A 55,002-nucleotide genomic window follows, 5' to 3' on the forward strand; every position below is an offset into this window, starting at 1 on the left:
AGCAGTTTTTAACCTCGGACTCTAACTGCAGTTCGGACTAAAACCGGGGGCAGGTCACGTTGTTGGATGACCCATTCTTGCGTCACGACTTTGGCCCGTGTTGGCCGTCTTTGGGCTTCTCTGAACGAAAGCGCAGGCAAAGAAAAAGCCGCTCGAAAGCGGCCTGTCGCGCCCTTCCCTACTGTCAACGTCGAGCGTTATGCGGCCGGCGCCGCCAGTCCCTCATGCAATCGCGCGGTGTGTCGCTCGTCGGAGATCTTGAGGCGCCGAGTCATTGGTGATCCCCTCTTGAGTAACGGATATGCGGGACGATTGACGGGTTGTCCAGATATATTGCCTCGATCGGTTCGCCTTTTACCTTCGCGAGGTATGAACTCCACCCGCGGAACAATCCCGCGACGAACTCACTATGTATGCTTGGAATCCCGTCACGCGTGACATGCGCCCAAATGAGGGTTGGCTTCTCAGTGACAGGCGACGAGGCAAACATATTGACCGTGCAATAGACAATCGAATTAATCTGTCGGAAGCTCGAACCAAGGATTCGGTTGAGCAGATAGAACACCGCATCCGCCTCTAGCGCATAGTTTCCGTCATTGACGAGGAGCAACAAGCCGGCACCATCGCCGATGCCGAAGTGGTTCAACGTAGCCTTGATTTGCTTATTTGCCTTGATAATGCGTCGCTGAATGGGCGGCAGGTAGACCTCTATCAGTTCGCGCTGGCAGCGCTCCGGCAGCGTCTTTGACTCGATCCTCACGCGTCCGTAGATCGGCCCAATAGTGCCATCTTTCATCCAACGGTCAAATTTCTCCTGAATCTTTGATTGAATGTTCACGTCTTCTGACTTGTTCTCGACCAATCGTTTTAGTTCGGCCACAACCCCTTTTGAGCGGAACAAGTAGTCTGCGTTACGAAAATCCGGCGACTTTCCGACAATATCCTCAATCACTTCCCCGCCATGTTCTCGAACAAAACCAGCAAATGCAGCTTCAACATCAATGTGTTTTGACATATGGAACTACCTCGAAAATTATGCGGGGCGCAATAGCGCTCCAGAGCATACGATCCGCCGTGTATCAACCGGTATTTCAGACGCGTCGATGCCGACCACCTATCGGTTAGTCACTGCCTCCCCTAGGTACATTGGGGAAATGGGGCAAAAGTCGATGGCAACGCTCGTGTGATTCTAGACGAGTCCTTTTGAGTGTTCGGGTCTATAGAGACGCTGACCAGCCGCTCGCCGCCCAAGTCAGATTGCACAAACGGTCGTTTGACAACGCCAGAGCTGCCTACCTGTCACGCGCGGCAGCAACAGCAATCAGATCCTAAATGTGTTGGCGACATGCCGCAAACCGACGCCCAGCATAACGGCGCCGTCGTGGCACCAGCAGTCAGGGCGCAGGACGGGCTCGGCGCTGCGTATGCACATGCCTGCCGGCTACGCGGGCCCACCACCGATCGGCCGATCGAGTACGGAAGCGCCGTCGGCGAAAAATGCTGACACCTATCTCCGGTCCGTGACAGCATGAGGCCGACACCCGCGACTACAATACGACCCGACACACGATCATGCGCGCACGCCAGAAGGCAACGACGGCGCAGCGGAAGTTTTTCCAACCACATCCTGGAGGATCGAACTATGGCCGTTGAATGTCCGCAGCAATACTCCGTATGGGAGAACGACAAGGGCGGAAAGATCTTTGTCGAGGAGGTGTATGACGAAGCAACAGACCCGGAGGTCGAACTCGAAGAAGGCGACGAGCCACAATTTTTTGTGACGGTGGTCCCCTACGCGGATCGCAACGATTTGGACGCAACTGCCGAGGAGCTCGATGCGGAGCAGTGGGCCGAACTCATTCAAGTTGACGGTATCCGGCAAACGGGAATCGAGCCGCCCGCGACTCACTAAGCCACTGACGGCGCGGGATGCGTCTCGCGCCCGAATTGCGCCCGAGAATAAACCTGCCGGGCGTCCACCAACAGACTTCCGATCTGTTGAAAATATCCTTTAAAATCAAACGATTGCATAGATTTTCGCGTCGCCATACAATCCGCCGGGCAACGGCAGATATCGAGGAAGCAAGGCATGGCGAGCACCATCGACGACACGGAAATCCAGCTCCCTGACTGGGACAAGTTCGGCCGGCCGCCCAAGCAAGGCGCATCAGGGCCGACCGACGAATCATACAGTTTGGCGCTCCTCATCTCCCGGATCGACCGACTCATTGACGCGCTTGAAAAAACGAGATTTAAGCCGGCAGAGGAGCTCGAGACGCTCGCCGGCCAGATAGCAGCGAAAGTTTCGCCCAACGCACTCTGGCATCTCGCCGAGGTCGCCGAGTACCTGCATCGCAGTGAGCAGCACACGCGGCAATGGATCATCACGCTGAGTGGCTTCCCTCGCCCGATTCGCATCCCTTCCGGCAAGAGCGCGACCGAGCGCGCGCGGCCGCTCTGGCGATCGAAGGACGTGATCGAGTGGGCGGAATCCTACGTCGAGGCCTGATGGAGCTTGTCGGCGAGATCGGTAGCGTGCGGAGCGTAGTAGACGTCCTGCAAGATGCGCAGATCCCTGTGGCCGCTGATTTTCGCCAGCTCCATCACATCGAAGATCTTCGAGAGACGAGTGAGCGCCTCGCGACGCGAGTCATGAAAGTGCAGATCTTCGATAAGTGCAGCCTTCTTGGCCTTGCGAAATAGCGCGTCTAGCGCAGTGCTATCAACGCCGAATACACTCCCCTCGAACTCATCCTTCAGCGGTTTCATTTGCTCGAGCATTGCGAGCGCACGTGGAGACAGCGGTACGTCACGCGCGACCTCCGTCTTCGTGCGCGGTAGATGCGCGAAGCGCTTCTCGAGGTCGACATGCTCCCAGGTCAGCCCGACGATCTCGCCGGCGCGCATGGCCGTCTCGATCGCCCACACCAGCATTGCGCCGATCCGCGCCGACTTCGTCGTCGGCACCTGGTCTTCGAAGTAGCCGAGCCGCTGCGTCAGCCGCTCGACTTCCTCGTCAGCAATCCGACACTTGCGCAGCTGTGGCTCGCTCGGCCTGCGCATGCCCTTGAACGGACTCTCGGTGACCCACTTCCATTCGTCGCGTGCTGTCGTGAACACGTGTGAGTACAGGTTGATCTCGCGTAGCACGGTCGCGGTACCGACAGCGGCCCGACCGTTCTCGAGATCACCAGCCAGCCGGGCGTCACGCCACCGCCCCATCACTGCGGCGTCGACTTCTGTCAGCGACATGTTCGCGATGTCCGGAAAGTCGCGAATGAAGGCCGCGAACCGAATCGCCTCCCAGCGCGCAGCGCGCTTTGTCGGGCTGACGCGCTTCTCGTACTCCCGCATGGCGTCGGCGACAGTCCGCGAGCTGCCGGCCGTGACCTTGCCGAGATTGATCTCGTGCTCTTTCTGGGTCGCCCACTGCACGGCGTCGGCCTTGCTCTTGAACGTCTCCGAGAGGCTCACACCCTTCCGACGCACCTGCGCCCGCCACATGCCGCCCCGCCTTCTCCCGGTGCAAATCCTGGTGCATATCAGGTGCAGTCGGGTGCAAAGAAGGCTTGATTAGGCTACCTCCCGACTACGTCAAAGCAGAGAGAGGATAGCACGCAAACCCTTGTCTGGCTTGGGTTTGCTTGGGACAGGATATGCCAGACTACAGAGAGATGTGGTGCGGGGACCGGAATGAAAAAAATCCGCCTATTCATTGCCAGGCAACGAACCAGTGGATTGCCGTGCGGAAGATACCAACGGAAGTACCAACAATTCGTTGCGCCGTCCTCGCGCTTCTTCGTTGCCAGCCACAACGAAGGCGCTCTAGCACGCTCGCCTGCGTGAAACGATCAAATTCTCCGAAACAGCTCCCATTGAGGGCAATCATCTCCGTCTGGGCTCTGTCGCATGAAAAACGATCCGCAGACGCCACAACGATACGTGCCCCATCCGGGAGCACAAAGCTCGGTATGAGCACACTCCAAGTCATCGACAGGGGTAGCCGCATGCAGCGCGGGATGAGGAGCCCGTTGCGCGGCACTTCGATCCTGCAGTCGACAGTCGATGCACACCTTCATTCCCGGGCCTCAATCGTCACTCGAAGCGCTCGAAGAGGTCGATGCGCGCGCCGGCCGTGCGCATCTTCTCGAGCACGCGCGCGAGTTCGCCGTCGCTCAGCGTGAGGCGCGCCGCGTCGAGTTGCCCTTGCACGCTGCATACTGGCACCATCGGGGCGGCTGTCAAGTATCCGCCCTAAGCCGCCGCTCTTCGAGGACATCGAAATGCCATCCAAACGAAAAGCTCCCGTGCTGCCCGTCTACCGGCAGCCGTCGGAACTCGATAGGCTCAAGAACGAGAATCGGCGGCTCAGGGACACGTTGTTCGTCACGCGCGAGAGCCTCATTGACCTCATGGACCCGCAGGACCTGCTGAGTGGGTATCTGGGCGTCCGCGACGACGTCCAGCTGGAGACCTGGCGGCGTGCGGCCTTGACGGCAGTGATGGAGACCGCCCAGGTTCGGCCCGGCGCGGAAATGGGCGACCCGCGCTGGCCGCGCGCTCTATGCCCGCTCTGCCGACAGGGTGCGCAAGGCGCGCGCGACGTCAGGGGATTCGCAGTGCCTGCCGGGCTGCGTCGGCACCTCCTCGGCGAACTCAACTCGCAGCAGTGCCCGATATTTCGCGCTGCCGAGGCCATTGCACTCGAAAACATCTACGACATCGAGCAGGGGCGCCCGCAGCCAAATTGGAGCTGACGCGACCTGTGGCAACGCGTACCGCCTAGACGGCACCGAGCGCCTTTACCCATCGCAGCGCGTCGATGCTGTCGATCTCGGCTATCGCCGTCGCCCCGGCGACTTCGACAGTCGCGCATTCGACGCCAGGAATGCGCCGACCGGTCAGCACGTCGGACACGCAGAAACCGCCGCATCTGCCCACTGGGCGATGAACCGCCCATGTGCGACCGCGATGCTCAAACGCAACGCCCACTGTCTCGACGTTGCCCCATTCCATCGCTGCGGCGAAGACGATGCCCGCGACAAGCTGCGGCGCCGGCGCGCCGCGCGGCATACGCGTTCTACGAGGGCGCCCCATATCAGCCGTTCCTCCGCATAGCCTGCGAGATTGACGCGCCGGCCATCGCCGCGATCTGGCTTTGCGTGCGCAGGTCAGTTCCGCCAGGCAGCACGAACTGGTTCGAGACGTTGACGTTGCCCGGGTTGTACGGCGAGTTCAGGTGCGCCGGGATGATCGCCTCGCCCTGGTGGATCTGCGCGATCATGTCGTTCGGCACGAAGGGGGTGCCAACGTCGTACGAGGCCAGCCCCATGAGAGCGGACATGCCGCCACCGCCAGAACTCATCGCGCCAGACGCGACCGCGCCGGCCGAGCCAGTGACGCCCGTGGCGGTAAATCCGAAGGCGCCCGCCATGTCCCCCTGGCCGAGGCCTCCCAGCAGTCCCGACAGCGAACTGCCTGCTCCGGAGACACTCGAGGTGATCGCGGCCGCGGTGAATGCCGCGAGCGCCGCCGTTGCTTCAGTGACCGCTGCCGTCATCGCTGCTATGCCCGTCGTGTCAGCCGTCACGGCCGTCGTGTGTGCCGTTGTCGCGGCCGCCCCGGACGCATCGCCGCCGAGCAGCTTCGACGTGCCGCTTCGCAGCAGCGAATCCGCCGAGAAGCCACCACCGAATTCGATCTTCGAGATCTTGTCGAACAGGCTCTTCGTGACCAACTGCGTCAGCTCCTGATTGATGCTCGCGAAGAGGTTGGCGAATGCCTGCTTGCCGCGCGCCGTGCCGTCGATGATGCTGGCGAACGTGCGCGAGAACCCTTCCTCGATACTGGTGGCAGCCTGCCGAGCCGACTGCATCTGCGCATCGTTCGCCGCGATCGCCAACTGCAGCTGCTTCGTCTGGCCATCCTGAGCCAGCTGAAGCTGCTGATCGCGCAGCTCCTGCTGCTGCACCTTCGTCAGCGACTTCTCGGTGTCGAGCCGGTGCTGGATCGCCTGGATCGCGATTTCCGTCTTCTTCTGTTCGAACTGGCGCTGTAGCTCGATCAATTGCGCCTGCGTCATCCGCCCCTGCTTGACCTCTTCTTCCGCCACCATCAGCGCGCGCTGTTGCGCCTGCGAGAATCCGGCATTCGCACGCTTCGCGGCGAGGTCTTCGAGGCCCTTCGTCTCAGCCGCGATCGCTGCCTGCATCTCTTGCGACGACTGCGTGACGGCCGCCGTGCGCTGCCGCTCCATCACGGTCAGTCGTCCTTCGATCTCGACCTCCTTCGTGCGCATAGACAGGCGCTCAGCCGGCGTGGCCGCACGCGCCTCCAGCGCCTTCGTCTGGTCGAGTTGCCGCTTCAGCGCGTCGCGCTCGGCATCCATGCCGCGCAACGTAATCGCTAGGCGCTGCTGGTAGTAGCCCTGCAGCGAAATCTGCTGTTGCTTGTACGCGCGGTCGAGTTCGGCCTGTTCGGCCTTCAAGTCCTCCCGCAGTGCGTTGAGCCGCGCCTGAGTCTGCGCGTTCTCATACGAGTAGTCGTGCATCGCAGTGATGCCGCCGGCGGCCTTCTTGAAATCGTGGCTGTCGTAGCGCTTCCGGATTTCTGCCTCTATCTGAGGCTGACGCGCGATCATCGCTTTGATGTCTTCGGGGATCGGTGAGCCCGAATCCTTGGCCGCCGCTTTAGCGTCATCGATCGTCCGCCGGAAACGCGCGATCTCGTCGTTCGCCAGCTTCACGTCGCCGCCGAGGCCTTTCCATTCTGAGCGCAGTGCGATCATCGCGTCGGTACCGCGGCGCTGGATACCTTCGGACGCTGCGACATTGCCGGCCGCGCCCTCGGCCCGATCACGTTGCTGCTGCAGGCGCCGAAGCTCGAGCTTATCTGCGGCCTCACCCTGGGGCATCAGATCGTAGAACGGCTTCGCGGATCCGATCTGCTGCTTGAGATTCGCGATGCGATCCTCGACCGTCACGCCTCGACCGAGACCTGCGGCTTCGTCCCAGAAGTGGTGCCACGCATTCGCGACGTCATGCAGGATGCCGGGAAGTTGCCCGACTTGCACCGCGATTTGTTCCTGCTTTTGCCGAACGAGCTCAGCCACCTCTACTTCGGCACGCTCTTTCTGACCTTGCTCTTCGAGAGCTCGAATGTGCTCGAGCTGAGCGTTCGTCGCAAAGTGGTACGACTTGTTGTACTCCACGGCGAATTTGTAGACGCCATCGTCCATCCTTTCGAACGCCTTCACCACTTCGTCCGCAGCGGCCTTCGAATATTTGCCAATGCTCGCAACGGCCTCGGCGACCGGCTGAAGAGCTGCGCCGGTAAAACGGCCCGATGCTGCAACCGCAGCGAGCGCATCGCGCGCGGAGCCGATGCTCGAACCCGTGGACTGCTGGATGGCATTGCCCATTTCGATGAACCTGCCGGCGGTCAAGCCGGCGTAATTGCCGGTCAGCACGAGGCTCTCCCTGAACTGGTTCATCTGTACAGCGCCATGGATGGCCGCAGCCGCAAGCGCAGCGATCTCGGCCGCGACCAGCCCGATGCCCATCCCGGCCGGGCTCATGATCTTGCCCATCCAGTCCATCTGCTCGCCAAGCACCATCAGCGAGCCGACGAAGCGCTTGTAGTTGCCCATCGCGAGTTCGTGACCCAGCACAAGCAACTCGCGCCGCGCCGCCACCGAGGTGTGGCCTAGCCGTCGGTGCGATTCCTCTTCGGCAGCGTTCGCTTGTTGCACTGCGCGAGACACGGCAGTGGCCGCACTACCTTGTGCCGCCATCGCAGTTGAGACCGTTTGCACCGAACTAGTCATGCGACTTGCCATCCCCTGCGCCGCGCCGCTCATGCCGGCGAATCCTGCGGTGAGGGCCGCGGTCGATGCTCGCGACTGGCTCACCAACTCGCGCAAGTCGCGCTGAATCATGCCGATCGCGCGGCTGAGAGAATCTGCGGCCTTCGATGCGCCTTGTTCCGCACCATCGCTGCTGACGTTGATCGATACATCCACACGGTTGTCGTCGCTCATTTGTTCACGCCCTCCGAGACAGCTTGCTGGATTTCTTCGAGGATCTCGTCGTGCATCTCCTTGAGCGCCGACCTCAAAAATGACGTCGGCGGGAAATGCATATGCATCGGGTGCTCTCGCACCGTCGCGGTGACCGGCGTCGTCAGCGGCTTGCCGAACGCCTGCGTGACCTGCCGCAGGTGCTCTTTCACCGTCACGACGCCGAGAAAGCCGTATTCGTGCGGCGGCGCGTACTCGACCGGCGTGCTGACCACGCCCGTGATCGTCGTGTCCGTCGTCGTGACGGCCTGATTGATCGACCGGCGCAGGCGCCCCGTGCGCACGTTCAACACCTGGCCGCTCAGCTTGTCGGCGACGACGCGTCCTTGCAGCGCGATGGCCAGTCGCTGCACGCGCTGCACGAGTGCGCTCCGTACGTTCGGCACGAGTTTTCCGACGCGACGCTGGACGACGGACGCGTTCTTGATTTTTGTGCTCAGTTCCATTCTTGCTCCCTGGATTGCGGGTAGGTTGGAGGGTAGGCGTCAGTTCGCATCGAGCACGGTCCCGATCGCGTTGTTCGCGACGAGTCGGCCGGCGATCTGATCGCAGAGCGCAGCGGCGCGCGTCATATCACCCGGCGTCGCGCGGTGTGCTGCCTGACGCTTCAGGATCCGAAGCAGTTCGCGCAGCTCGTCGTCCGTCGCCCAGCGAAAGTACGGGGCGAACTTCAGCGCGGCACGGCGCTCCAGCGGCGAAAGCGTGACGTCGATCTGCTGGAGCCGTTCCTCGACGAACCGGTCGACGCGCCCATTCGGGCCGGCGATGAGCACCTCCGCACCGAGCTTCAATCGACCTCCGCGGCGACCTTGCGCTGCTTCGCGCGGACCAGCAGCGCGGCGACGCGGCACGCGCGGTCGCCGTCCGAGAGCTCGTTGACGTCGTAGTGCTCGCCGATCGCCGATCGCACGGCCAGTTCATCGATCGTCCCGGTGACGCCGCGCATCGCGGCATGGTGAAAGATCTCCTGCATTCGGATCTCGATATCCGCACCGCTCAGTGTCGCGATATCTATCTGCGGCTTGTGCGCGGCCTCGCGTGCCTGCAGGAGCCGATCGAGGCGTCTTCTGAGACTACGGAGATTAGGCATTCGTCTTCCTCCGCACGCTTTCAGCCAACTCGTCGAGTTGCCTTTGCGCATCGACCTCGTCGAAACCAAGCGCAACCTGCATCTCGATGAACCGCTGTATTTCACATTCGATTTGCGCGTCGAGATCAAGCAGTACATCCCTGTTAGCAGCGGCCATCGTAGTCTGGGAGAGCAGACGGTCGACCCGCCGTCGGAGCGCCTTTAGCTTCATGAGGAACCCTTTTGCAAACCTTCCTGCAGTTCGAGGCGTTCTTCGAGCTCGTCGGCAGCAATCGCGTCCCGCATCTGGCCGAGGATGTATGCCTTCGTCTTTGCCGTGACGAGATCTTCTTCCTTGTTCGCGAGTGCTCGATACACGTGCGCCAATTCGCGCCGCACATCCTTTGCATTGGCGAGCCGAACCTTGCGCTTACGCCCCCGGGGTTCGCCACTTTCCGACGGAGAATCAACGGGTTGGCGCGTTTTTCGTGTCCCTGCTGGTGCGCGTAACGTCATTTTCGAGACCTCAAACGTGGTGGAAAGCCGCCCATATCGGGCGGCGGCCAATTACTCGAACCCGTACCCGCGCAGTTCCTGCGACAGCGCCTCAACCTCCTTCTCGGCAAATTCACCGTGGTGATCGTGGTCGAGCACGTAGGGAAGGTGGACATCCCAAGCAGTGTCCGGATACCTGTTCGGCTCGATACCCGGCGGAAGACACAACCCACGCGCCCGCAGCGCGATGAGCAACTGCTCCGTGAGCTTCAACGGTGGCTTCGGCTCGTTCGGCCCGCGGAAATATTCGAGACCGCGTTCGAGCGCGTAGAGCGTCTGGAGCTCGCTGATCAGCCCGTAGACTTTCTCGACGTAGCGCACCTTCGTCTCGTCGTATCGCTTCTGGATCAGGTCGCGCGCCAGCGCAGCCTGCCGCTGCCGAAGAACGCTTTCCTCCCGGAGCAAGCCGTTCGCCTTGTCCTGGAGCAGCCCGACGGCCGCCGCGGCGCCCTCGGCGGTCTTCCGGGCTTCGCGCAGCTGCGCCTCGAGCTTCTCGATCTCGCGATCGATCTGCTCGGTATCGGCCGTCTCGCCGGCGAGATACGCCTTCCCAAGCACCTCGGAGCGCTTGCGCTGCAGCTCAGCGATCGCGCCGGTGTCCTCTACCGCAGACTCGGCGGTTTGCCGCGCACGCTCTTGTTCGCTCCGAACCGCGTCAAATTCGGCACGCTTCGCGTCGATCGCCTTCTTGAACTTCAGGATCTCGCGCTTCATCAGTTGCCCCCGTTGCGCTTGCGCCGGTTGAAGAAATCGAAGATCGCCGCGGGGCCGCCATCCGCCGTCGAGGCGACCGTGAGCGGCGTGACGCGGCCGGCCCCGATCTGCGGATCCTCGAGACCACCGGAAACGCGGCCGTTGGCCGCTACTTGGTCGGCACGCTGGTTGGCGGCAGCACTGTTCGAGCCATTGAATGGCCCCACGTGCGATGTCGGCGCGGACGGCGATGCGACACCACCGTTGCCGGCCTTCGGGGCGTTGGTCGTGCGGCCACTCCCGTCGACTTGGGCCGGGCGCGGATTCGCCGCGGCGGAATTCGCGCCGCTGTTCGGCGCCGGGCCCTTCTGCATGCGCAGCGCGGCGCGCTCGGCTGCAGCGCGGTCAGCGTCGTCATGCGCCTTCGTGACGGCGTTGATCAAGTTGACGAAGCGCGCCGTGCCGGTTTGCTTCGAGACGTCCGCCGCGGCCACGCCGCCGGCGCGCCGCCGCGACGTGTCCAATGCTTTGGCCAAGCTCGTCGCTCCCTCCGGTTTCACTGCCGCCTGCTTGGCGGCAAAGCGCGCCTTGTCCCGCGCGTTCGCCTTTTTCAGCCATGCACCGCAGGCTTCGAGTGTCTTGGGATCCACTGCCATGCTGTTCTCCTTGCGCGTCTCACGACGCAGGTTGAAGTCGTTTCGCTTGCTCGAGCCTTGCGGCGACGGCGGCGCGCTGCACCTCCAGCCGGCTCACCGTGCTACGGCGTGCCGCCAGCACGGCGCGCAGCTCGGCGACGGCGTGCGCCTCCGGATGCCACGCGGCACCGACCGACGGCGCCGGGATCAGCGGACGGCTGTCGAGCTGGCGCCGGACTACCGAGACCGCCTGGCGCTCGTCTGCCAGGCGCGTGTCGAGCTTCGCGAGCTCGGCTTCGAGTTGTCGGCGGTCAGCCATTGCTGCGCTCCAGTCGGGCCGGCTCGACGTCGTCGCGCGCGGCGAGCAGCGCTTCGGCGAGAACGCCGGCACGTTCAGCGGAGATCAGCATCCGCGTGAGCGATTCCTCACCGTCCGGCAGCGTGTGCACGATGTCGAGCTGGACGAAGACACGCCCGTCGATCTCCGTGCCGCTAAGCGCGGCGCGCTGGCCACCGTTTAACCTGATGATGTTCATTCCGGCCTCCGTCCGCGGTACGACTCCCAGTCGAACGCGACCCATATGCCGCCTTCACGCAGGCGGTCAAAGCTGCGATCGCCCAGGAACTCCTTCATCCCTTTGACGCCGAGATTTGTGAGCAGGATCGTCGGCATCAGGTCGCGGTATCGGCGGTTCAAGATGTCGAACAGGATCACCTGTTCACCTTCGGTGCCGTACTGCACGCCAATCTCGTCGATCACCAGCAAATCGACGGAAGACAGGTCTTGCAATACCGCGCTTTCCGTCGCCTCAGAATCTCGCCGCCACGTGTCCCGGATCATCCGGACCAGATCCAGCGCGTTGGTGTACAAAGCCGTTCCCGACTGCATAACGACCATCGCAGCCGCGATCGCCAAGTGGGTCTTTCCAGTTCCCGGTGAGCCAGAAAAGATGACCGTCGTTCCCCGCTCGCAATGCGCGGCGAAGTTGACAGCGAAGTCGGTGGCGATCGTCAGCGCACCGCGCTTCGCATCGGTGTCGCCAACGAAATTGTCGAACGTGCGATCGCGAAACCGCAGCGGAATCCCGGACGCACTCAGTCGACGCTCGCGAAGGCGCTGTTGCAGGCGATTCAGTTCCTCGAACTTGCGAGCCTCCGCTTCGGCCTGACGAATTTCGGCACACTGCGGGCACCCATGCCAGTGCGTGCGACGATGACCGAACGGCATGACCGTTCCCCTCTCGTCGTAACCGCCGTGCGTCTCGCACTCCGAAGCACGCGTCGCGATCTTGGTTTCAAAAGCTTCCGTCATGCGCAATTCCTTCGCGGTAGTCGATTTGGTCCAAGCCGTTATGACGGCTCCGCCTGCCCTTGGCGCCCGGCATTCGAGCGTTGATTGAGCTTGCAATCCAGGCCGCCGGCTCAAGCGGGCCTTCGCGGATGCAGTCTTGCGCGAGCATCCACGCACCTTCCTCCCCCAATTGCTTGATGGCACCGCCGAGCAACGAGCGCGCGCTCTTGTCCGCAACGCCGCGAGTCGTCAACCACGGCACTGCGACATGGAAGATCGCTTCCTTCGCCGACATCCCGGGTGGCGACGCATCAGCGTCCGTTCCGTCAGGAACGGAAGGTCTTATCTGGATATTGGCTTCTGGCTTATGGTTAGCATTGCCTTCGCAATGCGTTCGCATATCCGGAGCATCCTGCGTTGCGGATGCGTTCGCATGTGCGTTCGCATCGCCTTCGGACTTGTTCCATCGTGCATTGGCAGATGCTTGGGCCTTGCGTTGCTTCTGCTGATACGCGGCAATTTCGATATCGCATCGCTTCTGGTGATACCCGTCGTCACGCGCGTGGAAGAACGTCTCGAGCACGAAGTCGACGGCCCGGCGCTCAGCGGCGCTCGTCGCGCGCGCGAGCCGATAGACCAGCTTCTTGTCGAGAGGAAGCGGCCGCTCGGTCTGGTAGTACTGATCGAGCAGCCGGTTGTAGGCGCCGTCCTCGAGCATCGTCAGGCTCACGGTATCGCGGATGAGGTCACCGATGTGCCGACTCCAGAAGTTCATGCGTCACCTTCCGCGTCGCGTGGCAGCCGGCTATCCTCCGCAGCCGCCTTCGCAGCGTTCCACGTGTCGGGATCGGACGCGAGCTTGTCACGCGCCTCGCAAAGCGCGGCTATCAGCCGATCGAGGCTTTCGGCGGGGATATGAACGCGGCGACCCAACGGCATAAGCTTTTCGTCGACAGTCACTCGCGCGAGCATCAAATACGCATAGCGCCAGTTGCCGAACGCGCCGATGGATATCGACAAGCGCTCCATTCGAGTCAGCGGGAATGAGGCGATTCGCTTGCAGAGGTCACGCATGGTTGCCCTCCGCCGTAGCCTGGTCGCGTGCCTCCTTGAGCACCGAGATCAATTCCTCCAAGCGGTCCATGGGAAGCCACATCTGAGAACCAGCTGGGCGCGCCGTACCGTCCGCGTCGATCCACAGCAACTGCAGCACCAATTGCGCGCGGCCGCGAAAAATATGGGTTCGAACGTCGAGAACTCGCTCCGATCGGCGCGTGAAGATTCGGCGTTCAAACGTCGGCTGGACGTCACCGCGTTGCGTCGGCGACGTGCTTTCGGTATTCTTCGTGTTGCTAATCGTTGAGGCGCAGTGCTCCGGCAATGCGCCATTTTTTTTGTCTGGCATCGCGCACCTCTCACGACGCTTTTCGAGCGGAGGCGATGCGGTTCGTGACCCAGTTGTCGAGCTCTTCACGAACAAACACGGACACGCGCGAATTGATCCGCACCGGCTTCGGAAAATCTTCGACTTCCTTCGCGTATCTCCAGAGAGTGGAAACGCCGATGCCGAGGAGCTCGGCAGCTTTTGCGGGACGAACGACCATTGCGACGTCTGTGGCTGGCATCTGGAAACTCCGAGTGTTTGGGAATCCCTGAGACGCATTGGCGTCTCAGATGCCATTGATTTTGAATGCTCTTAAATCGTCACGCTTGTGATGAAGGAGACGGGGGTTGTTTTCAGTTCGCGTCTAGCGAAGGCGTGCGGAGCGGCCGCAGTAACGACTGCGGCCGCTGTAGAAAAATTCGCTCCCCGCTGGGCGACGCTGGAGAATTTTCCTTCTCGCCTCACTCCAAGGCAAAAGATCAAACGATATTGTGGATGTCCGAGCATCCCTTTAACTGATACACCGCCTTACTCGTCGTTATGGAGCAACGCGAGCATGTCTCCCTTATATTCGCGATAGCAGCGCATCATCAGATCACTGGAAACCTTCTTCTTTTTTCCGACGCCGGTCCCCTCATCTGCCATATCCGGCTGCATCTGCTGCTCGACGATATTCCCCGCTTCTTGCGGCGCGAGAGTGACGGTCGCCGGGACTGCTTGCCCGGCGGACAGTCGAGGCGGAAACGATGTCAGTCGCAGAGCTGCCGGCACTCCTTCACGGCGGCAGCGCGGCGCTCGTCGATGTATGCGGCCAGATCCTCCACGTGGACGCCCTTGAAACCCTTCTGCGACTTCTCCATCCGGACGATCGGCAGGCGGATTTCGCCGGCACCGATCTTTCGCAGGAGCGTCGCGACGGTGAGCGGCGCGAAGTAGTCGCGGCACACGTCGGCGATCGGCACGACCGCCTGACCGTCATACTGCGCGAGCAACAGGAAGGACGTTTTCATTGTGAGAGCTCCTTTTCCACTGCCGCGCGCTGCCGGTCACGAACGCGTGGCGCGGCAGCACGTCGGCCGGCACCCGCCCGCCGAGCAGCGCCGCCCCTTCTCCCCTAAAAACGAGGGGGCCATAGGGTTCTGAAATTCCCGAGCGGCAGCAGGCTATCCCGATGGTGATGCCTGCGCAGCTCCGTCACCCGCGCACAAGCTTCAGATGCGTCGGGCGGCCGTCATCCTTCGAGAACAGCTCATGCGGCCGGTAGAAGTACTTCTTCCTCGCGAGGAGGCCGCCGTCCTCGCACAGGGCGACGCTGTATCCGTAGCGCCAGTCGTAGCGGCCGTGCCGATCGATGTGTCTGCCGTTTTCATCGTCGATTCGATAGAAGTCCGGGCCGGCTAGTACCTGCAGCAGGTCGCCGTCGCTGTCCACCACGATCGCGCCGATCGACAGATGCGCACTTTCCCCCGTGCGAGCTGCCTGAATCGCTGCTTTGCCTGGATCGGCAACACATTCGTGAGCCCGATGAGTGCGAATCGCGTCCTCGATCGAATTGATCGCAGCACTGAGCGAACGGCGCTGCGTGGTTCCGACGACGCATCGCGTTTCTTGCGCCCACACCTTGAGCTCTTCCGCTCGCGCCGCCGTCATCGTGAGATCGGCGCCGGGTCGCTTCATGCCGAGCACCGCGGGCAACTCCGTAAAGCGCCGGTCGCCGGACGCTTCGATCAGCTCGTAGGCCGCGCGCGAGACGTGCACGACGAGGAGGATTTCTGCGGCGACAGGCGCGGCGCGATTGGCGGCGTTAGCCATGGCACACCTCCGCCCTTGCCGTGAAAAAGTCGGCCTCGTTTTCGGCCCGCTCCGCGTAAGTGCCGGTCAGCTCAAGCGCGGTTTCAACGAGCGAAAAGGCGCAGAAGCCGTCCAAGTCGCCGGCCTCGATAGCCTTCTTGACGACGACGAGCTGCGCATTGGCGCGAAGTAGCGCGTCTGAAGCAGCGCGCAGCTCATCGCCGGCACGCTTCGGCAACCCCTCGACCGGGGAGATAGTAAAATTGGAAATAGCCATGATGTGAGCCTCCGTACAGGTCACGTTTTGGTCAGGTGATCCGCGCGTTGCAGCGCGCGGACCGCCGCTTTTGCCTGATGCCGTCAGGCAACGGTATAACGATTCATCTATCTGGCTGCGCCTATCGGAATCACCTCTGCGCCGGCCTTCAATCGGTCGAGATAATCGGCCCACTTCTGCATCATCTCGCGGCGCTTCTTGATGAACTTCGTCCGGTTGTAGGCCGAGCCGAGGTTGTCCGGAACCGTGTGCGCGAGCTGGTGCTCAATCACTTCAGGCTTCTGCTCAAGCTCCTCGTGCAAGATCGTTCGCGCCATCGCGCGGAACCCGTGGCCGGTGATCTCCGTACGGGTGTCGTAGCCAAGGCGCCGCAGCGCCGCGTTGATTGCCGCCTCGCTCATCGGCCGCTTGCGATCCCGCGCACCGGGGAACACGTAGCGCCCGGCACCGGTGAGCGCGTGTAGCTCGCGGAGGATTGCGATCGCTTGGAGCGAGAGCGGCACCAGGTGCTCGGTCTTCGTCTTCGTCACGAGGTAGCGCCATTCGCCCTTATCAAGGTCGAATTGCACCCATTGCGCGTGTCGCAGTTCGCCGGGACGCACGAATAGCAGCGGAGCGAGCTTCAGCGCACTGAGGACGGGAAAGGTGCCGGAGAAGCCATCGAAAGAACGCAGCATCTCTGCGACCTTCGCTGGATCGGTGATCGAGGCGAAATGCGTAGTCTGGGCGGGCGGAATCGCATCAACCAGGTCTCGTGCTGGATCAGTCTTGCAGTAGCCTTCCTTGATGCCATACCGAAACACGCGGCTGATTTCGCTCCGCACTCGATGCGCCGTGTATCTGGCGCCGCGGCTGTCGATCCGCTTCAGCACCGCGAGAATCTCGGGGGCGTCGACTTCAGTTATCGGACGCCTGCCGAGCCACGGAAACACATCGCTCTCAAAGCGAGCCAGCGTCTTTTCGTACTGCCCGATCTCGACGACAGTTTTGCGCTCGTTCATCCACCCGTGAGCCACTGCCTCAAAGGTATTGCTGGCAGCTAGGCGAGCCGTCCGCTTCTCGACGCGCTTCGCCACGCTTGGATCGACGCCGGCCGCGAGTTTCTTCCGCGCCTCGTCCCGGCGTTCGCGGGCTGTCGCCAGCCCTACCGCGGGATATACACCGATCGCCAGCAGCTTCTGTTTGCCGTGCAAGCGGTAAGCCATGCGCCAGTATTTGGCGCCGTTGGGCTGCACCAGCAAGTACATCCCGCCGCCATCGGTCAGCTTGTAGGGCTTATCCGCCGGTTTAGCATTCTTCGCAGCTGAATCGGTGAGTGGCATGGCTCGTCAATGTCCGTAGATACCAACAAATTGACCTTCCGTACCAACCAATATACCAACTCTTAGATGAGATGCAACGAGCGTCAAAGAGGCTCTATGGAACAAAAAACCCCGCCAGGACAAGGTTCTGAGCGGGGTTCTGAGACTACATGAGATTCAGCGAGACAATTCTATGGTGCCGGGGACCGGACTCGAACCGGCAAGCCAGTTAAGGCGGCGGATTTTCGTCACACTGCTTCTTTCAAAGCCGGCGTCGTCGAAACGACGCCGTTCGTGCGCTGGACTATGCCTTCGCCGTCGCGCGCGGGCGGTATTACCGCCCGTGCGCCTTAGGCGCCCCCCGTCTAGTCTCTACACCTTCCTCGCCGCAGTCGTACCGCGAGGCTTGGCTCGGCGTTGCCTCGACGCAGGCGCGCGTCAGGGGTTTCACCGAATTTGAAGGGTTCTGCACCGGTCGTTTCCGGCCGGGCACTCAATCGTTTAAGTCCGCTATGTTTACCAATTTCATCACCCCGGCAAAAGGGCGGACGCGATTCTACCATTGCTTGCACATGCATTAGCTGATTCGCGTGCATTGCATCGCGATGCAGCATGTCGGCCTGCCCTGTCCACACCCGAACTCGAGCGCCGCAATCGACGTCGGCGCGACACCGTCGCCGATTTCCTCCCGCGCCGCAGCATCCGCCGATACAATCGAATCCGCCCCGCTCGCCGGGCGCCAACCGTCTGATGTTTGTATCGCATCTTTTACGAAACAGACGTCTCGTGAGTCATCGCGAAGTCACAAACGCTTTCGATAATTCTCCCGTCGAAAACGTTTACATCGCGTAACTTCATGCCCCCGACCATCAAGGACGTCGCCGCGCTCGCCGGCTTCTCGATCGCCACCGTCTCGCGTGCGATCAACGCGCCGCATACCGTCAGCCCCGCCACGCTGGCGACCATCCGCACCGCCATCGACACGCTGCAGTTCCGCCCGAGCCCGCTCGGCCGGCAGTTGCGCGGCGAGCGCACGCGGCTCGTCGGCGTCGTCCTGCCGACGCTGTCGAACCCGGTATTCGCCGACTGCCTGCAGGGCATCGACGAACTCGCGACCGCGGCCGGCTTCAAGCTGATCCTGATGACGACCGAATACGACGCGGCGCGCGAGCGCCACGCGATTGAGACGCTGCGCGAGCAGCGCGTCGAGGGGCTGATCCTGACCGTCGCCGATGCGGACACGCATCCGCTGCTCGACATGCTCGACCGCGACGGCCCGCACTACGTGCTGATGCACAACGACACGCAACGCCGCCCGTCGGTGTCGGTCGACAACCGCAGCGCCGCCTATGACGGCGTGCGCATGCTGACGGCACGCGGTCATCGCCGCGTGCTGATGCTGGCCGGTTCGCTCGCCGCGTCGGATCGCGCTCGCCAGCGCCATCTCGGCTACGCGCAGGCGCTCGAGGAGGCCGGCGTCGCGACGCTGCCGCCGGTCGAGGTCGACTTCAACGCGGCCGAGCTGCCCGACGCGGTGCTCGCGCACCTCACCGCGCGAGCCACGCGCCCGACCGCCCTCTTCTGCAGCAACGACCTGCTCGCGATGGTCGTGATGCGCGGCCTGCGCCGCGCGGGCTTCTCGATTCCCGACGACCTGTCGGTGCTCGGCTTCGACGGCATCGCGATCGGCGAGCTGCTCGCGCCGCCGCTCGCGAGCGTCGCGACGCCGAACCAGGACATCGGCCGCCATGCATGGCAGCGCCTCGTCGAATGCATCGGCGGCGCGACGATCGAGCGCACGTCGCTGATCCTGCCGCATACGGTACGCGACGGCGCGACGGTCGCGCCGCCGGCCGCCGACCTGCAGTTGCACCAAGCCTGAACACGCGCGCCGCGCCATCGTGCGCGGCGCGCGCAAGCTACCCCGACCCCGCCCGGAGATCCACCGTGTCCTTTCGCCTGACCTCGCTGCTGCGCGTGCTCGCAGCCCCCGTCGCCTGCGCCGCGCTCGTCGCGTTCGCACCCGCGGCCCATGCCGACGAATCCGCGATCTGCTACAACTGCCCGCCCGAATGGGCCGACTGGGCCGCGCAGATCGCGGCGATCAAGGAGAAGACCGGCATCCGCGTGCCGTTCGACAACAAGAACTCGGGCCAGGCGATCGCGCAGCTGATCGCCGAGCAGAAGAGCCCGGTCGCCGACGTCGTCTATCTCGGCGTGTCGTCGGCGTTCCAGGCGAAGGACAAGGGCGTGATCGCGCCGTACAAGCCCGCGCACTGGAACGACATCCCCGCGAACCTGAAGGACCCGCAGGGCTACTGGTTCGCGATCCACTCGGGCACGCTCGGCTTCTTCGTGAACAAGGACGCGCTCGACGGCAAGCCGGTCCCGCGCTCGTGGGCCGACCTGCTGAAGCCGGAATACAAGGGCATGGTCGGCTACCTCGATCCGTCGAGCGCGTTCGTCGGCTATGCAGGCGCCGTGGCCGTCAACCAGGCGCTCGGCGGCAGCCTCGACGACTTCAAGCCGGGGCTCGACTGGTTCCGCAAGCTGAAGGCGAACGCGCCGATCGTGCCGAAGCAGACCGCGTATGCGCGCGTGCTGTCCGGCGAGATTCCGATCCTGCTCGACTACGACTTCGACGCGTATCGCGCGAAGTACAAGGATCACGCGAACGTCGAGTTCGTGATTCCGAAGGAAGGCACGATCGCGGTGCCGTACGTGATGAGCCTCGTGAAGGGTGCGCCGCACGACGCGAACGGCAGGAAGGTGCTCGACTTCGTGCTGTCCGACGAAGGCCAGAAGCTGTGGGCCAATGCGTACCTGCGTCCGGTGCGCGCGCAGACGCTCGGCGCCGACGTCGCCGCGAAGTTCCTGCCGGCGAGTGAATACGCCCGGGCAAAATCGGTCGACTTCGGCAAGATGGCGGCCGGCCAGCAGGCGTTCGGCCAGCAATACCTGCAAGTGATGCAGTAAGCGCCGGACCACGCCATGCTCGACCTGACTTTCCCGCTGCGCTGGCGCGTCGCCCTCGTCGCGCCGGCGCTCGCGGTGTTCGCCGCGTTCTGGCTGCTGCCGATGGCGGCGCTCGTGCGGGTGTCCGCCGACGGCGCGTTCTTCACGCAATACGCGGCGCTGCTCGGCAACGCGCGTTACATGACGAGCCTCGGCGAAACGATTGCGTTGTCGGCCGGCGTCACGCTCGCGACGCTGGCGCTGTCGACGATCTCGGGCCTGCTGCTCGCGCGCCGCGAATTCGCCGGCAAGCGCGTGCTGCTCGCGCTGCTCACCTTTCCGCTCGCGTTCCCGGGCGTCGTGGTCGGCTTCATGGTGATCATGCTCGCCGGCCGGCAAGGGCTGATCGGCATGCTGTCCGCGAAGCTGACCGGCGACAAGTGGGTGTTCGCGTATTCGGTTGCCGGGCTGTTCGTCGGCTACCTGTACTTCTCGATCCCGCGCGTGATCGTCACCGTGATCGCGGCCGCGTCGAAGCTCGACGCGTCGCTCGAGGAAGCCGCGCGCTCGCTCGGCGCGTCGCCGTGGCGCATCTTCGTCGACATCGTGCTGCCGGCGCTCGCGCCGGGCCTGGTCGCGGCCGGCGCGATCTGCTTCGCGACCGCGATGGGCGCGTTCGGCACCGCCTTCACGCTCGCCACCGACCTGAACGTGCTGCCGATGACGATCTACACCGAGTTCACGCTGAACGCGAACATCGCGACGGCCGCCGGCCTGTCGATCGTGCTCGGCATCGTCACGTGGGCCGTGCTCGCGCTCGCGCGCCGGTTCACCGGCCACACCGCCGCCGCCGCGGCCTGAGGATTCCTTCATGCAATCGCTTTCCGGTTCGTCCGCGCCGTCGCCGGCGCCCGCTCCGTCGCACGCGAACGGCACCGCCCGACCCGCGCCGCGCGTGTCGGGCGCGCGCGCGATCGCCGCGCTGCAATGGGGCGTCACGCTGCTGCTGTGCGCGTTCCTGATCGTGCCCGTCGTGATGTCGGTGCTCGCGGGCCTCACCGTCAACTATTTCCGCGGGCTGTCGAGCGGCCTCACGCTGCGCTGGCTCGAACAGGTGTGGCAGCAGTACCAGGGCTCGGTCGCGCTGTCGCTCGGCGTCGCGTTCGCGACGCTCGCGATCGTGCTCGCCGTCGGCGTGCCGGCCGGCTATGCGCTCGCGCGCAGCAAGAGCCGCGTCGCCCGCGTGATCGAGGAAGCGCTCGTGCTGCCGGTCGCGCTGCCGGGCCTCGCGTCGGCGCTCGCGCTGCTGGTCGTGTACGGCGGCTTCACCGCGTTCCGGATGAGCCTGTGGTTCATCGTCGTCGGCCACGTCGTGTTCACGCTGCCGTTCATGGTGCGCGCGGTCGCGGCGGTCGCCGCCGGCGCCGACCTGCGCACGCTCGAGGAAGGCGCGGCGAGCCTCGGCGCGTCGTTCGCCACGCGCTTCGTCACGATCGTGCTGCCGAACCTGCGCCCCGGCATCGTCGCGGGCGCGCTCGCGGTGCTCACGCTGTCGATCGGCGAATTCAACCTGACCTGGATGCTGCACACGCCCGACACGAAGACGCTGCCCGTCGGGCTCGCCGATACCTATGCGTCGCTGCGCCTCGAAGTCGGCAGCGCGTACACGATCGTGTTCCTGCTGATGACGCTGCCGCTGCTCGTCGCGATGCAGTGGCTCGGCGTCGATCCGTCCGGCACGCGCGCGCTGAAGCGTCGCCCGCGCTGACCCTGCGCTGACCTTACCCTTCCCATGAAACTCGATTCCACCCCCATCACCCTGACCCGCTGCGCGAAGACGTTCCGCGGCACGCGCGTGCTCGAACCGCTCGACCTGTCGATCGGCGCGGGCGAGACGCTCGTGCTGCTCGGTCCGTCGGGCTGCGGCAAGACGACGACGCTGCGCCTGATCGCGGGCCTCGACACGCCGGATGCCGGCGGCACGATCCGGTTCGGCGGCGACGACGTGACCGCGCTGCCGATCGAGCGCCGCCAGGTCGGCATGGTGTTCCAGAACTACGCGCTGTTCCCGAACCTCACGGTGCGCGGCAACGTCGGCTACGGACTGAAGATCCGCAAGACCGAGCCGCGCGCGCTGCGCGAACGCGTCGACGAGCTGCTCGCGATGATGCGGCTCGACGCGCATGCGGACAAACCCGTCGATCAGCTGTCCGGCGGCCAGCGCCAGCGGGTCGCGCTGGCGCGAGCGCTCGCGGTGCGCCCTCGCGTGCTGCTGCTCGACGAGCCGCTGACCGCGCTCGACGCGAAGCTGCGCGACGTGCTGCGCCGCGAGATGAATGCACTGTTGCGCGAGCTCGGCGTGACGACCGTCTACGTCACGCACGACCAGGCCGAGGCGATGGAGCTCGGCGACCGGATCGTCGTGATGGGCGCGGGCCGCATCGAGCAAATCGGCACGCCGCGCGACATCTACTACCGCCCGGCGAACCGTACGGTCGCGCAGTTCATCGGCACGCTGAACCGGCTTGCAGGACAATGGCAGGACGGCGCGCTCGTGACGACGGGGGGCGCGATCGTCACGCCGCACGCCGCCGACGAGTGGTTCTTCCGTCCGGAGGATGCGCAGCTCGCCGATCCCGCGCATGCGCCGCTGCGCGGCGCGATCGGCGCGTGCGCGTTCCTCGGCGAACGCACGCGGCTCACGATCGAGCATGCGGCACCCGACGCGCTCGTGATCGACGTGCCGGGCCGCATCGAGCTCGCGCGCGGCACGGCGGTCGGCGTCACGATCGCGCCGGAAGGCCTGATCGCACTCGCCGCGTAACACCGCCCCACCATAACCACGATAACCACACATTCCGAGGAACGACGATGCTGCTTGCTCAAATCAGCGATCTCCACATCAAGCGTCCGGGCCAGCTCGCGTACCGGCGCGTCGACACGGCCGCCGCGCTCGCGCGCTGCATCGCGAAGCTGAACGCGCTGGTGCCGCGCCCCGACGCGGTGCTCGTTACCGGCGACCTGACCGACTTCGGCCACGACGACGAATACCGCCACCTGCGCGACCTGCTCGCGCCGCTCGAGATTCCGTATTACCTGATGGTCGGCAATCACGACGATCGTGCGGGGTTGCGCCGCGCGTTCGCCGATCGTCCCGAATTGCAGGACGGCGAGTTCGTGCAGTACGCGCTCGACGTCGGCGCGGTGCGCGTGCTCGCACTCGATTCGCAGGTGCCCGGCACGAGCCACGGCGACCTGTGCGATGCGCGGCTCGCGTGGCTCACCGCGCAACTCGACGCCGCGCGCGACCGGCCGGTGATCGTCGCGCTGCATCACCCGCCGTTCGTGTCCGGGATCGGACATATGGACGCGCTGCGCCTCGCGCCCGCCGCCGCCACGAAACTCGACGCGCTGCTGCGGCGCTATCCGAACGTCGAGCGCGTGCTGTGCGGCCACGTGCACCGGACGATGTTCACGCGCTTCGGCGGCACGCTCGCATCGGCCGTGCCGGCGCCCGCGCACCAGGTCGCGTTCGATTTGCGAGCGGACGCGCCGTCCGCGTTCCGGCTCGAGCCGCCCGCGTTCGCGGTGCACGTCCATACGCCGGACATGGGGATGACGTCCCATCACGTGTACGTGGACGAAGGCGACGGGCCGTATCCGTTCTATGAGCCGAGCGGGGAACTGGTCGATTGAACCGTACGCAATCGCGGATGCATGACGAGCGGCTGCGGCCGGTCGGGGCCGCGTCGAATGATTGCGGTTGATTGCGGTTGAGCGCCGCCGGCCATGCTGCGATCTCGCCAGCAGCGCAGCCGACTGCGCCTCTGCGCCTCTGCGCCTCTGCGCTTCTGCGCTTCTGCGCTTCTGCGCTTCTGCGCTTCTGCGCTTCTGCGCTTCCGCGCTTCCGCGCTTCCGCGCTTCCGCGCTTCCGCGCTTCTCGGCTGCTGGGCTGCTGGGCTGCTGGGCTGCTGGGCCGCAGCGCCGCAGCGCCGCCGGCACGATTCCCGGTGCTCCGGTATGATCGGCACGCTCGATCGGCGCCCGGCCGCCTGCGCCACCGACGCCGCGCCGCGCGCCACGCCGCCCAACTCCGTTCCGTTGCCGCCATGTCCGCCGCCTCCACCGACCGTCCGACCGACGCCGCCTCGCCCCACTACTCGCGCAGCCTGCTGTTGCTGCTCGCGACGATCGCGGGCGTGTCGGTCGCGAACATCTACTACAACCAGCCGCTGCTCGACAGCTTCCGCTCGGCCTTCCCGGACGGCGCGTCATGGATCGGCGCGGTGCCGACCGCGACGCAGCTCGGCTATGCAGCCGGGATGTTCCTGCTCGCGCCGCTCGGCGACCGCTTCGATCGCCGCGGGCTGATCCTGATGCAGATCGCGGGCCTGTCGATCGCGCTGATCGTGGCCGCGGCCGCGCCGTCGCTGGCAGTGCTGGCCGTGGCGAGCCTTGCGATCGGCGTGCTCGCGACGATCGCGCAGCAGGCCGTGCCGTTCGCGGCCGAGATCGCGCCGCCGGCCGAGCGCGGGCATGCGGTCGGCACCGTGATGAGCGGCCTGCTGCTCGGCATCCTGCTGGCGCGCACGGCGGCCGGCTTCGTCGCCGAATATTTCGGGTGGCGGGCGGTGTTCGGCGCGTCGGTCGCGGCGCTCGTCGCGCTGGCCGCGGTGATCGTGCTGCGGCTGCCGCGCAGCTCGCCGACGTCGACGCTGCCGTACGGCAAGCTGCTCGGCTCGATGTGGCACCTGGCGGTCGAACTGCGCGGGCTGCGCGAGGCGTCGCTGACGGGCGCCGCGCTGTTCGCCGCGTTCAGCGCGCTCTGGCCGGTGCTCACGCTGCTGCTCGCCGGTGCGCCGTTCCACCTCGGCCCGCAGGCCGCAGGGCTGTTCGGGATCGTCGGCGCGGCCGGTGCGCTGGCTGCACCGTACGCGGGCCGCTTCGCGGACACGCGCGGCCCGCGCGCGATCATCTCGCTCGCGATCGCGCTGCTCGCGGCGTCGTTCGTGATTTTTGCGCTGTCGGGGACGAGCCTAGTCGGGCTCGTGATCGGCGTGATCGTGCTGGATGTCGGCGTGCAGGCCGCGCAGATCTCGAACCAGTCGCGCATCTACGCGCTGAAGCCCGAGGCGCGCAGCCGCGTGAATACCGTGTACATGGTGTGCTACTTCATCGGCGGCGCGCTCGGCTCGTCGGCCGGCGTCGCCGCGTGGCACGCCTTTGGCTGGATCGGCATGTGCGCGGCCGGCCTGCTGTTTACCGCACTCGCCGGCTGGTCCCACCATCGCGGCGCACGTCGCGACTGAACGCCGCGTCGCGCACCGGCGTCATGCGTCGGCCCGCGACGCGGCCGGATTGACGGCCGGCGGCGGCGTGAATGCCTGCGCGGGATCCATGACCGCGGCCGGGTCCACGACGGCGGCCGGTGCGGGCACCGCAAGCGGTACCGCGGAAGGCGCGAGGATCGGTGCCGGCTCCGGCATCGCCGCCTGAGCCGGTACTGACGCCGCATCCGCCGTCGATTCGGCGGCGACGGTTGCCGCGGTCGCCACGGTCACCACGCCCGGCGCAGCATCGGCCGCCGCGCGCGCCGCGGGCCGGCGCGCGGGATCGAACAGGAACGACAGCCCGACGCTGCCGAGGATCGCGACGGTGGCGACCACGGTTGCCGTCGTCACGGGCTCGCCGAGCATCAGCGCGCCGAGCGCGACCGCGACGATCGGGTTCACGTACATGCAGCTGCTCGCGATGATCGGGCTCGTGTGGCGAATCAGGTAGCCGTACGCGACGTACGCGGCCATCGTGCAGAACACCATCAGGTACACGAACGCGAACACCGGCGCGACCGCGACCTGCTCGATGCGCTCGCCCATCAGCCACGCCCCGATCGTGGACATCAACCCGCCCAGGCCGATCTGCAGCGACGTCGACAGGAACAGGTCGGACGGCAGCTTGAGCCGCGTCGCGAGATGCGCGCCGCCCGCCCAGAACAGCGCGCCGGCCAGCACGCAGATCGTGCCGAGCGCCGAGTTCGCGGCGGCCGCGCCGCCCGAATTCAGCACGACGATGCCGACCATCCCGAGCGCGACGGCCGCCCACTCGCCCTTCGTCACCGCGCGCCCGGCGACCGCCGCGATCACGGTCGCGAACAGCGGCACCGTCGCGACCATCACAGCGGCCGAGCCGCTGCTGACCGTGCGCATCCCGAGCGCGATCGTGCCCGACGACAGCGCGACCAGCATCGTGCCGACGATCGCCGAGTTGCGGATTTCGAGCAGCGTCGGCCATTCGGGCTTGCGCCGCAGCGCGAAGATGAACAGGCCGATCCCGCCGAGCAGGTTGCGCAGCCCCGACAGCAGCAGCGGCGGGAACGACTGCAGCGCGAAATGCAGGCCGCTGTAGGTCGAACCCCAGACGAAATAGATGAAAACGAGGGCGAGCGCGACGCGGCCGCCGCGGCTTTGCGGCAGGCGGATCCGGATCGGCAGGCGGGCGAGGAAATCGAGGAGGCGGTCGAGCGGGGTCATCGTTCAGCCCGCCCGCACGACGTGTCGCGTGCTCCGCTGAAAGACGCCGGAGAGACCGGCAAACGGCCCTGACTGGACCGGGAAGGCGGAGACGGACGTGCGGAACGACATGGCAGTGCGAACGGCGACGAATAAGAACCGGCAAGCGGCGGCAGAGGGTCGAAAAGCGGGCGCGAGCCGCTTCGGCTGCGCACGCTCGGCATTATGGCATCAAGGATTCGAAAGCATCATCAGACCAGTCTGAAAGCTTATCCACTGACGTTTCGGCGCGACATTTTTCGGCATCCGGACCAACCGGATCGGGGGCCGGATACCCGCGGCGCGGGCGTCGCGCGGGCCGCCCGGCATCCGGTCCCGCCCGTGGCGATCGCTCCATCGGCCTGATGGCCAGTCATGCGCTTCAGCGGTCGCTTCGCGCTTATGGTGATGATCGGTGACGGTCGGCAGGCGCGTCCGGCCGCCGACATTCGCCCTTTCGACCCGCACACCACCCATACAAAATTTTGTATAATTCCACCATTCTTCCGCCGAAGCCCGTCGTGTTCGTCGGCACCGCACTCGACGACCTGCGCGGCTTTCCGCTTCTCGCGCGCCGCGAAGCCGGCCACCAGATCGACCAGGTGCAGCGCGGCCTCGCGCCCGACGACTGGAAGCCGATGCGCACCGTCGGCCCGGGCGTGCGGGAAATTCGCCTGCGCGACGCGAGCGGTGCGTTCCGGATCGTCTACGTCGCGACCTTCGCCGACGCGATCTACGTGCTGCATTGCTTCCGCAAGCAGTCGGCACGCACCTGCAAGACCGATATCGACCTGGCGGCCCGACGCTACCGGGCGCTGATGATGGAGAGGAAACGATGAGCAACGAACGTCATGCGAGCGTCTGGGACGCACTCGAAGGCCGGCCGGCCGAAGCCGAGAACATGAAGCTGCGCTCCGAGCTGATGATCGCGCTCAAGCAGCGCATCGCGCAGCTCGAGCTCAGCCAGGCGCAGGCCGCGCAACGGCTGGGCGTCACGCAGCCGCGCGTGTCCGATCTGCTGCGCGGCAAGATCAACCTGTTCGGGCTCGACGCGCTCGTGAACATGGCGGCGGCGGTCGGCCTGCGCGTCGACCTGCAGGTGCGCGAATCCGTGTGACACGCCGCGACGCACGGCAGCACGCGTTCGCGCGCCGCCGCTTCACGATCCGCCGAACCAGTTGTACCCCTGATCGACCCAGTAGCCGCCCGGGAAGGTATCGGTCACGAAGATTTCCATGATGTGCTTCGGATTCTTGTAGCCGAGCTTGGTCGGCATCCGCAGCTTCATCGGGAAACCGAATTCCGGCGGCAGGCGATGGCCGTCGTAGTCGAATGCGAGCAGCGTCTGCGGATGCAGCGCGGTCGGCATGTCGATGCTTTCGTAGTAGTCGTCCGCGCATTTGAAGCCGACGTATTTCGCGTGCGTATCGGCGCCGGCACGCGCCAGAAACGCGCCGAACGGCGTGCCGCCCCAGCGGCCGATCGCGCTCCACCCTTCCACGCAGATGTGCCGCGTGATCTGCTCCGCGTGCGGCAGCGCATACAGCTCGTCGAGCGTCCACACGCGCTTGCCCGTCACGCGGCCCGACAGCACGAGCCGGTACGTCGATGCGTCGACGTGCGGCACGTCGTCGATGCCGTAATACGCATTGAACGGGAACGGCCGCGTGATGTCGGCCTCGGTGTAGGTCGGCGCGAGCCGCTCGCCGCTGAAGAGCCACGCCTGCACGCGGTCGTTCATGCGCGACACCTTCTCGAGGAACGTGTTGACCGACGCGTCGTCCTTCAGCGTGCAGCCGGTCAGCATCGTCAGGCCGCCGAGCGTCAGGATGCGGCGGTTGAACAGCCGCCGCGACGGCATCTCCAGCTCGCGGCGCACGTCGAGTTCGAGCGACTTGCGGTCGAGCGTCCAGCGCGAATCGGCGCGCCTGTATTCGGAATCGGACATGATGATTTCCTTCACCCGGAGTTGACGGGTCAGCGCCCGCGCAGCATCGCGAGCAGCGAGCGCGGCACCAGCAGCGCCATCGCGACGTGCACGAAGAAGAACGCGACGAGCAGCGACATCGCCCAGAAATGCACGACGCGCGCGTTGTCGTAACCGCCGAACAGTTCGCGCAGCAGCGGAAACTGCACCGACTTCCAGATCGTCAGCCCGGACAGCACCAGCACGATCAGATCGACGATCGCGACCAGGTACGCGGCACGCTGCACCGCGTTGTAGACGCTCAGATCGTCGTGCGCGAGCCGGCCGCGCAGCGCGGCGCGCACGTCGCGCCACACGGACGCCGGCGTGACCGGCAGCATCTTGCGCGCGAGGCGTCCGGTCGCGATCGACATCGTCAGGTAGAACAGCCCGTTGCCGACCAGCAGCCACATCGCCGCGAAATGCCATTGCAGCGCGCCGCCGAGCCAGCCGCCGAGCGTGATGCCGTGCGGAAACACGAACGGCGGATAGATCGGCGACGCATCGTAGATGCGCCAGCCGGACAGCGCCATCAGGATCGCCGCGAGCGCGTTGAGCCAGTGGCTCACGCGCACCCACAGGGGATGAATCTTGCGGGCGGGCGGCGTGACGGCCGCGCGCCCGGTGGCGGGAACGGTTTGCATGATGAAGACTCCCGGAACGGGTCGACGAGTCGAGACAAAACGAGACGCGGGCGGCCGTCGTCGAGCACATGCGCCGGCCGCACGCCCTGCCCGGCTCCGTCAGTTCGACGGCGCCATCTTGTCGTCCGACTTCGCCTTGCCCATCTCGTCGTGCGACATCGCGTCTTTCTTCATCGCGTCCTTCTTCATCGCATGCTTCTTCATGGCGTCCTTCTTCATTGCGCCGTCCTTCGCCATCGCGTCGTGCCCCATCGCGTCCTTCGACATCGACGAGCCGTTTTGCGACATCGCGTCGTTCTGCGCATACGCGCCCGTTGCAAGCGTGGCGAAAGCAGCGACACAGGTGGCGATCAGTACGTTTTTCATGACATCTCTCCAAAACATGGGTTTAAGGAGCCGAATAGACGGACGACGTCGCGGGAAATGACAGCCGCTGCGAAATTTTTTTTGTGAGGTCGCGCGAAGGCGCGCCATGTTGCACCGCTTCGCCGCGGCCGGCCGAGCCGTGGGGCCGCGCGGCGGCGACGCGCGCTGTCATTTCGACGGGCCATCACACCGCCCGCCATGCTGCGGCCGCACCGGGATGGCCGATCCCGTCCCGGTTGAAACCGCCGCCAAGCCAGTGTATCGTGTGCGCTGCTAACGCGGGGGTCCTGCAATGCGTTCGGTCAAACAACCGGCATTGCGGGTGAGAAATACCCTTTGAACCTGATCTGGATAATGCCAGCGCAGGGAAGCGTACGGATTTCACCGCCATCCTTCTGACGAAATCCGCCGCCTCACCAAGCCTCGTCTCCTGCTTAGCTCGAGCCCCACATTCGTCAAGGGCTCCGGGCAAGCGCCGAAGCGCCTGCCCGGCGCTCACACAGGAGATTGCATGAACGCCAATCCGAAGTTTCTGTCTGCCGACGCCCACGTCGACGCTGCTGCCGTCGCGCCGCTGCCCAATTCGCGAAAGGTGTATGTAACCGGCTCGCAGCCCGACATCCGCGTGCCGATGCGTGAAATCACGCAGGCCGACACGCCGACCGGCTTCGGCGGCGAAAAGAATCCGCCGATCTACGTGTACGACACGTCGGGCCCCTACACCGATCCGGACGCGAAGATCGACATCCGCGCGGGCCTGCCCGCGCTGCGCCAGCGCTGGATCGAGGCACGCGGCGACACCGAGGTGCTCGACGGCCTGTCGAGCCAGTACGGCCTCGAGCGCGCGGCCGACCCGGCTACCGCCGACCTGCGTTTCCCGGGCCTGCACCGCAACCCGCGCCGCGCGCAGGCCGGCAAGAACGTCACGCAGATGCACTACGCGCGGCAAGGCATCATCACGCCGGAAATGGAATACATCGCGATCCGCGAGAACCAGCGCCGCGCCGAATACATCGAGAGCCTGAAGTCGAGCGGCCCGAACGGCGCGAAGCTCGCCGCGATGATGGGCCGCCAGCATCCGGGCCAGGCGTTCGGCGCCGCGGCCTTCGGCGCGAACGCGCTGGCCGAGATCACCCCCGAGTTCGTGCGCGACGAAGTCGCGCGCGGCCGCGCGATCATCCCCGCGAACATCAACCACCCGGAATCCGAGCCGATGATCATCGGCCGCAACTTCCTCGTGAAAATCAACGCGAACATCGGCAACTCGGCCGTCACGTCGTCGATCGGCGAGGAAGTCGACAAGATGACGTGGGCGATCCGCTGGGGCGGCGACACGGTGATGGATCTGTCGACCGGCAAGCACATCCATGAAACGCGCGAGTGGATCATCCGCAACAGCCCGGTGCCGATCGGCACGGTGCCGATCTACCAGGCGCTCGAGAAGGTCAACGGCAAGGCCGAGGACCTGACCTGGGAAATCTTCCGCGACACGCTGATCGAGCAGGCCGAGCAAGGTGTCGACTACTTCACGATCCACGCGGGCGTGCGCCTGCAATACGTGCCGCTCACCGCGAACCGGATGACGGGCATCGTGTCGCGCGGCGGCTCGATCATGGCGAAGTGGTGCCTCGCGCATCACAAGGAAAGCTTCCTGTACGAACACTTCGAAGAGATCTGCGAGATCATGAAGGCGTACGACGTGAGCTTCTCGCTCGGCGACGGCCTGCGCCCCGGCTCGATCTACGACGCGAACGACGAAGCGCAGCTCGGCGAGCTGAAGACGCTCGGCGAGCTCACGCAGATCGCGTGGAAGCACGACGTGCAGGTGATGATCGAAGGCCCCGGCCACGTGCCGATGCAGCTGATCAAGGAGAACATGGATCTCCAGCTCGACTGGTGCAAGGAAGCGCCGTTCTACACGCTCGGGCCGCTCACCACCGACATCGCGCCGGGCTACGACCACATCACGTCGGGCATCGGCGCCGCGATGATCGGCTGGTTCGGCACCGCGATGCTGTGCTACGTGACGCCGAAGGAACACCTCGGGCTGCCGAACAAGGACGACGTGAAGGAAGGGATCATCACGTACAAGCTCGCCGCGCACGCGGCCGACCTCGCCAAGGGTCACCCCGGCGCGCAGGTCCGCGACAACGCGCTGTCGAAGGCGCGCTTCGAGTTCCGCTGGGAAGACCAGTTCAACATCGGCCTCGACCCGGACAAGGCGCGCGAATTCCACGACGAGACGCTGCCGAAGGATTCCGCGAAGGTCGCGCACTTCTGCTCGATGTGCGGCCCGCACTTCTGCTCGATGAAGATCACGCAGGACGTGCGCGAGTTCGCGGCGCAACAGGGCGTATCGGAAAGCGAAGCGCTGAAGAAGGGGATGGAAGTCAAGGCGGTCGAGTTCGTGAAGACCGGCGCCGAGATCTATCACCGTCAGTAAGCCGGCCAGCGAACGCGGCGGTCCGCACGGACCGCAGCGTGGCGCACTGCACCAGGCCCGCTTTCGAGCGGGCTTTTTTGCGTGCCCGCGCATGCGTCGTGCCTGCCGGCGCAAGGGAAACAATTGATTACGAAACCGCCCGAGCCTTAACAAGTCCTTACAGCAGCCCGTTGGGACGGCAGGTAGATTGGTTTCATGCGCGGCCGCGATGCGCTCGTGCGACCTTCCGTTCACTATCGCGAGGACAACCATCATGAATGCTTCGATTCGGCGTTTTGGGGTATGCGCGCTGCTCGTCACGACGGTGGCCAGCCTGTCGGCCTGCGATTCGATGACGCGGCGCCAGCGCGATACGGCAATCGGTGCGGGTGTCGGCGGCGTCGCGGGCGCGGCGATCGGCGGCAACGCATTGTCGACGCTGGGCGGCGCAGCCGCCGGCGGCATCATCGGCAACCAGGTCGGCAAATAAGCCGACCGGCTTACCCGGCTGCCGCGCGACGCGCGGCAAGCTCCGGCCTGACGGCGTTTCCGCGCGGCGGAAGCGCCGTTTTTCGTATGCGGCGCCGCAACACGACGCAGCGGCACGGAAATGATCCGTTACCGTTTTGCGCATCTTGTCATCGCCGCGCGGCCTAAGCTTAAGCATCTGCCGATTGCCGGCTCCGCCGGAGAGACATCATGAACAGGACCCTCGTCGCACTCGCCGCCGCGGCGCTCGCGTGCACGACGCTCGCCGGCTGCTACTACCCGTACGGCTATTATCCCGGCGGCTATTACGCGGCCGCACCGGCACAGCCGGCGCCCGTGTACGTCGATCCGGGCCCCGCCTACTACTACCCGGCGCCTGCGTATGCGCCGGCATGGGGCGGTTATTGGGGACCCGCGCTGTCGCTCAATTTCGGCTTCGGCGGACGCGGCGGCTGGCACCACCATCACTGAGCGCGCCGCTCCATGCGCAGCCGGTCTCGCGCGGCCGGTCGCCCCGAGCCGGCGACCGGCGACCGGCGACATTCCCGTTTCTGGCCGTTTCTTGCCGTTTCATCCGATCGTGAAACGACGGCGCGGTAACGCGGTGTAAGATCCTTTGCATCCCGTCCCGTCGCCCGCCACGCTCGATGTCACCCAAGAACGCATTTCTGCTGACCGTCCTCGCCGCCTTGTGGGGCGCGTCGTTCCTGTTCATCCGGGTCGGCGTCGCCGACTTCGGTGTCGCGCCGCTGATGGCGCTGCGCGTGGGTATCGGCGCGCTGTTTCTCACCGGCTTCGCGCTGACGCGCTTCAAGCCCGCCGAGCTCGGCGCGCAGCTGCGCCGTCGCGCACGGCCGTTGTTCGTCGTCGGCGCGCTGAACTCGGGCATCCCGTTCTGCCTGTTCGCATTCGCCGAACTGACGCTGTCGGCCGGCGTGACGTCGGTGATCAACGCGACGACGCCGCTGTGGGGCGCGCTCGTCGCCTACCTCTGGCTGAAGGACAAGCTGTCGCTGCCGCGCGCGCTCGGCCTCGTGATCGGCTTTGCCGGCGTGCTCACGCTCGTGTGGGACCAGGTCGCCAACGCAAGCGGCAGCACCGGCGCCAGCGCCACCGCGCTGGCTGCCGCCGCCGCGCTCGGCGCGACGCTGCTGTACGGCATCGCGGCCAACTACACGAAGCGCACGCTCAGCGGCGTCGACCCGCTCGTCAACGCGACCGGCAGCATGATCGGCTCGACCGTGCTGCTGCTGCCGTTCGCGATCGCGACCTGGCCCGCGGCTGCCGTCAGCGCGCATGCGTGGGGCGCCGTGCTCGCGCTCGGCATCGCCTGCACGGGCATCGCGTATTTCATCTTCTTCTATCTGATCGCGCATGTCGGCCCGGCGCGCGCGATTACGGTGACGTTCGTGATCCCGGTGTTCGGCCTGCTGTGGGGCGCGCTGTTCCTCGGCGAACACGTGTCGGTCGTGATGATCGAAGGCTGCGCGATCGTGCTCGTCGGCACCGCGCTTGCGACCGGCGTGATCAAGCGGATTCCCGGATTGGGCCCGCGCGGCGGCGAAGCGACCTGAGCGACGCGCTGGGCCCCGCGCCTGCCGGTTGCCGGTTGCCGGTTTCCCGCGAGGCGGCGGCCACCGTTCGTCGAGCGCCGCGCATGGACCGGTGCGCGACGGCGCAGGTCGTTTTCACCTGATGCCGATGCAGCCGCATGGCTTGCCCGTTTTTCCGTTTTCCTGACCCGCCGGCCTTCTTCGCACGCAATGCACGCGGCATACGCGGCGCTGTCGCCGCGTGCACGACCGGCGGCCCTTGCGTGTCGAGCTTGCGGGCGGACAACCCCGTCCAGGCGACGGTGTAGCGTTTGCGTCTGGAGTTACCCTGATACGCGCGCCGCGCCATTCCCGTTACACTCGTAACACTCATCCGCAGAAGGCGGTCACGATGCACCACGTTCTTTCGCGTCCACCTGCGCGTGCGACGGCTTCTGCGTGGCGCGCACGATACCGTCCCCCGATCGCCCCAGGGCGTCGTTGACATGAAGGCCGCCCGCGACATCTCGCTCGATTCCCTGCTCGAACGCCTGACACCGACGCCCAGCGGCTGGATCGCCACGTATCGCGACACGACGCTGCGCAGCGTGTTCCAACCCGTGCTGTCGATCACGCACAAGCGCGTGGTCGGCTATGAAGCGCTGCTGCGCGTCGTGGACGAGAACGGTACGCTGGCTTCGCCTGTCGCGCTGTTCGACAAGACGCGCGCCGCTGCCGACGCGCTGCTGCTCGACCGGCTCGCCCGCTGCCTGCATACGGCCAACTTCGTCGCGCAGGGCATCGGCGACGGCTGGCTGTTCCTGAACGTGACGCCACGCGTGCTCGATTCGGGCCTCGTGCAGCGCGAATTCGTCGAGGCGCTGTGCCGTCATTTCGCGCTGCCGCCGAACCGCATCGTGCTGGAAGTCGTCGAGCAGCCGTCGCGCGACGAAGCCGCGCTCGCCCGCACGATCGACATGATCCAGCATCGCGACTTCCTGATCGCGATCGACGATTTCGGCACCGGATTCTCGAATTTCGACCGCGTGTGGCGCGCGCGACCCGATATCGTCAAGCTCGATCGCTCGCTCGTCGAGCGCGCGAACGCGTCGGCCGACGATCGCCGCATCATGCATCACCTGGTATCGATGCTCCACCAGGCCGGCGCGATGGTGCTCGCGGAGGGTGTCGAAAGCGACGACGCGCTGCAGACGCTGATGGAAGCCGATATCGATTTCGTCCAGGGCTTCCAGTTCGGCCAGCCCGATGCGTCGATCGCGCACGCGAGCGCCGCGGCGCCCGCGATGCTCGACGCCGCGTGGCAACGCTTCATCGCGCGCCGGCATACGCCGGCGATCGCCGAGCAACCGGGCTTCGATGCGATCGAGCGGCTCGTGCTCACTGGCGCGGCTGCCTTTTCCGTGAGCGGCAACCTGCAGGACGCCGCGCAGCGCGTATTCGCGGTGCCGGCCGCGCGCCGCGTGTTCGTCACGGACGAGATCGGCGAACAGTTCCTGCCGTCGATCGGCGCGCGCCCCGAGGATGGCCAGGCGAGCGGCACGCGGCTCGCACCGCTGTTCCCGGAGACGCACAGCAACTGGTCGCGGCGCCCGTACTTCCAGCGCGCGATCGCGGCGCCGGGGCGCGTCGCGCTGATGGGCCCGCACTTCTCGCTGACCGAAGGCCGCGACTGCTACACGGCGGCTGTCGCGATTCGTGCGCAAAGCCGCCTCGTCGTGTTCTGCGTCGACTTCGTGCTCGACAGCGCGGGCACCGTGATGCGCTGACGGGCGCGGCGGCGCCCGCCATGCCGGCCGGGTCGATCTTCCGTCAGTCGATCACCTTCCCTCTTCCGGATTTCACCACGCTGCGGCGCGACTTGTGTTCGAGCCGCCGCTCCTTCGATGCGCGCGTCGGCCGTGTCGCCACACGCGCGCGCGGCGTGAACGCGACGCTGCCGATCAACGCATCGAGCCGCGCGAGCGCTGCCTCGCGGTTTTTCTCCTGGGTGCGGTATTCCTGCGACTTGATCACGACGATGCCGTCGCGCGTGATGCGCTGGTCGGACAGCGCGAGCAGCCGCTCCTTGATGACGGGCGGCAGCGACGACGCGCGGATGTCGAAGCGCAGGTGAATCGCGCTCGATACCTTGTTGACGTTCTGGCCGCCCGCGCCCTGCGCGCGCACGGCGGTCCATTCGACTTCGGTCGGATCGAGCGTGTAGCGGATCATCATCGCGTCGTCTCCTTGCGGCGCCGCGCGAGTGCCTCGTCGACGCGGGCCGCGAGGCCCGAATCGCGTTGCGTGCGCGTCGCGACCGCCTGCGCCAGCACACGCCGCGGGCCGATCACCTGCACGCGCGTACGCGCGCGCGTGACGGCCGTATAGACGAGTTCGCGCGTGAGCACGCGGCTGAACGACGCCGGCAGCACGAGCGCGGCCTCGTCGAATTCGGAGCCTTGCGACTTGTGGACGGTCAGCGCGAACGCCGTTTCGTGCGGCGGCAGCGCTGCAGGCGACACGGCGCGCGCGGAGCCGTCCGCGCGGCGGAACCACACGCGCAGCACGCCGTGCGCGTCCGGCAGCGCGATGCCGATGTCACCGTTGAACAGCCCGAGCGCATAGTCGTTGCGCGTCACCATGATCGGCCGCCCGGTGAACCAGTGTGCGCCGACCGCGAGCGGCACGCGCGCGGCATGCCGCACATGCGTGGCCACCAGCGCATTGACGTGCTCGGCGCCGCGCGAGCCCGTGCGCGTCGCGCACAGGATCCGGAAGCGGTTGAGCGCATCGAACAACGGCAACGGGTCGGGCACCGGCGCGGACAACGCGGCGCGCAACGCATCGAGGTAGGCGCCGAACCGGCGCGCGAGCCGCTCGACGGTCGACGCCGCAAGCGTGTCGCCCGCATCGTCATGAAACGACGCGGCCGCGGCATCGTCCGTCGGCAACGCGTCGAGCGCGCCCTGCACGTCGCCGCGACGGATCGCGAGCGACAGGCGGCCGATCGCCGAATCGAGACCGAAGCGGTAATTGCGTTCGAGCCACACGACGCAGTCCGCGAGTGGTGCGGGTGCGGGGGACGCGGCGGCAACGCCGTCGGCGGCGCGGGTTGCAACGGTCGACGCCCATGCCGAATCGCCCGCAGCGGCCGGATCGAACGGCGTGAGCTCGACCGCGTCGAGCCACGCGAGTTCGCCGGCCTCGATCCATGCAGGATCGGTGGCCGCCGAGGTGCGATCGGTGTCGGTCGGTGCAAGCGCCGCAGGCGGCAACGAAGCCGCGGGTGGCGCGGCATCGGCAGGCGAAACCGCTTCAGCCTGCGGCTCGTCGTCGAACAGCGACGCCTGGCGCGTATCCACGTTCCGCCGCGCCGACGCCTTGCGCGCGGGAGCAGCCGGTAACGGAACGGATGCTGGCGCCGGAATTGGCGCGGCAACCGCCCCGGCCGCCCCCGCCGCCTCGCCGTCCGGCACCGGCAACGCCGCGACGAAAGCCGCTTCGTCGATCCCGAGCGCGTCCGCGATGCACGCGCGCGCCGTGGCGGTAAACGTCGGCCGGGCGCTGAGTTCGGCGAACACGGCGCCGGCCTCGACCGCGGCAAGCTGGTCCTTGTCGCCGAGCAACACGAGCCGAGCGCCGGGCGCGAGCGCATCGAGCAGATGCGCAGCGAGCGCGACGTCGATCATCGACGCCTCGTCGACCACGATCAGGTCGTACGGCAACGGATTGTCGCGATGATGGCGGAAGCCCGCCGCGCCGCCGCCACCCAGCAGGCGGTGCAGCGTGTACGACGTGTCCGGCAGGCGCGCGGCAAGTTCCGGCGGCAGGTCGCCCGCCCGCGCGTGCAGCGCTTCCTGCATCCGCTGCGCGGCCTTGCCGGTCGGTGCCGCCAGCGCGATGCGCAAGCCCGGATGCGCGTCGAGCAGGCACGCCAGCACGCCGACGACGGTCGTCGTCTTGCCGGTGCCGGGGCCGCCGCTGACGATCGTCACGCGTCCCGTCAGCGCAACGATCGCCGCGACGCGCTGCCAGTCCACGTCGCCCGTCGCGGGCCCGAAGTAACGCGCGAGACTGTCGCGCAACCGGTCCGGCGACAGCGCGTCGCCCGGCGCGGCGACGCCGGCCTGCGCGACGAGCGCATCGGCGAGCCGACGTTCGTAGTCGAAATAGCGCGACAGATACAGATGGTCGAGCCGGTCGACGATCAGCGGCCGCTCGTCGCCGCGCGCGAGCGTGCCGAACGCCACCACGCCGCTCGCGGCAAGCGCCGCGCGCACGTCGTCGACCGGTTCCTCGTAGCGTTGCGCGAGCGCGCCGAGCGACACGCATACGTGACCGCCCGCGGTCGCCCGGCTCGTCGCGAACGCGGCGCGCGCCGCCCAGCGCGCGGCCGCGGCCGGCGCACCCGCGCGGCGCGACAGGTCGCCGATGCGCCGCGCGAACCCTTCCGCGAGCGCGATGCCGAAATCCGCGGGCTCGGGCAGGCGCGCGACGAGGCCACCGGTGAATTCGAGCGTATCGTCGGTGACGTTCATGCGCGGCCCCCTTCCATCATCCGGTCGAGCGCGTCGACGAGTTCGCGCGCGGGCCGCCGCGCATGCACGCCGGCCGGTTCGCCGCCGCTGCGCCAGCCGGGCCGCACGCCGCGCACGAACAGGTACAGGTAGCCCGCCATGTGCGTGTCGTAGTCATAGTCGGGCAGCCGCCCGCGCAGATAGCGATGCAGCGCGACCGTATAGAGCAGTGCCTGCAGGTGATACGCGTGATCGGCCATCGCGACGTCGAGCGCGCGCGGACCATAGTCATCCGGCGTATTGCCGAGGTGGTTCGACTTCCAGTCGACGATCCAGAAGCGGCCGTCGTGTTCGACGATCATGTCGATGAAACCCTTGATGAAACCGGCGAGCATGCCCGCGTCCAGCGCAACGTCCGGATAGCCGTGCGCGACCAGCAACCGGCGCAGCGCGCCCAGCTCGAGCGACGGCGCCGGAAACAGGAAACCCATTTCGTCGAGCCGCCTGGCGGGATCGAGATCCGCAAGCCGCATGCCCGGCACGAGCTCCGTGCGCACGACATCGCCGACGAGCCGCGCCATCATCGCCGGCAGGCGCGTCGCGAGTTCGGGCTCGGCCTCGACCGGCCGGTCGTGCAGCGCGCCGAGCGCCGCCCGGTGCCACGAATCGGGCTCGGTGAACCGGCTGAGTTCGAACAGGCGGTGCAGGCATTCGCCCGCTGCCGCACCGCGCGGAAACACGAGGATGTCGTCGTCCGGCGGCTCGACCGCCGCCGTGTCGGCCACGACGAACGCGCCGTCCGGCACCACGGCGGCAAGCGCATCGTGATCGGGCCGCAGCTCGTCGTCCGGCACGAGCGCGACGCCTGCTTCCTCGCGTGCCATCGACGCGGTCAGCGAACTGAAGCTCGCCATCCGCCACGCGTCGCGCAACACGCGCGTCGCATGACGTGCCGCGAGCGTCTGCGATGCATCGTGCCCGGCCGCGAGCCGCTCGCGGCGCGCCGGCACCGGCAACGGTGCGACGCTCACGGGCCCGCTCGCGAGTGCTTGCCACGCCGCGTCGAGCGCCGCTTCGTCGGGCGGCTCGTCGAGCCACGCGTCGAACGACTGGCCGGCGCCGGCCACGAGCCAGTTCAGCACGCTGCGCCGCGCCTCGCGGGTCGAGCGCGACGACAGATAAGGCCCGGCGACGAGATAGCACCGATAGACCGCGCGCGTGAGCGCCACGTAGACGAGCCGCGCGCGTTCGGCCGCCTGTTCGCGCAGCGCCTGGCGCGCGGCATGCTCGGCGGCTTCGTCGTCGCACCCGTAATGCAGCACGGCGTCGCCCGCGTCGTCGTGATACTCGCGGGCGTCGGGCAGCGCCGACGCGGGCGGCTCGCGCAGCCCGCCGTCGTTCAGGAACGGACAGAACACGACCGCGTATTCGAGGCCCTTCGACTTGTGCACGGTCACGATCTGCACGAGGTTGCGATCGGATTCGAGACGCAACTGGGCTTCCTCGCCGCCGCCGTCGAGCCGTTGCGCGGCGAGCCAGCGCAGCGTCGGCGCGATGCCCGGCTGCGCGGACGCGCGCGCCTGCGTCAGCTCGGCCAGATGGTTGATGTCGGTCACGCGGCGTTCGCCGTCCGCGCCGGCCATCAGCCGCTCGGCGATCCGCAACTCGCGCGTGAACGTGCGCCACATCACCGCGAAGCCGCGTTCGCGCCACAGCAGCCGATAGCGCGAGAAGCGCTCGACCCAGCTCATCGCGTCCGCACTGTCGTCCGCTTCGCGCGACGCATCGCCGTCGCCCTGCTCCATTCGCCACAGCGCACCCGCATCGAGGCCGAACCAGTCGGCCGCCAGCGCCGCGCGCAGGCGCCGCAGGTCGCCCGGCGCATCGATCGCCGCCAGCACGCGCTCGAGCTGCTCCGCGTCGCCGGTCGAAAACACCGACGCCTGCGCGAGTTCGACGCTGCCGATGCCCCACGTCGCGAGCACGCGCTTCACGAGGCTGCCCTGCCGGTGCGTCTGTACCAGCACCGCGATGTCGCCCGGCGACAGCGGCGTACGCCCGAGCCGCACATGCCCTTCGCGCGCGCCGCGCATCAGCCGGGCAATCTCGGCCGCGCACGCCTGCGCGGCCTGTGCCTGTGCGTCGCGCTTGAGCAGCGTGCCGTCGCCGCCCGGCAGCGCCCAGATCCGGAAATCGCCGGCCGGGCCTGGATCGGTGCCGTCGACGAACGGTTCGCGCACGCGCGTGCCGGCTCGCACCGCGTAATAGTCGAGCCCGTCGAGCACGAACGCGCGCGGGTTCGACATGAAGAAGCGGTTGCACGCATCGACGATCGCCGGCGTCGAGCGCTGGTTGACCGCGAGCGTGTAGCACGCGCTCGCGCTGGCTCGCGCGGCGAGATACGTGTGCAGATCCGCCGCACGGAAGCTGTAGATCGCCTGCTTCGGATCGCCGACGAGAAAGAGCGGGCCGCCCGGCGCGAAGATCCGGTCGAAGATCGCGAACTGCAGCGGGTCGGTATCCTGGAATTCGTCGATCAGCGCGGCCGGATAGCGCGCGCGCAGCGTCTCGGCGAGCCACGGATGCGCATGCAGCGCGTGATACAGGTTCGCGAGCAGGTCGTCGAACGACACGACGCGGCGCGTGCGCTTGCGTTCGGCCAGCGCGCCCGGTGCGGTGTCGAGCCAGTCGGCGATCAGCGCGAGCCAGCGCGCGCGCTGCGCGGCCTCGGCCGCGGCCACCGCCGCTTCGAGCGCATCGGCGACATCGAAGAACGCATGCTCGGGCGTTGCTCCGCCCTTTTTCGTCGCCTTCACGAGCGCGGTGCGCGTGAGCTTGAGCGCCGCCTTCGGCAGCGCGGCCGCGGCATTGCCCTGCGCGAAATGCGCGGACCATGCTGCGAGCGCATCGGCGAGCGCGTCGGGCTTGTGCGAACGCTGGTTGAGCGCGGGCTGCGCGGTGCGCAGCAACGCATCGATCGCGTCGCGCTCGGCGGCCCACATCCGTGCGGCCTCCGCAAAGCACTCGGCGGCAGCGGCCTCGGCCGATTCGTCCGGTTCGACGACGCCGTCCCAGCGCAGTGCGGCGAGCGGCTTCTTCAGCCGGCGTGCCAGCTGCGCGTCGAGCGCGGCCGGGCCCGCGCCCGAATCGACGAGCCACGTCGCGAAGCCCGGCCAGCGTGCGGCCAGCGGTTCGACGCGCGTGCGCCAGAAGTCGGCCGCAAGCTCGAAGCGCAGCGCCGCATCGTCGGCCTGCATGTCGAACGCGAACGGCATCGCGGCCGCGAACGGCGCTTCCTGCAGCGCACGCTGGCAGAACGCGTGGATCGTGTGGATCGCCGCCTGGTCGAATGCGCGCAACGCACGCCGGATCCGCTTGGCGGCAGTCTCGGGGTCGAGCGCGCCGGCTGCGCCGAGCGTCGTCTCGAGCAGGCGCGCGACGAACGGATCGCCGCCGTCGTCACCGGTATCGAGCGCATGGGCGAGCTGCGCCAGCCGGCCGCGGATCCGCTCGTGCAATTCGGCCGTCGCCGCCTTCGTGAAGGTCACGACGAGGATTTCGTCCGCGCCGAGATCCTTCTCCAGCAACAGGCGCACGTAAAGCGCGCAAATGTTCCAGGTCTTGCCGGTACCGGCCGACGCCTCGATCTGGTTGACGCCGTCGAGCGGGCACGCGAACACGTCGAGTTCGAGCGCCGCCTGCGGCTGGGATGCGGCGCTCATGCGACCTCCTTCAGGTGTTCCAGCATCGGCTCGAACACGAGCCGCGCGAGCGTGCCGAACGGCTCGTCGAGCGACGGATGCGCGCCGCGCCATGCGATCGCGATGGCCGGATCGTCGGCTTCGCTCACCACGCGCTCGTTGATCCATACGCTCGCGGCCTTCGCCTCGCCGTCGGACACGCACGCCCATGCGCTGCGCGGGAAGAAGCGCAGCGGCATGCGCCGCCCCGCGCGAAACAGCGCGGCGAGCGGCGCGAGGCGCTCGAGCGGCGCCGCGACCGGCGTCAGCTCGAAGGCACCGCCGCTGCCTAACCATAGCGTGCGGCGCGGACCCTCGGGCTCCACCGCGCAATAGACGAGATGCGCGAGCCACGCGGACAGGTAGTCGCGCGCGCTCGGCCGTGCATAGCGATAGATGATCTGGCCGGCCGGCGTCAGCCGGTTCAGCGTGCCGTGCAGCTCGAGCGGCGCACTCACCGCATCGCCAGACAGCATCGCGTCGTCGGCGCCGAACAGCGCGTGGTCGGTGTCGGGCCACGCGGGCGCGATCGCGAGCGTGAACGGCCGCCGTTCCATGCCGTCGGCCAGCGCACGCCGCACGTTCGACGCGAGCTGCGTCATCGAGCCGAGCGCCTGGTCGCGCCACACCGCGCCCGTCGCGCCGCCCGGCAGTTCCGGGCTGGCGTCCGCGATGCGCAGCGCATGATCGTGCACGCCGCCTTCGTCCGATTCGATCAAAAGCGGCAGCACGCGCTCGGCGAGCGCGTCGCTGCCCGCGAAGTCGAGCGCGAACGGTTCGGTATCGAGCAGTTCGGCCTGCGCGTCGGACAGCACGATGCCGAGCCGCGCACGCAGCAGCGCGCGGGCCGGATGCCGCCAGAAACGTTCGAATTCGCTGAACGCGACGGGCTCGACCGGCTCGGCCGGCAGCGGCTGCGCGAAAAACGGCTGCTCGCGCGTCGCGTCGCGCGCGGCTTCGGCTGCCAGCAGCGACGCGAGTGTCGCGCGCTCGGCGTCGTACGAAGCCAGTTCGCTGCCGGGCCGGAAATACTCGGCCGCGAACGGTTGCAGCGGATGTTCGACGATGAACGCGCGCCGCGCGGCATCGACCGCGTCCGGCGCGGCGTCCTCGCCGGCCGTGACGAGCGCGAGATGGTCGAGCAGTTCGTCGACGAGCGCCGCGGGCGGCAACGGCGCGTTGTCGCGAATGCTGCGCCCCGTATAGGCAATCAGCAGCCGGTCGCGCGCGGCGAGCAGCAGGTCGAGGAACAGGTTGCGCTCGTCGTCGCGGCGCTGCCGGTCGCCGAGCTTCGGCAACACGGCCATCAGGTCGAACTCGTCCGCGCGGGCGAGGCTCGGCAGCACGCCGTCGTCCATCCCGAGCAGGCACACGACGCGGTACGGCAGCCCGCGCAAGCTCGTCAGCGACGAGAACGTGACGCCGCCCCACGGCACCCCGCCGCGCGCCGGATCGTCGAGCGCGGCGGCCAGCCCCGCGCGCACGACGGCCGCGGGCAACGCCTCGTCGGGCGCGCCTTCCGTCATCGCGGCGAGCATCGCGTCGAGCGCGTCGCGCACGCCCGAGAGCGCATCGGCATACGCGGCGCCTGAGTCGAAGAACCGTGCGAGCGTGTCGGCGAACAGTTCGCTCCATGCGCGCGGCGTGTGTGCGTCGGCAAGCCGTCGCGAGAAGCCGTCGAGATCGTCCGTGAAGCGCGCGAGCCGGCCGAGCAGTTCGGCCTCGCTGCCGGTGGCCGCCTCGATCGGCAGCCACGCGCCGACCGGTGCCGCGCCTTCGGGCATCGCATAGCCGAGGAACAGCCGCGCGAGCGCATCGGAAAACGTATGGCGCGGCGCAGGCACCGCCGCATCGTCGCTCGCCGTCGGCGACAGCCCGCGCCGCGCGCCGGCGGCCGCGAGCCAGGTCTGCACCGTCTCGAGCGCGGCCGCGTCGATGCCGTAACGGGCCGCCACCGCGTCGACGCGCAGCCATTCGACCAGCTCCGGCGCGCCGACCTGCCGTTCCGGCAGCGCGAGCCATTCGAGCAGCACGCGCGCGACCGGGTTCGCCTGCGATGGCGGCAGGCCGGTGATCCGGTAAGGCACGCGCGCGCCGCCGGCGCCCGCCGTGCCGAACACGGCATCGATCAGCGGCCCGGCCGCGGCTAGATCGGCGACCGCCACCAGCACGTCGGACGGCTGCAGCGTCGCGTCCGCATCGAACCACGCGAGCAGGCGGTCGTGCAGCACCTCGAGCTGGCGCGCGAGGCTGTGGCACACGTGCACCTCGATCCCGCGCTCGACCGGCGCTTCGCCGAGCGCGGCCTCCGGCTGCAGGTCGAGGATCGCGTTCTGTACGCGCGCAAGCCAGGTCGGCGCGGGATTCCCGACGAAACGTGACGCATCGCCCGACGCGGCGCTTTCAGTCAGTTCGTGCAACATGTGCAGCTGCGCCTGCGTCTGCCGGCCCCACTCGGCGAGCAGCGGATGGCCGACTTCCTGGTAGTCGAGCCGGCCGGCCGCGTCGAGCGCCTCGGCATGCGCGGCGGTGACGATGTCGAACCAGAATTCGCGGCACGGGTTGAGCGCATAGACGCGCACGTCGATCCAGCGCGACAGCTCGCGCAGCAGCGCGACGTGCAGCGGCGGCATCGTCGGCAGCGCGAACACGCTGACCGATTCCGGCCAGTCGGCACGCGGGACGGTTTCGGGATCGAGGTTGCGCGCCTCCACGAGGAAGCGATGCGCGGGCGGCGTGCCGCTGTCGCTCAGCTCCGCGAGCAGCGCGCGCCACAGTGCGGCCTGCCAGCGCTCGTCGTCGCGTGCGGCGTCGCTGATCCCGCGCGGCGCGGCGTCGCCCGCGAGCACCGATTCGCCGGCCTGCCACGCGGCCAGCCATTCGGGCCGGTAAGTCAGGTAATGATCGAGCACGGCCGCGACGCGCTGCGCGAGCTCGTAGCGCATTGCATCGTCGGACGCGGACAGATACGCGGCCAGCCGCGGCGACGCGAGCCACGGCGCGCCGCCCGCGCCCTGTGCGAACAGCCGGTAGCAGCGCCACACGAGGCGATCGGGTGCGAACGGCGAGCGTGCCGGCACCGTCAGCACGCGGCCGATCTGCGCCCACAGCCATTGCGCGAGATACGTGAACTCGACGTTCGCGCACACGCCGTGGCGCGCGGCGATGTCGAGTTCCAGACGGCGGCGCAGCGCCGCGCTCGGCACGATGACCTGCTGCGGCGCCCACGGGCCGTTGCGGGCCGGGAACGCGGCCAGGTCGTCGAGCAGCGCGTCGGCGAGCGTCTCGTGACGGTTCGAATAGAAGAGATGGAGCATGAAGCGGGTGTCGGAGCCTCGCGCCGGACGGGCCGGGCGAACGGGAGCACCAAGGATAGCAAAAGGGCCGTCGCGATGAACGTCGTCCGAACGGCCAGATTTTGCGGACCGCGAAATACGATAGACTCGTCGCCAGTCAATACGCCGCCCCGGGCGTCTTCGTCTGTCATTCAGCCCATCGATGCGCTATTCGGTCGAAATCAGAAAGTTTTTCTACAGCCAGTACTTTTTCGGCGGCCTGCGGATCGCGGTCGGCGTATCGCTGCCGGCCGTGCTGTGCCTGATCGTGTTTCACAACCGGGAGCTCGGCTTCACGATCTCGACCGGCGCGCTCGGCGCGTGCGTCGTCGACATGCCGGGCCCGCTGAAGTACAAGCACAACGAAATGCTCGCGTGCAGCGTGATCGGCTTCCTGGCCGCGCTCGCGACCGGCCTCGCCACGCCGAACATCTTCGCGCTGTGGCTGACGATCGTGCCGCTCACGTTCGTGCTGTCGCTGATCGTCGTCTACGGCAACCGCTGGCCGCAGATCAGCTTCGCGACGCTGTTCATGATGGTGATGACGCTCGAGGAGAAGTTCACGCCGCTGCAGGCATTCATCAATGCCGGCTGGATTCTCGCGGGCGGCCTCTGGTACACGTACTGGGCGACGCTCGTGTCGCAATGGCAGGCGCGCCGGATCGAGCAGCAGGCGCTCGCCGAAAGCCTGTTCGCGTGCGCCGACTACCTGCTCGCGCGCGCGCGGTTCTACGATCTCGACGCCGATCTCGACGAGTGCTACCGCAATCTCGTCGCGAAGCAGATCACCGCGGTCGAAACGCAGGAAACTGCGCGCGACATCGTGTTGCGCAACCTGCCGAAGCTGCGCCGCGGCAAGCTCGATCCCGGCCGCGCGACGATGTACAACCTGTTCATCAACAGCGTCGACCTGCACGAACTGTTCGTTGGCGCACACACCGACTACCCGCTCATACGCAACACGTTCGGCGGCTCCGACCTGATCATTTTCTATCGCGACCTGATCTGCAAGGCGGCCGCCGATCTCGAGGAGATCGGTCTCGCGGTGCTCGAGAACCGCGCGCCGCATTCGCGCATCAGCGTGAAGGCCGAACTGCGCGCGATCGAGTATGAGATCGAGCTGATGCGCAAGAAGAGCTTCCCGGCCACCAACGCGGAAGCCTACGCGGCCGTGCTCGCGACGTTCCGGCGCATCTGGAGCGCGACGCGCCTGATCGACCGGATGCGCCGCAACCTGTCGGGCCATGCCGACCCGCAGCAGACCGAACTGAAGATCGACAAGGCGCTCACGCGCTTCCTGCAGCGGCGCCGGATGTCGCCGCTGCTGATCTTCTCGAACCTGAACATGCGCTCGCCGAGCTTCCGCCACGCGCTGCGCGTGACGATCGCGGTCGCGGTCGGCTTCTGGCTCGGCCGGCTGCTGCCGCTCACGAACGCGTACTGGATCGTGATGACGACCATCATCATCCTGAAGCCCGGCTACTCGCTCACCAAGCAGCGCAACGCGCAGCGTATCGTCGGCACGCTGATCGGCTGCGCGGCGAGCATCGCGCTGATCTACACGGTCAAGGAGCCGCACCTGCTGATCGCGATCATGTTCGGGTCGATGGTGATGAGCTACAGCCTGCTGCTGTTCAACTACGCGGCGAGCGTCGTATTCACGTCGTCTTATGTACTGCTGATGTTCCACCTGCTCGCGCCGGGCAGCATGCGGATCATCGGCGAGCGCGCGATCGACACGGTGGTCGGCTGCATGATCGCGATCGCCGCGAGCCGCCTGTTCCCGTACTGGGAATACCGGCTGATGGGCAAGCTCGTCACCGACATGCTGACGTCGACCCGCAAGTATTTCGAGGCCGTCTGGCGCGCCGGGCGCGGTGCATCGCCGCCGCCGGTGCCGGCCGCCGACGGCGCGGCCGTCGTGCCGGTCGTCGCCGCGGCGATCGAGACACCGGCCGCCGCCCTCGACGACGACTACCGCTACCGCCTCGCGCGCAAGGACGTGCACATCGCGTTCGCGAACCTCGGCCAGGCGTTCCAGCGGATGATGATCGAGCCGAAGGCGCACCAGCGCTTCGTGCCCGAACTGAACGACCTGCTCGTGCAGACGCACGTGCTCGGCGCGCAGATCACCGCCGCCGCACCGCTGATCCGAAGCGCATGCGCGGCCGACGCGCACCTCGTCCACGACGATGCGCTGCGCCGCGGCCTGTCCGCCGTGCTCGAGAATCTCGAGAAGGCGGAAGCCGGCGAGCCGCCGCCGGCCGACCAGCTCGACGCGACGAAGCAGATCACGCGCGAGCTCGACGCGATGGTCGTGTCCGCGGAAAAATCCGACGCGGTGGGCGCCGAGCTCACGCACGACCTGAAGGTGCTCGCGCACCAGTGCAAGCAGATGCTCGCGTCGTCGCTGCTGATCCGCAAGGACGCAAGCGTCATCCGCCTGCCCGCATGACGGCATGAAGTTGTCCCGCCGCCGGCCGCCCGCGCATGCAAGCGGGCCGGCCGGCGGCGCGCCCCGCTCCCGCAATCCCCTTCCGACGCATGCCCCGCCCGCCCCGCACGCCCCACAGGGCCCGCGCGCCCGCCGCGCGATGGCCCCACGCCCGATTCCGCCGGTTGCGCCAGTCAGGGAATACCCGATTCCGGTCACATGGCCCGGCTTGTTATCATTCGTTCACATTTAAGTTGTATAGACAACTTGAGCCATCGGGACCGGCCCCGCTTGCCCGGTCCGTCGCATAAAACGATATCGGAGACTCGATGAAAAACTTGCAGCGCCACCTGAGCGCGCGGCACATCCGCTTTCTCGCGCTGGGCTCGGCGATCGGCACCGGCCTGTTCTACGGCTCGGCGTCCGCGATCCAGCTCGCGGGCCCGGCGGTGATCCTGGCCTATATCCTGGGCGGCGCGGCCGTCTACATGGTGATGCGCGCGCTCGGCGAGATGGCCGTGCGCGAGCCCGTCGCCGGCTCGTTCGGCCACTACGCGACCGAAAACCTCGGGCCGTTCGCGGGCTTCGTCACCGGCTGGACCTACACGCTCGAAATGGTGATCGTCGCGATCGCCGACATCACCGCGTTCGGCATCTACATGGGCTTCTGGTTTCCGGACGTCCCGCAATGGATCTGGGTGCTCGGCGTCGTCGCGGTCATCTGCGGGCTGAACCTGTGCCACGTGAAGGTGTTCGGCGAGCTCGAATTCTGGCTGTCGATCATCAAGGTCGGCGCGATCGTCGCGATGATCGGCGGCGGCGTCGCGATCCTGCTGACCGGCATGCATTTCGGCCATTCGGCCGACGCGCCGACGTTCGCGAACCTGTGGAACCATGGCGGCTTCTTCCCGAACGGGATCGGCGGGTTGATCGCGTCGCTGTCGGTCGTGATCTTCGCGTACGGCGGCATCGAGGTGATCGGGATGAGCGCCGGCGAGGCGAAGGACCCGGAGCGCGTGATTCCGCGCGCGATCAACGCGGTGCCCGCGCGCATCCTGCTGTTCTACGTGCTGACGATGGTCGTGCTGATGTCGATCAGCCCGTGGACCGGCGTCGGCAGCGACGGCAGCCCGTTCGTGCAGATCTTCTCGGCGCTCGGCGTGAAGTCGGCCGCGACGATCCTCAACCTCGTGGTGATCAGCGCGGCGATCTCGGCGATCAACAGCGACATCTTCGGCGCGGGCCGGATGATGTTCGGGATGGCGCGGCAGGGCCAGGCGCCGCGCGTGCTGATGACGACGTCGCGGCACGGCGTGCCGTGGGTCACGGTGCTCGTGATGGCCGGCGCGCTGCTGGTCGGCGTGCTGCTCAACTACCTGATGCCGAAGGACGTGTTCCTGGTGGTCGCGGCGATCGCGACGTTCGCGACCGTGTGGGTGTGGCTGATGATCCTGCTGTCGCAGGTCGCGATGCGCCGTCGCCTGTCGAGCGCGGAAGTCGCGGCGCTGAAGTTCAAGGTGCCGCTGTGGCCCGTCGCGCCCGCGCTGACGATCGCGTTCATGGGCTTCGTGATCGTGATGCTCGGCTGGTTCGAGGATACGCGTGTCGCGCTCTACGTCGGCGCGGCATGGCTCGCGCTGCTCGCGGCCGTGTTCTACGCTCGGATCCGCCCGAAGTTTGCGCCTGCGTCACGATGACGCACGCCTGATCCTTGCATGCGGCGCGCCGGCTTCGGCGCCCGCGTCTCTCCCGGCACGGCGCGACGCCTCGCGCATCGCCCGCCGCGGCTTCTACCCTTCCCGCCGTTTCCGCGCATCGCCGGCTGCCCGACCGGGCCACGAAGCGATCATGCGCATCCGCATCCGCATCCGCGTTGGCGTTGGCGTTGGCGTTGGCGTTGGCGTTGGCGTTGGCGTCGGCGTCGGCGTCGGCGTCGGCGTCGGCGTCGGCGTCGGCGTCAGTGCGACGCGGCGCTCGCGGCCTCGGCCGGATGGGCCTCGTCGTACGCGTGCTTCTGCGAGATCGCGTTGTACAGGATCGTCCCGATCACGAACAGCACGACCACGACGATCAGGATGCTCACGTTGCGGACAGGGTTCTTCTTGCGCTGATCGTTCATGGTCGGTGCGGCTCCGTCGAATTCGTTGAAGCGGGCATTCTACGCGCTTGCGCCCGTGCCGCGACGCCCCGTCTCCGTGTCCCTCCCCGTTCCTTCCGCATCACTTTCCATCACCTTTCATTTGATAATCATTCCCATTTCGATCTAGAATCCGAAATCTTTCGCTTTGTAATGTTTCGGGTCGCTCGGGCGGCAGGCACGCCCCGGAACGCTTCCTCGTCCGCCTGCCTCATCGGAGTCTCCATGTCGAATCCGCGCACCCGCCTGCTGCCGCTCGCCGGCGCCCTCGCCCTTGCCGCCGCGTTCGCGCCGCTGGCCCACGCGGCCGAGGAAGTGAGCCTGTACACCACCCGCGAACCGAAGCTGATCCAGCCGCTGATCGACGCGTTCACGAAACAGAGCGGCGTCAAGGTCAATACGGTGTTCGTGAAGGACGGCCTGCTCGAGCGCGTGAAGGCGGAAGGCGCGCAGTCGCCGGCGGACGTGCTGATGACGGTCGACATCGGCAACCTGCTCGATCTCGTCGACGGCGGGCTCGCGCAGCCGGTGCGCTCGAAGGTGCTCGACGACGCGATCCCCGCGAACCTGCGCGGCGCGCAGGGCGACTGGTACGCGCTGTCGCTGCGCGATCGCGTGCTGTACGTGGAGAAGGACCTGAAGGTCGACGCGTTCCGCTACGAGGATCTCGCCGATCCGAAATGGAAGGGCAAGGTCTGCATCCGCTCGGGGCAGCATCCGTACAACACGGCACTCGTCGCGGCGATGATCGCGCACGACGGCGAAGCCGCGACCGAAAAGTGGCTGCGCGGCGTGAAGGCGAACCTCGCGCGCAAGGCGACGGGCGGCGACCGCGACGTCGCGCGCGACATTCTCGGCGGCATCTGCGACGTCGGCCTCGCGAACGCGTACTACGTCGGTCACATGAAGAACGCGGAAGCCGGCAGCGACGCGCGCAAGTGGGGCGACGCGATCAAGGTCGTGCGGCCGACGTTCGCGAACGCGAAGAGCGGCGGCACGCACGTCAACATCAGCGGCGCGACGGTCGCGAAGCACGCGCCGCACAAGGCCAACGCGGTGAAGCTGCTCGAGTACCTCGTGTCGCCGGAAGCGCAGGCGCTGTATGCGCAGGCGAACTACGAATACCCGGTGCGCGCGAACGTGAAGCTCGACCCGGTGATCGCGAGCTTCGGCACGCTGAAGGTCGACCCGCTGCCGCTGGCCGACATCGCGAAGCACCGCAAGGCGGCCAGCCAGCTCGTCGACAAGGTCGGCTTTGACAACTGATGCAGCGTTCGTGCGCGCGCGCCGCCGGCCGCTCGGTTCGCGCGCGGGCAGCATCTGGCTGGGCGCGGCCGTCGCGATCGCCGCGGTGGTCGCCGCGCCGCTCGCGGTGCTGGTCGCCGCCGCGCTCGGCGCCGATCTCGCGCACTGGCAGCACCTCGCCGAATTCGTGCTGCCGCAGGCGCTCGCCAATACGCTGCTGCTGCTCGCGGGCGTCGGCGCGATTGTCACGATAGTCGGCACCGGCTGCGCGTGGCTCGTCACCGCGTACGATTTTCCGGGCCGCCGGACGCTGACCTGGGCGCTGCTGCTGCCGCTCGCGGTGCCCACCTACATCGTCGCGTTCGCGTATCTCGACCTGCTCCACCCGATCGGCCCCGTGCAGGGCGCGATCCGCTGGCTGCTCGGCTTCGACAGCCCGCGCCAGTTCCGCCTGCCCGACCTGCGCTCGCTGCCCGGCGCGATCTTCGTGCTCGGCTTCGTGCTGTATCCGTATGTGTACCTGAGCACGCGCGCGATGTTCGTCACGCAGTCCGCGAGCCTGCTCGAAGCCGCGCGCACGCTCGGCGCCGGACGCATCGCGACGTTCTGGCGCGTCGTCGTCCCGCTCGCGCGGCCCGCGATCGCGGTCGGCGTGAGTCTCGCGCTGCTCGAAACGCTGAACGACATCGGCGCGTCGGAATTCCTCGGCGTGCAGACGCTGACCGTCTCGGTCTACACCACGTGGATCACGCGCTCCGATCTCGCGGGCGCCGCGCAGGTGGCGCTCGCGATGCTCGCGATCGTGGTCGGCATGATCGTGCTCGAACGCCACGGGCGCCGCCGCCAGCGCTACGCGCACGGCCGCCGCATGCGTCCGCTCGCACCGCGCAAGCTGACCGGCGCGGCCGCGTGGAGCGCCGCCGCGCTCGGCTGGCTGCCGGTGCTGCTCGGCTTCGGCGCGCCGGCCGCGTACCTCGCGGTCGAGACCGGCAAGCGGCTGCATCTCGTCGGCGGCGTATCCGCGCAGTTGCTGACCGGGCTTGCGAATACGCTGACGATCGCCGCCGCCGCAACGGTCACGACGCTCGCATGCGGGCTGGTCGTCGCGTGGGCGGCGCGCGCGCAGCGCGACAGCGCGCGCGCGGGCCCGGCCCGCGTGTGCGCGCGAATCGCGAGCCTCGGCTACGCGGTGCCGGGCACCGTGCTCGCGATCGGCCTGCTGATCCCGTTCGCGGCCGCCGACCGGCTGCTGGGTGCCGCGCTCGGCCGCGACGGGCTGCTGCTGATGGGATCGGCGGCCGCGCTCGTGATTGCGTACACCGTGCGCTTTCTCGCGATCTCGGCCGGCAGCATCGAAGCCGGCCTCGCGCGCATTCCGCCGTCGCTCGAACAGGCCGCGCGCTCGCTCGGCGAGACGGCCGGCGGCACGCTGCGCCGCGTGCACCTGCCGCTGCTGCGGCCCGCGCTCACGACGAGCGCGCTGCTCGTCTTCGTCGATGCGATGAAGGAGCTGCCGGCGACGCTGCTGCTGCGTCCGCTGAATTTCGACACACTCGCGACCTGGCTGTATGCGGAAGCCGCGCGCGGCACCTACGAGGAAGGCGCGGTCGCCGCGCTCGCGATCGTGCTGGCCGGGCTCGTGCCCGTGATCCTGCTCGCACGCACCCGTCACAAGATCGGAGCCTGACACCGTGAACCTGCTCGAACTCGACGACCTCTGCGTCGCCTACGATACGCCGCACGGCCGCCGCTCGGTGGTCGACGGGCTGAGCCTCGCGCTGCCGCGCGGCGACATCGGCTGCCTGCTCGGCGCATCGGGCTGCGGCAAGACCACCGTGCTGCGCGCGATCGCGGGCTTCGAGCCCGTGCGCATGGGGCGCATCGTGCTGGACGGCACGCCCGTCTCGGCACCGTCGCTCGACGTGCCGCCCGAGCGGCGCCGCATCGGCATGATGTTCCAGGACTATGCGCTGTTCCCGCACCTGAGCGCGGCCGACAACGTCGCGTTCGGCCTGCGGCGCATGCCGAAGGCCGAGCGGCGCGCCCGCGTCGCGGACCTGCTCGAACTCGTCGGCCTCGCCGCGTCAGGCAGCGCGTATCCGCACGAACTGTCGGGCGGCCAGCAGCAGCGCGTCGCCCTCGCCCGCGCGCTCGCGCCGTCGCCTGAGCTGCTGCTGCTCGACGAGCCGTTCTCGAATCTCGACGTCGATACGCGCGAGCGGCTCGCATTCGAGCTGCGCGACATCCTCAAGCGCACGGGTCACACCGCGATCCTCGTCACGCACAACCAGGCTGAAGCGTTCGCGATCGCCGACCGGATCGGCGTGATGAAGGACGGCCGGCTCGCGCAATGGGACACGCCGTACGCGCTGCATCACCATCCGGCCAGCCCGTTCGTCGCGGAGTTCGTGCGCCGCGACGCGCTGGCGGACGAACGTGCACGCGCCATGTCGCGCGGCCGCTGAGCGGGCCATTACGACGACGGCGAGCCTCGGCGGCAGGAACACGCAATCCACCCTCCCGTACCGACGCGATGCATTGCCGTTCCGCGCGCTACGCCGGCTCGGCCAGATCGCGCACCGGCAGCGCGGTCGAATACTTGATCTGCTCCATCGCGAACGACGAGCTCACGTCGAACAGCGGCACCGCACGGATCAGTTGCTTGTACACGCGATCGAAATCGTCGATGCCGGCCACCACCACACGCAGCAGATAGTCGGTCTCGCCGCTCATCCGGTAGACCTCGACGACTTCCGGCATGTCGCACACGACCTGCGTGAAACGCTGCGCCCACTCCTCGGTGTGCTGGTTCGTGCGGATCGCGACGAACACGGTCGTGCCGACCCCGAGCTTGCGCGGATCGCACAGCGCGACCTGCGCGCGGATCGCGCCGGTTTCCTTGAGCCGCTGCACGCGCTTCCAGCAGGGTGTCTGCGACAGGTTCACGCGCTGCGCGAGTTCCGCGATCGGCAATGTGGCATCTGCCTGCAACAGCTCCAGCAGCTTGCGATCGATGGCATCCATTTACCCAGTCCCTCGTAGATAGAAATTTTTTCTATGCATCCTGCATGACGGGGAACAATATGGAAACCGCTGCGCGGCGTCGACCGGGATAAATACCAATCAGGCGGGGAAGGATCCGCGTCGCGCACGGGTCGCGTGCGCATCGCTCCATGAATCATCGGCCCCCTGACGAAACGGGCGATTCCACCCGTCGAGATGGAATCGCCCGTGGTCACTGCGGCTGCGCTGCGTGCCGCGCGCCGCTCACGGCGAATGCGGCACTTGCGTGCCGCCTCGCCACGATGCCGCTCAATACGCGACGGTCGCGATCTCGCGCACGAAGCTGTCTTGCTCGAGCGCATCGACGAACGCGACCGCGTAGTCTTCCGCCGAGATCTTGCTGTTGCCCTGCGCGTCCACGATCAGCTTGCCGACGCCCGTGCGGAACGTGCCCGTGCGCTCGCCCGGTGCGATCAGCGCGGCCGGCGCGAAGAACGTCCAGTCGAGATCGCCGACCGTCTTCAGATAGTCGAGCGCATCGCGGTGCGCGAGCGCGACCGCCTTGTACGCGTCCGGGAAACCTTCGGTGTCGACCA

Annotated in this window: 57 protein-coding genes and 1 riboswitch (1 of these 58 only partly in view); of the genes, 23 read left to right on the forward strand and 34 right to left on the reverse strand. The window is 67.1% G+C overall.

What is annotated here, in order from left to right; translation table 11 throughout:
- Positions 1-271: 271 nt before the first annotated feature.
- Positions 272-1,015 (reverse strand): hypothetical protein, encoded by a 744-nt coding sequence (locus U4Z64_RS32380; protein ID WP_321822101.1) that lies wholly within the window; start codon positions 1,013-1,015, stop codon positions 272-274.
- A 627-nt stretch (positions 1,016-1,642) separates the two neighbouring features.
- On the opposite strand from U4Z64_RS32380, the gene U4Z64_RS32385 reads away from it, so the two are divergent.
- Positions 1,643-1,912 carry a hypothetical protein gene (locus U4Z64_RS32385; protein WP_321822102.1) on the forward strand — a complete coding sequence of 90 codons (270 nt, stop codon included), beginning with the start codon at positions 1,643-1,645 and terminating at the stop codon, positions 1,910-1,912.
- A gap of 177 nt (positions 1,913-2,089) precedes the next feature.
- Positions 2,090-2,509, forward strand: a complete 420-nt coding sequence (locus U4Z64_RS32390; protein WP_321822103.1) for a hypothetical protein — start codon at positions 2,090-2,092, stop codon at positions 2,507-2,509.
- On the opposite strand, the gene U4Z64_RS32395 is transcribed toward U4Z64_RS32390, so the two are convergent.
- Positions 2,494-3,504 (reverse strand): site-specific integrase, encoded by a 1,011-nt coding sequence (locus U4Z64_RS32395; protein ID WP_321822104.1) that lies wholly within the window; start codon positions 3,502-3,504, stop codon positions 2,494-2,496. The two genes, U4Z64_RS32390 and U4Z64_RS32395, sit on opposite strands and share 16 nt — an antisense overlap.
- A 591-nt stretch (positions 3,505-4,095) precedes the next feature.
- On the reverse strand, positions 4,096-4,230 hold the full coding sequence (locus U4Z64_RS32400) for a hypothetical protein (RefSeq protein ID WP_269082634.1): 135 nt from the start codon (positions 4,228-4,230) through the stop codon (positions 4,096-4,098).
- A gap of 77 nt (positions 4,231-4,307) precedes the next feature.
- Here U4Z64_RS32400 and U4Z64_RS32405 point away from each other — a divergent pair, with 77 nt between their 5' ends.
- Complete coding sequence (locus U4Z64_RS32405) at positions 4,308-4,757, forward strand: hypothetical protein (protein ID WP_321822105.1); 450 nt, start codon at positions 4,308-4,310, stop codon at positions 4,755-4,757.
- A 25-nt stretch (positions 4,758-4,782) separates the two neighbouring features.
- Here U4Z64_RS32405 and U4Z64_RS32410 read toward each other — a convergent pair whose 3' ends face one another.
- Genes U4Z64_RS32410 through U4Z64_RS32430 form a run of 5 tightly spaced genes read right to left on the reverse strand, consistent with a single transcriptional unit; the run spans position 4,783 to position 9,218 of the window.
- On the reverse strand, positions 4,783-5,073 hold the full coding sequence (locus U4Z64_RS32410; RefSeq protein WP_321822106.1) for a hypothetical protein: 291 nt from the start codon (positions 5,071-5,073) through the stop codon (positions 4,783-4,785).
- 25 nt (positions 5,074-5,098) lie between these two features.
- Entirely contained in the window at positions 5,099-8,038 is a 2,940-nt protein-coding gene (locus tag U4Z64_RS32415) for a phage tail length tape measure family protein (protein ID WP_321822107.1), read from the reverse strand.
- Positions 8,035-8,523: a hypothetical protein gene (locus U4Z64_RS32420; RefSeq protein ID WP_321822108.1), complete on the reverse strand. Its 489-nt coding sequence runs from the start codon at positions 8,521-8,523 to the stop codon at positions 8,035-8,037. The genes U4Z64_RS32415 and U4Z64_RS32420 overlap by 4 nt, the downstream gene beginning before the upstream one ends.
- Positions 8,524-8,562: 39 nt before the next feature.
- Entirely contained in the window at positions 8,563-8,868 is a 306-nt protein-coding gene (locus U4Z64_RS32425; RefSeq protein WP_321822109.1) for a hypothetical protein, read from the reverse strand.
- A complete protein-coding gene (locus U4Z64_RS32430; protein WP_321822110.1) occupies positions 8,865-9,218 on the reverse strand; it encodes a hypothetical protein in 354 nt (117 codons plus the stop codon). The genes U4Z64_RS32425 and U4Z64_RS32430 overlap by 4 nt, the downstream gene beginning before the upstream one ends.
- On the opposite strand from U4Z64_RS32430, the gene U4Z64_RS32435 reads away from it, so the two are divergent.
- Positions 9,211-9,372, forward strand: coding sequence for a hypothetical protein (locus tag U4Z64_RS32435; protein WP_321822111.1), 162 nt, complete (start codon positions 9,211-9,213; stop codon positions 9,370-9,372). The genes U4Z64_RS32430 and U4Z64_RS32435 overlap by 8 nt on opposite strands.
- A gap of 2 nt (positions 9,373-9,374) precedes the next feature.
- Here U4Z64_RS32435 and U4Z64_RS32440 read toward each other — a convergent pair whose 3' ends face one another.
- From U4Z64_RS32440 to U4Z64_RS32510, 15 genes are all read right to left on the reverse strand, one after another.
- Positions 9,375-9,662, reverse strand: a complete 288-nt coding sequence (locus U4Z64_RS32440; protein ID WP_321822112.1) for a hypothetical protein — start codon at positions 9,660-9,662, stop codon at positions 9,375-9,377.
- Positions 9,663-9,713: 51 nt separating this feature from the next.
- Complete coding sequence (locus U4Z64_RS32445) at positions 9,714-10,415, reverse strand: hypothetical protein (protein ID WP_321822113.1); 702 nt, start codon at positions 10,413-10,415, stop codon at positions 9,714-9,716.
- Positions 10,415-11,050 carry a hypothetical protein gene (locus U4Z64_RS32450; protein ID WP_321822114.1) on the reverse strand — a complete coding sequence of 212 codons (636 nt, stop codon included), beginning with the start codon at positions 11,048-11,050 and terminating at the stop codon, positions 10,415-10,417. The genes U4Z64_RS32445 and U4Z64_RS32450 overlap by 1 nt, the downstream gene beginning before the upstream one ends.
- A gap of 19 nt (positions 11,051-11,069) precedes the next feature.
- A complete protein-coding gene (locus U4Z64_RS32455) occupies positions 11,070-11,348 on the reverse strand; it encodes a hypothetical protein (RefSeq protein WP_321822115.1) in 279 nt (92 codons plus the stop codon).
- Positions 11,341-11,565 (reverse strand): hypothetical protein, encoded by a 225-nt coding sequence (locus U4Z64_RS32460; RefSeq protein WP_321822116.1) that lies wholly within the window; start codon positions 11,563-11,565, stop codon positions 11,341-11,343. The genes U4Z64_RS32455 and U4Z64_RS32460 overlap by 8 nt, the downstream gene beginning before the upstream one ends.
- Complete coding sequence (locus U4Z64_RS32465) at positions 11,562-12,341, reverse strand: ATP-binding protein (RefSeq protein WP_321822117.1); 780 nt, start codon at positions 12,339-12,341, stop codon at positions 11,562-11,564. Before U4Z64_RS32465 ends, U4Z64_RS32460 begins: the two co-directional genes overlap by 4 nt.
- Entirely contained in the window at positions 12,325-13,095 is a 771-nt protein-coding gene (locus U4Z64_RS32470; RefSeq protein ID WP_321822118.1) for a YdaU family protein, read from the reverse strand. Before U4Z64_RS32470 ends, U4Z64_RS32465 begins: the two co-directional genes overlap by 17 nt.
- Positions 13,092-13,394: a hypothetical protein gene (locus tag U4Z64_RS32475; protein WP_321822119.1), complete on the reverse strand. Its 303-nt coding sequence runs from the start codon at positions 13,392-13,394 to the stop codon at positions 13,092-13,094. Before U4Z64_RS32475 ends, U4Z64_RS32470 begins: the two co-directional genes overlap by 4 nt.
- Entirely contained in the window at positions 13,387-13,725 is a 339-nt protein-coding gene (locus U4Z64_RS32480) for a hypothetical protein (RefSeq protein WP_321822120.1), read from the reverse strand. The genes U4Z64_RS32475 and U4Z64_RS32480 overlap by 8 nt, the downstream gene beginning before the upstream one ends.
- A 10-nt stretch (positions 13,726-13,735) precedes the next feature.
- Entirely contained in the window at positions 13,736-13,945 is a 210-nt protein-coding gene (locus U4Z64_RS32485; protein ID WP_321822121.1) for a helix-turn-helix transcriptional regulator, read from the reverse strand.
- A 287-nt stretch (positions 13,946-14,232) separates the two neighbouring features.
- Entirely contained in the window at positions 14,233-14,475 is a 243-nt protein-coding gene (locus tag U4Z64_RS32490; protein ID WP_321822122.1) for a hypothetical protein, read from the reverse strand.
- Complete coding sequence (locus U4Z64_RS32495) at positions 14,454-14,714, reverse strand: pyocin activator PrtN family protein (protein ID WP_321822123.1); 261 nt, start codon at positions 14,712-14,714, stop codon at positions 14,454-14,456. Before U4Z64_RS32495 ends, U4Z64_RS32490 begins: the two co-directional genes overlap by 22 nt.
- 184 nt (positions 14,715-14,898) lie before the next feature.
- Complete coding sequence (locus U4Z64_RS32500) at positions 14,899-15,516, reverse strand: hypothetical protein (RefSeq protein WP_321822124.1); 618 nt, start codon at positions 15,514-15,516, stop codon at positions 14,899-14,901.
- On the reverse strand, positions 15,509-15,772 hold the full coding sequence (locus U4Z64_RS32505) for a hypothetical protein (RefSeq protein ID WP_321822125.1): 264 nt from the start codon (positions 15,770-15,772) through the stop codon (positions 15,509-15,511). The genes U4Z64_RS32500 and U4Z64_RS32505 overlap by 8 nt, the downstream gene beginning before the upstream one ends.
- 107 nt (positions 15,773-15,879) lie before the next feature.
- The gene (locus U4Z64_RS32510; protein WP_321822126.1) at positions 15,880-17,094 is read right to left on the reverse strand and encodes a tyrosine-type recombinase/integrase; all 1,215 of its coding nucleotides are present in this window, start codon (positions 17,092-17,094) and stop codon (positions 15,880-15,882) included.
- 835 nt (positions 17,095-17,929) lie between these two features.
- Between U4Z64_RS32510 and U4Z64_RS32515 the strand changes: the two genes are divergently transcribed.
- From U4Z64_RS32515 to U4Z64_RS32545, 7 genes are all read left to right on the forward strand, one after another.
- Entirely contained in the window at positions 17,930-18,955 is a 1,026-nt protein-coding gene (locus U4Z64_RS32515; RefSeq protein ID WP_044844945.1) for a substrate-binding domain-containing protein, read from the forward strand.
- Positions 18,956-19,020: 65 nt separating this feature from the next.
- Positions 19,021-20,049 carry an ABC transporter substrate-binding protein gene (locus tag U4Z64_RS32520; protein ID WP_321822127.1) on the forward strand — a complete coding sequence of 343 codons (1,029 nt, stop codon included), beginning with the start codon at positions 19,021-19,023 and terminating at the stop codon, positions 20,047-20,049.
- Positions 20,050-20,064: 15 nt separating this feature from the next.
- Positions 20,065-20,889: an ABC transporter permease gene (locus U4Z64_RS32525; protein WP_044844947.1), complete on the forward strand. Its 825-nt coding sequence runs from the start codon at positions 20,065-20,067 to the stop codon at positions 20,887-20,889.
- Between the two features lie 10 nt (positions 20,890-20,899).
- The gene (locus U4Z64_RS32530) at positions 20,900-21,796 is read left to right on the forward strand and encodes an ABC transporter permease (RefSeq protein WP_321822128.1); all 897 of its coding nucleotides are present in this window, start codon (positions 20,900-20,902) and stop codon (positions 21,794-21,796) included.
- 24 nt (positions 21,797-21,820) lie between these two features.
- Complete coding sequence (locus U4Z64_RS32535) at positions 21,821-22,852, forward strand: ABC transporter ATP-binding protein (RefSeq protein WP_321822129.1); 1,032 nt, start codon at positions 21,821-21,823, stop codon at positions 22,850-22,852.
- Between the two features lie 47 nt (positions 22,853-22,899).
- On the forward strand, positions 22,900-23,724 hold the full coding sequence (locus U4Z64_RS32540; protein WP_124487539.1) for a phosphodiesterase: 825 nt from the start codon (positions 22,900-22,902) through the stop codon (positions 23,722-23,724).
- 413 nt (positions 23,725-24,137) lie between these two features.
- Positions 24,138-25,337 carry an MFS transporter gene (locus U4Z64_RS32545; protein WP_321822130.1) on the forward strand — a complete coding sequence of 400 codons (1,200 nt, stop codon included), beginning with the start codon at positions 24,138-24,140 and terminating at the stop codon, positions 25,335-25,337.
- Between the two features lie 21 nt (positions 25,338-25,358).
- Here U4Z64_RS32545 and U4Z64_RS32550 read toward each other — a convergent pair whose 3' ends face one another.
- Positions 25,359-26,558 (reverse strand): EamA family transporter, encoded by a 1,200-nt coding sequence (locus tag U4Z64_RS32550; RefSeq protein WP_044848005.1) that lies wholly within the window; start codon positions 26,556-26,558, stop codon positions 25,359-25,361.
- A gap of 503 nt (positions 26,559-27,061) precedes the next feature.
- Between U4Z64_RS32550 and U4Z64_RS32555 the strand changes: the two genes are divergently transcribed.
- Both U4Z64_RS32555 and U4Z64_RS32560 read left to right on the forward strand, forming a co-directional pair.
- Positions 27,062-27,415 (forward strand): type II toxin-antitoxin system RelE/ParE family toxin, encoded by a 354-nt coding sequence (locus tag U4Z64_RS32555; RefSeq protein WP_044848006.1) that lies wholly within the window; start codon positions 27,062-27,064, stop codon positions 27,413-27,415.
- Positions 27,412-27,693 (forward strand): helix-turn-helix domain-containing protein, encoded by a 282-nt coding sequence (locus tag U4Z64_RS32560; RefSeq protein WP_124487536.1) that lies wholly within the window; start codon positions 27,412-27,414, stop codon positions 27,691-27,693. The genes U4Z64_RS32555 and U4Z64_RS32560 overlap by 4 nt, the downstream gene beginning before the upstream one ends.
- Positions 27,694-27,735: 42 nt before the next feature.
- On the opposite strand, the gene U4Z64_RS32565 is transcribed toward U4Z64_RS32560, so the two are convergent.
- The 3 genes from U4Z64_RS32565 to U4Z64_RS32575 form a co-directional block, all read right to left on the reverse strand.
- Positions 27,736-28,524: a molybdopterin-dependent oxidoreductase gene (locus U4Z64_RS32565; RefSeq protein WP_124487535.1), complete on the reverse strand. Its 789-nt coding sequence runs from the start codon at positions 28,522-28,524 to the stop codon at positions 27,736-27,738.
- 29 nt (positions 28,525-28,553) lie between these two features.
- Positions 28,554-29,186 carry a cytochrome b/b6 domain-containing protein gene (locus U4Z64_RS32570; protein WP_321801342.1) on the reverse strand — a complete coding sequence of 211 codons (633 nt, stop codon included), beginning with the start codon at positions 29,184-29,186 and terminating at the stop codon, positions 28,554-28,556.
- 99 nt (positions 29,187-29,285) lie between these two features.
- The gene (locus U4Z64_RS32575) at positions 29,286-29,552 is read right to left on the reverse strand and encodes a pentapeptide MXKDX repeat protein (protein WP_044848009.1); all 267 of its coding nucleotides are present in this window, start codon (positions 29,550-29,552) and stop codon (positions 29,286-29,288) included.
- 270 nt (positions 29,553-29,822) lie between these two features.
- Positions 29,823-29,939: riboswitch (TPP riboswitch) on the forward strand.
- Positions 29,940-30,063: 124 nt separating this feature from the next.
- Between U4Z64_RS32575 and thiC the strand changes: the two genes are divergently transcribed.
- The 5 genes from thiC (at position 30,064) to U4Z64_RS32600 (ending at position 35,782) form a co-directional block, all read left to right on the forward strand.
- Entirely contained in the window at positions 30,064-31,995 is a 1,932-nt protein-coding gene (thiC, locus tag U4Z64_RS32580) for a phosphomethylpyrimidine synthase ThiC (RefSeq protein ID WP_044848010.1), read from the forward strand.
- Between the two features lie 253 nt (positions 31,996-32,248).
- Positions 32,249-32,464 (forward strand): glycine zipper 2TM domain-containing protein, encoded by a 216-nt coding sequence (locus U4Z64_RS32585; protein WP_044848011.1) that lies wholly within the window; start codon positions 32,249-32,251, stop codon positions 32,462-32,464.
- 209 nt (positions 32,465-32,673) lie between these two features.
- Positions 32,674-32,934 carry a hypothetical protein gene (locus U4Z64_RS32590; RefSeq protein WP_321822131.1) on the forward strand — a complete coding sequence of 87 codons (261 nt, stop codon included), beginning with the start codon at positions 32,674-32,676 and terminating at the stop codon, positions 32,932-32,934.
- Between the two features lie 176 nt (positions 32,935-33,110).
- Complete coding sequence (locus tag U4Z64_RS32595) at positions 33,111-34,037, forward strand: DMT family transporter (RefSeq protein WP_321822132.1); 927 nt, start codon at positions 33,111-33,113, stop codon at positions 34,035-34,037.
- A 464-nt stretch (positions 34,038-34,501) separates the two neighbouring features.
- On the forward strand, positions 34,502-35,782 hold the full coding sequence (locus U4Z64_RS32600; protein ID WP_321822133.1) for an EAL domain-containing protein: 1,281 nt from the start codon (positions 34,502-34,504) through the stop codon (positions 35,780-35,782).
- Positions 35,783-35,825: 43 nt separating this feature from the next.
- Here the strand turns inward: U4Z64_RS32600 and arfB are convergent, their stop codons facing one another.
- From arfB to recC, 4 genes are read right to left on the reverse strand one after another with little or no spacing between them, the layout of a single operon-like run.
- Positions 35,826-36,230 carry an alternative ribosome rescue aminoacyl-tRNA hydrolase ArfB gene (gene arfB, locus U4Z64_RS32605; protein WP_321822134.1) on the reverse strand — a complete coding sequence of 135 codons (405 nt, stop codon included), beginning with the start codon at positions 36,228-36,230 and terminating at the stop codon, positions 35,826-35,828.
- Complete coding sequence (locus U4Z64_RS32610; protein ID WP_321822135.1) at positions 36,227-38,533, reverse strand: AAA family ATPase; 2,307 nt, start codon at positions 38,531-38,533, stop codon at positions 36,227-36,229. The genes arfB and U4Z64_RS32610 overlap by 4 nt, the downstream gene beginning before the upstream one ends.
- Positions 38,530-42,234 carry an exodeoxyribonuclease V subunit beta gene (gene recB / locus U4Z64_RS32615; protein WP_321822136.1) on the reverse strand — a complete coding sequence of 1,235 codons (3,705 nt, stop codon included), beginning with the start codon at positions 42,232-42,234 and terminating at the stop codon, positions 38,530-38,532. Before recB ends, U4Z64_RS32610 begins: the two co-directional genes overlap by 4 nt.
- Positions 42,231-45,569 carry an exodeoxyribonuclease V subunit gamma gene (recC, locus tag U4Z64_RS32620; protein WP_321822137.1) on the reverse strand — a complete coding sequence of 1,113 codons (3,339 nt, stop codon included), beginning with the start codon at positions 45,567-45,569 and terminating at the stop codon, positions 42,231-42,233. The genes recB and recC overlap by 4 nt, the downstream gene beginning before the upstream one ends.
- A gap of 181 nt (positions 45,570-45,750) precedes the next feature.
- On the opposite strand from recC, the gene U4Z64_RS32625 reads away from it, so the two are divergent.
- Both U4Z64_RS32625 and U4Z64_RS32630 read left to right on the forward strand, forming a co-directional pair.
- A complete protein-coding gene (locus U4Z64_RS32625; RefSeq protein ID WP_044848019.1) occupies positions 45,751-48,042 on the forward strand; it encodes an FUSC family protein in 2,292 nt (763 codons plus the stop codon).
- A gap of 308 nt (positions 48,043-48,350) precedes the next feature.
- Positions 48,351-49,718 carry an amino acid permease gene (locus tag U4Z64_RS32630; protein WP_321822138.1) on the forward strand — a complete coding sequence of 456 codons (1,368 nt, stop codon included), beginning with the start codon at positions 48,351-48,353 and terminating at the stop codon, positions 49,716-49,718.
- Between the two features lie 260 nt (positions 49,719-49,978).
- On the opposite strand, the gene U4Z64_RS32635 is transcribed toward U4Z64_RS32630, so the two are convergent.
- Positions 49,979-50,140: a hypothetical protein gene (locus tag U4Z64_RS32635; protein WP_321822139.1), complete on the reverse strand. Its 162-nt coding sequence runs from the start codon at positions 50,138-50,140 to the stop codon at positions 49,979-49,981.
- Positions 50,141-50,383: 243 nt separating this feature from the next.
- Here U4Z64_RS32635 and U4Z64_RS32640 point away from each other — a divergent pair, with 243 nt between their 5' ends.
- The 3 genes from U4Z64_RS32640 to U4Z64_RS32650 are packed head-to-tail and all read left to right on the forward strand — an operon-like array spanning position 50,384 to position 53,868.
- The gene (locus U4Z64_RS32640) at positions 50,384-51,424 is read left to right on the forward strand and encodes a Fe(3+) ABC transporter substrate-binding protein (RefSeq protein ID WP_321801323.1); all 1,041 of its coding nucleotides are present in this window, start codon (positions 50,384-50,386) and stop codon (positions 51,422-51,424) included.
- On the forward strand, positions 51,414-53,090 hold the full coding sequence (locus U4Z64_RS32645) for an iron ABC transporter permease (RefSeq protein ID WP_321822140.1): 1,677 nt from the start codon (positions 51,414-51,416) through the stop codon (positions 53,088-53,090). Before U4Z64_RS32640 ends, U4Z64_RS32645 begins: the two co-directional genes overlap by 11 nt.
- A 4-nt stretch (positions 53,091-53,094) precedes the next feature.
- Positions 53,095-53,868 (forward strand): ABC transporter ATP-binding protein, encoded by a 774-nt coding sequence (locus U4Z64_RS32650; RefSeq protein ID WP_044848023.1) that lies wholly within the window; start codon positions 53,095-53,097, stop codon positions 53,866-53,868.
- A gap of 88 nt (positions 53,869-53,956) precedes the next feature.
- Here U4Z64_RS32650 and U4Z64_RS32655 read toward each other — a convergent pair whose 3' ends face one another.
- The gene (locus U4Z64_RS32655) at positions 53,957-54,427 is read right to left on the reverse strand and encodes an Lrp/AsnC family transcriptional regulator (RefSeq protein ID WP_044848024.1); all 471 of its coding nucleotides are present in this window, start codon (positions 54,425-54,427) and stop codon (positions 53,957-53,959) included.
- Between the two features lie 288 nt (positions 54,428-54,715).
- Positions 54,716-55,002 carry the final stretch of an NAD(P)-dependent oxidoreductase gene (locus U4Z64_RS32660; RefSeq protein WP_044848025.1) on the reverse strand. 355 nt of this gene lie beyond the right edge of the window, so 287 of the gene's 642 nt are visible here — the last part of the coding sequence; its start codon lies off the right edge, out of view — the gene reads right to left on this strand; it ends in the stop codon at positions 54,716-54,718.

The sequence above is a fragment of the Burkholderia sp. BCC1996 genome, assembly GCF_905339955.1.
Taxonomy (GTDB): domain Bacteria; phylum Pseudomonadota; class Gammaproteobacteria; order Burkholderiales; family Burkholderiaceae; genus Burkholderia.

Coding starts and splice junctions, on each gene's coding strand:
- U4Z64_RS32380 (WP_321822101.1), bottom strand. CDS start 1,015: ATGTCAAAACACATTGATGTTGAAGCTGCATTTGCTGGTTTTGTTCGA.
- U4Z64_RS32385 (WP_321822102.1), top strand. CDS start 1,643: ATGGCCGTTGAATGTCCGCAGCAATACTCCGTATGGGAGAACGACAAG.
- U4Z64_RS32390 (WP_321822103.1), top strand. CDS start 2,090: ATGGCGAGCACCATCGACGACACGGAAATCCAGCTCCCTGACTGGGAC.
- U4Z64_RS32395 (WP_321822104.1), bottom strand. CDS start 3,504: ATGTGGCGGGCGCAGGTGCGTCGGAAGGGTGTGAGCCTCTCGGAGACG.
- U4Z64_RS32400 (WP_269082634.1), bottom strand. CDS start 4,230: ATGGTGCCAGTATGCAGCGTGCAAGGGCAACTCGACGCGGCGCGCCTC.
- U4Z64_RS32410 (WP_321822106.1), bottom strand. CDS start 5,073: ATGCCGCGCGGCGCGCCGGCGCCGCAGCTTGTCGCGGGCATCGTCTTC.
- U4Z64_RS32415 (WP_321822107.1), bottom strand. CDS start 8,038: ATGAGCGACGACAACCGTGTGGATGTATCGATCAACGTCAGCAGCGAT.
- U4Z64_RS32420 (WP_321822108.1), bottom strand. CDS start 8,523: ATGGAACTGAGCACAAAAATCAAGAACGCGTCCGTCGTCCAGCGTCGC.
- U4Z64_RS32430 (WP_321822110.1), bottom strand. CDS start 9,218: ATGCGCAAAGGCAACTCGACGAGTTGGCTGAAAGCGTGCGGAGGAAGA.
- U4Z64_RS32440 (WP_321822112.1), bottom strand. CDS start 9,662: ATGACGTTACGCGCACCAGCAGGGACACGAAAAACGCGCCAACCCGTT.
- U4Z64_RS32445 (WP_321822113.1), bottom strand. CDS start 10,415: ATGAAGCGCGAGATCCTGAAGTTCAAGAAGGCGATCGACGCGAAGCGT.
- U4Z64_RS32450 (WP_321822114.1), bottom strand. CDS start 11,050: ATGGCAGTGGATCCCAAGACACTCGAAGCCTGCGGTGCATGGCTGAAA.
- U4Z64_RS32455 (WP_321822115.1), bottom strand. CDS start 11,348: ATGGCTGACCGCCGACAACTCGAAGCCGAGCTCGCGAAGCTCGACACG.
- U4Z64_RS32460 (WP_321822116.1), bottom strand. CDS start 11,565: ATGAACATCATCAGGTTAAACGGTGGCCAGCGCGCCGCGCTTAGCGGC.
- U4Z64_RS32465 (WP_321822117.1), bottom strand. CDS start 12,341: ATGACGGAAGCTTTTGAAACCAAGATCGCGACGCGTGCTTCGGAGTGC.
- U4Z64_RS32470 (WP_321822118.1), bottom strand. CDS start 13,095: ATGAACTTCTGGAGTCGGCACATCGGTGACCTCATCCGCGATACCGTG.
- U4Z64_RS32475 (WP_321822119.1), bottom strand. CDS start 13,394: ATGCGTGACCTCTGCAAGCGAATCGCCTCATTCCCGCTGACTCGAATG.
- U4Z64_RS32480 (WP_321822120.1), bottom strand. CDS start 13,725: ATGCCAGACAAAAAAAATGGCGCATTGCCGGAGCACTGCGCCTCAACG.
- U4Z64_RS32485 (WP_321822121.1), bottom strand. CDS start 13,945: ATGCCAGCCACAGACGTCGCAATGGTCGTTCGTCCCGCAAAAGCTGCC.
- U4Z64_RS32495 (WP_321822123.1), bottom strand. CDS start 14,714: ATGAAAACGTCCTTCCTGTTGCTCGCGCAGTATGACGGTCAGGCGGTC.
- U4Z64_RS32500 (WP_321822124.1), bottom strand. CDS start 15,516: ATGGCTAACGCCGCCAATCGCGCCGCGCCTGTCGCCGCAGAAATCCTC.
- U4Z64_RS32505 (WP_321822125.1), bottom strand. CDS start 15,772: ATGGCTATTTCCAATTTTACTATCTCCCCGGTCGAGGGGTTGCCGAAG.
- U4Z64_RS32510 (WP_321822126.1), bottom strand. CDS start 17,094: ATGCCACTCACCGATTCAGCTGCGAAGAATGCTAAACCGGCGGATAAG.
- U4Z64_RS32515 (WP_044844945.1), top strand. CDS start 17,930: ATGCCCCCGACCATCAAGGACGTCGCCGCGCTCGCCGGCTTCTCGATC.
- U4Z64_RS32525 (WP_044844947.1), top strand. CDS start 20,065: ATGCTCGACCTGACTTTCCCGCTGCGCTGGCGCGTCGCCCTCGTCGCG.
- U4Z64_RS32530 (WP_321822128.1), top strand. CDS start 20,900: ATGCAATCGCTTTCCGGTTCGTCCGCGCCGTCGCCGGCGCCCGCTCCG.
- U4Z64_RS32535 (WP_321822129.1), top strand. CDS start 21,821: ATGAAACTCGATTCCACCCCCATCACCCTGACCCGCTGCGCGAAGACG.
- U4Z64_RS32540 (WP_124487539.1), top strand. CDS start 22,900: ATGCTGCTTGCTCAAATCAGCGATCTCCACATCAAGCGTCCGGGCCAG.
- U4Z64_RS32545 (WP_321822130.1), top strand. CDS start 24,138: ATGTCCGCCGCCTCCACCGACCGTCCGACCGACGCCGCCTCGCCCCAC.
- U4Z64_RS32550 (WP_044848005.1), bottom strand. CDS start 26,558: ATGACCCCGCTCGACCGCCTCCTCGATTTCCTCGCCCGCCTGCCGATC.
- U4Z64_RS32560 (WP_124487536.1), top strand. CDS start 27,412: ATGAGCAACGAACGTCATGCGAGCGTCTGGGACGCACTCGAAGGCCGG.
- U4Z64_RS32565 (WP_124487535.1), bottom strand. CDS start 28,524: ATGTCCGATTCCGAATACAGGCGCGCCGATTCGCGCTGGACGCTCGAC.
- U4Z64_RS32570 (WP_321801342.1), bottom strand. CDS start 29,186: ATGCAAACCGTTCCCGCCACCGGGCGCGCGGCCGTCACGCCGCCCGCC.
- U4Z64_RS32575 (WP_044848009.1), bottom strand. CDS start 29,552: ATGAAAAACGTACTGATCGCCACCTGTGTCGCTGCTTTCGCCACGCTT.
- thiC (WP_044848010.1), top strand. CDS start 30,064: ATGAACGCCAATCCGAAGTTTCTGTCTGCCGACGCCCACGTCGACGCT.
- U4Z64_RS32585 (WP_044848011.1), top strand. CDS start 32,249: ATGAATGCTTCGATTCGGCGTTTTGGGGTATGCGCGCTGCTCGTCACG.
- U4Z64_RS32590 (WP_321822131.1), top strand. CDS start 32,674: ATGAACAGGACCCTCGTCGCACTCGCCGCCGCGGCGCTCGCGTGCACG.
- U4Z64_RS32595 (WP_321822132.1), top strand. CDS start 33,111: ATGTCACCCAAGAACGCATTTCTGCTGACCGTCCTCGCCGCCTTGTGG.
- U4Z64_RS32600 (WP_321822133.1), top strand. CDS start 34,502: ATGAAGGCCGCCCGCGACATCTCGCTCGATTCCCTGCTCGAACGCCTG.
- arfB (WP_321822134.1), bottom strand. CDS start 36,230: ATGATGATCCGCTACACGCTCGATCCGACCGAAGTCGAATGGACCGCC.
- U4Z64_RS32610 (WP_321822135.1), bottom strand. CDS start 38,533: ATGAACGTCACCGACGATACGCTCGAATTCACCGGTGGCCTCGTCGCG.
- recB (WP_321822136.1), bottom strand. CDS start 42,234: ATGAGCGCCGCATCCCAGCCGCAGGCGGCGCTCGAACTCGACGTGTTC.
- recC (WP_321822137.1), bottom strand. CDS start 45,569: ATGCTCCATCTCTTCTATTCGAACCGTCACGAGACGCTCGCCGACGCG.
- U4Z64_RS32625 (WP_044848019.1), top strand. CDS start 45,751: ATGCGCTATTCGGTCGAAATCAGAAAGTTTTTCTACAGCCAGTACTTT.
- U4Z64_RS32630 (WP_321822138.1), top strand. CDS start 48,351: ATGAAAAACTTGCAGCGCCACCTGAGCGCGCGGCACATCCGCTTTCTC.
- U4Z64_RS32635 (WP_321822139.1), bottom strand. CDS start 50,140: ATGAACGATCAGCGCAAGAAGAACCCTGTCCGCAACGTGAGCATCCTG.
- U4Z64_RS32640 (WP_321801323.1), top strand. CDS start 50,384: ATGTCGAATCCGCGCACCCGCCTGCTGCCGCTCGCCGGCGCCCTCGCC.
- U4Z64_RS32655 (WP_044848024.1), bottom strand. CDS start 54,427: ATGGATGCCATCGATCGCAAGCTGCTGGAGCTGTTGCAGGCAGATGCC.